At 42.0% G+C, this 57,671-nt stretch carries 57 protein-coding genes, 1 other RNA gene and 1 other annotated feature (1 of these 59 running past the window's edge); of the genes, 52 read left to right on the forward strand and 6 right to left on the reverse strand.

Features of this window, described 5'->3' with window-relative positions; genetic code table 11:
- Positions 1-82: 82 nt before the first annotated feature.
- Together CS060_RS08165 and CS060_RS08170 are read right to left on the reverse strand one after the other, a co-directional pair.
- The gene (locus CS060_RS08165; protein ID WP_035050803.1) at positions 83-616 is read right to left on the reverse strand and encodes a transcription repressor NadR; all 534 of its coding nucleotides are present in this window, start codon (positions 614-616) and stop codon (positions 83-85) included.
- Positions 613-1,749 (reverse strand): IscS subfamily cysteine desulfurase, encoded by a 1,137-nt coding sequence (locus CS060_RS08170; protein ID WP_099668870.1) that lies wholly within the window; start codon positions 1,747-1,749, stop codon positions 613-615. Before CS060_RS08170 ends, CS060_RS08165 begins: the two co-directional genes overlap by 4 nt.
- A gap of 92 nt (positions 1,750-1,841) precedes the next feature.
- Between CS060_RS08170 and nadB the strand changes: the two genes are divergently transcribed.
- From nadB to yajC, 14 genes are all read left to right on the forward strand, one after another.
- Positions 1,842-3,374 carry an L-aspartate oxidase gene (gene nadB / locus CS060_RS08175; protein WP_035045950.1) on the forward strand — a complete coding sequence of 511 codons (1,533 nt, stop codon included), beginning with the start codon at positions 1,842-1,844 and terminating at the stop codon, positions 3,372-3,374.
- The gene (nadC, locus tag CS060_RS08180) at positions 3,371-4,201 is read left to right on the forward strand and encodes a carboxylating nicotinate-nucleotide diphosphorylase (RefSeq protein WP_035045951.1); all 831 of its coding nucleotides are present in this window, start codon (positions 3,371-3,373) and stop codon (positions 4,199-4,201) included. The genes nadB and nadC overlap by 4 nt, the downstream gene beginning before the upstream one ends.
- A 12-nt stretch (positions 4,202-4,213) precedes the next feature.
- The gene (nadA, locus tag CS060_RS08185) at positions 4,214-5,317 is read left to right on the forward strand and encodes a quinolinate synthase NadA (RefSeq protein ID WP_035045953.1); all 1,104 of its coding nucleotides are present in this window, start codon (positions 4,214-4,216) and stop codon (positions 5,315-5,317) included.
- Positions 5,318-5,452: 135 nt separating this feature from the next.
- On the forward strand, positions 5,453-6,379 hold the full coding sequence (gene safA / locus CS060_RS08190; RefSeq protein WP_035045955.1) for a SafA/ExsA family spore coat assembly protein: 927 nt from the start codon (positions 5,453-5,455) through the stop codon (positions 6,377-6,379).
- 75 nt (positions 6,380-6,454) lie between these two features.
- On the forward strand, positions 6,455-7,195 hold the full coding sequence (nadE, locus tag CS060_RS08195; RefSeq protein ID WP_035045957.1) for an NAD(+) synthase: 741 nt from the start codon (positions 6,455-6,457) through the stop codon (positions 7,193-7,195).
- 78 nt (positions 7,196-7,273) lie between these two features.
- Positions 7,274-7,969, forward strand: a complete 696-nt coding sequence (locus CS060_RS08200; RefSeq protein WP_035045959.1) for a YhcN/YlaJ family sporulation lipoprotein — start codon at positions 7,274-7,276, stop codon at positions 7,967-7,969.
- Positions 7,970-8,056: 87 nt separating this feature from the next.
- A complete protein-coding gene (locus CS060_RS08205; RefSeq protein ID WP_035045961.1) occupies positions 8,057-8,794 on the forward strand; it encodes a YebC/PmpR family DNA-binding transcriptional regulator in 738 nt (245 codons plus the stop codon).
- Positions 8,795-8,864: 70 nt separating this feature from the next.
- Positions 8,865-9,311, forward strand: coding sequence for a BofC C-terminal domain-containing protein (locus tag CS060_RS08210; protein ID WP_369795712.1), 447 nt, complete (start codon positions 8,865-8,867; stop codon positions 9,309-9,311).
- A gap of 110 nt (positions 9,312-9,421) precedes the next feature.
- A complete protein-coding gene (gene ruvA, locus CS060_RS08215; protein ID WP_035045965.1) occupies positions 9,422-10,015 on the forward strand; it encodes a Holliday junction branch migration protein RuvA in 594 nt (197 codons plus the stop codon).
- Positions 10,016-10,027: 12 nt separating this feature from the next.
- The gene (gene ruvB, locus CS060_RS08220) at positions 10,028-11,026 is read left to right on the forward strand and encodes a Holliday junction branch migration DNA helicase RuvB (protein WP_035045967.1); all 999 of its coding nucleotides are present in this window, start codon (positions 10,028-10,030) and stop codon (positions 11,024-11,026) included.
- Complete coding sequence (locus CS060_RS08225) at positions 11,023-11,229, forward strand: DUF2905 domain-containing protein (protein ID WP_032100191.1); 207 nt, start codon at positions 11,023-11,025, stop codon at positions 11,227-11,229. The genes ruvB and CS060_RS08225 overlap by 4 nt, the downstream gene beginning before the upstream one ends.
- Positions 11,230-11,253: 24 nt before the next feature.
- The gene (gene queA, locus CS060_RS08230; protein WP_035045969.1) at positions 11,254-12,285 is read left to right on the forward strand and encodes a tRNA preQ1(34) S-adenosylmethionine ribosyltransferase-isomerase QueA; all 1,032 of its coding nucleotides are present in this window, start codon (positions 11,254-11,256) and stop codon (positions 12,283-12,285) included.
- Positions 12,286-12,305: 20 nt separating this feature from the next.
- A complete protein-coding gene (tgt, locus tag CS060_RS08235) occupies positions 12,306-13,445 on the forward strand; it encodes a tRNA guanosine(34) transglycosylase Tgt (RefSeq protein WP_035045971.1) in 1,140 nt (379 codons plus the stop codon).
- A gap of 14 nt (positions 13,446-13,459) precedes the next feature.
- Complete coding sequence (gene yajC / locus CS060_RS08240) at positions 13,460-13,723, forward strand: preprotein translocase subunit YajC (RefSeq protein WP_003396247.1); 264 nt, start codon at positions 13,460-13,462, stop codon at positions 13,721-13,723.
- A gap of 25 nt (positions 13,724-13,748) precedes the next feature.
- On the opposite strand, the gene CS060_RS08245 is transcribed toward yajC, so the two are convergent.
- On the reverse strand, positions 13,749-14,123 hold the full coding sequence (locus CS060_RS08245) for a TIGR04086 family membrane protein (protein ID WP_035045973.1): 375 nt from the start codon (positions 14,121-14,123) through the stop codon (positions 13,749-13,751).
- An 84-nt stretch (positions 14,124-14,207) separates the two neighbouring features.
- On the opposite strand from CS060_RS08245, the gene CS060_RS08250 reads away from it, so the two are divergent.
- A complete protein-coding gene (locus CS060_RS08250) occupies positions 14,208-14,861 on the forward strand; it encodes a DUF421 domain-containing protein (protein ID WP_442752119.1) in 654 nt (217 codons plus the stop codon).
- On the opposite strand, the gene spoVB is transcribed toward CS060_RS08250, so the two are convergent.
- Positions 14,862-16,385: a stage V sporulation protein B gene (gene spoVB / locus CS060_RS08255; protein ID WP_099668872.1), complete on the reverse strand. Its 1,524-nt coding sequence runs from the start codon at positions 16,383-16,385 to the stop codon at positions 14,862-14,864. It abuts the gene before it with no gap.
- A gap of 85 nt (positions 16,386-16,470) precedes the next feature.
- Here spoVB and CS060_RS08260 point away from each other — a divergent pair, with 85 nt between their 5' ends.
- The 7 genes from CS060_RS08260 (at position 16,471) to dtd (ending at position 25,717) form a co-directional block, all read left to right on the forward strand.
- On the forward strand, positions 16,471-16,749 hold the full coding sequence (locus CS060_RS08260) for a post-transcriptional regulator (protein ID WP_231563485.1): 279 nt from the start codon (positions 16,471-16,473) through the stop codon (positions 16,747-16,749).
- A gap of 95 nt (positions 16,750-16,844) precedes the next feature.
- Complete coding sequence (secDF, locus tag CS060_RS08265; protein ID WP_099668873.1) at positions 16,845-19,091, forward strand: protein translocase subunit SecDF; 2,247 nt, start codon at positions 16,845-16,847, stop codon at positions 19,089-19,091.
- A gap of 83 nt (positions 19,092-19,174) precedes the next feature.
- Entirely contained in the window at positions 19,175-20,068 is an 894-nt protein-coding gene (locus CS060_RS08270; RefSeq protein ID WP_035045977.1) for a cation diffusion facilitator family transporter, read from the forward strand.
- 53 nt (positions 20,069-20,121) lie between these two features.
- The gene (gene recJ / locus CS060_RS08275; RefSeq protein WP_035045979.1) at positions 20,122-22,482 is read left to right on the forward strand and encodes a single-stranded-DNA-specific exonuclease RecJ; all 2,361 of its coding nucleotides are present in this window, start codon (positions 20,122-20,124) and stop codon (positions 22,480-22,482) included.
- Complete coding sequence (locus CS060_RS08280; protein WP_035045981.1) at positions 22,448-22,960, forward strand: adenine phosphoribosyltransferase; 513 nt, start codon at positions 22,448-22,450, stop codon at positions 22,958-22,960. Before recJ ends, CS060_RS08280 begins: the two co-directional genes overlap by 35 nt.
- 103 nt (positions 22,961-23,063) lie before the next feature.
- Positions 23,064-25,262, forward strand: a complete 2,199-nt coding sequence (locus CS060_RS08285) for a RelA/SpoT family protein (RefSeq protein ID WP_035045983.1) — start codon at positions 23,064-23,066, stop codon at positions 25,260-25,262.
- 14 nt (positions 25,263-25,276) lie between these two features.
- Complete coding sequence (dtd, locus tag CS060_RS08290) at positions 25,277-25,717, forward strand: D-aminoacyl-tRNA deacylase (protein ID WP_035045984.1); 441 nt, start codon at positions 25,277-25,279, stop codon at positions 25,715-25,717.
- Between the two features lie 34 nt (positions 25,718-25,751).
- On the opposite strand, the gene CS060_RS14135 is transcribed toward dtd, so the two are convergent.
- Positions 25,752-25,925, reverse strand: coding sequence for a hypothetical protein (locus tag CS060_RS14135; protein WP_009361696.1), 174 nt, complete (start codon positions 25,923-25,925; stop codon positions 25,752-25,754).
- Between the two features lie 134 nt (positions 25,926-26,059).
- Here CS060_RS14135 and CS060_RS08295 point away from each other — a divergent pair, with 134 nt between their 5' ends.
- The 28 genes from CS060_RS08295 (at position 26,060) to CS060_RS08435 (ending at position 56,394) form a co-directional block, all read left to right on the forward strand.
- A complete protein-coding gene (locus CS060_RS08295; protein WP_035045986.1) occupies positions 26,060-27,310 on the forward strand; it encodes an N-acetylmuramoyl-L-alanine amidase family protein in 1,251 nt (416 codons plus the stop codon).
- 52 nt (positions 27,311-27,362) lie between these two features.
- Positions 27,363-27,590, forward strand: a binding site (T-box leader).
- Between the two features lie 52 nt (positions 27,591-27,642).
- Positions 27,643-28,914 (forward strand): histidine--tRNA ligase, encoded by a 1,272-nt coding sequence (gene hisS, locus CS060_RS08300; protein ID WP_035045988.1) that lies wholly within the window; start codon positions 27,643-27,645, stop codon positions 28,912-28,914.
- 11 nt (positions 28,915-28,925) lie between these two features.
- Complete coding sequence (gene aspS / locus CS060_RS08305) at positions 28,926-30,704, forward strand: aspartate--tRNA ligase (RefSeq protein ID WP_035045990.1); 1,779 nt, start codon at positions 28,926-28,928, stop codon at positions 30,702-30,704.
- Positions 30,705-30,754: 50 nt separating this feature from the next.
- Positions 30,755-30,947, forward strand: a non-coding RNA gene (gene ssrS, locus CS060_RS08310) — 6S RNA.
- Positions 30,948-31,059: 112 nt separating this feature from the next.
- Positions 31,060-31,824: a tRNA threonylcarbamoyladenosine dehydratase gene (locus CS060_RS08315; protein WP_035045991.1), complete on the forward strand. Its 765-nt coding sequence runs from the start codon at positions 31,060-31,062 to the stop codon at positions 31,822-31,824.
- Between the two features lie 143 nt (positions 31,825-31,967).
- On the forward strand, positions 31,968-35,027 hold the full coding sequence (locus CS060_RS08320) for an efflux RND transporter permease subunit (protein ID WP_035045993.1): 3,060 nt from the start codon (positions 31,968-31,970) through the stop codon (positions 35,025-35,027).
- An 80-nt stretch (positions 35,028-35,107) separates the two neighbouring features.
- A complete protein-coding gene (locus CS060_RS08325) occupies positions 35,108-35,917 on the forward strand; it encodes a TetR/AcrR family transcriptional regulator (protein WP_035045995.1) in 810 nt (269 codons plus the stop codon).
- Positions 35,918-35,929: 12 nt separating this feature from the next.
- Positions 35,930-37,210 carry a replication-associated recombination protein A gene (locus CS060_RS08330; protein ID WP_099668874.1) on the forward strand — a complete coding sequence of 427 codons (1,281 nt, stop codon included), beginning with the start codon at positions 35,930-35,932 and terminating at the stop codon, positions 37,208-37,210.
- Between the two features lie 73 nt (positions 37,211-37,283).
- Positions 37,284-37,700, forward strand: a complete 417-nt coding sequence (cymR, locus tag CS060_RS08335) for a cysteine metabolism transcriptional regulator CymR (RefSeq protein WP_035046011.1) — start codon at positions 37,284-37,286, stop codon at positions 37,698-37,700.
- 15 nt (positions 37,701-37,715) lie between these two features.
- Complete coding sequence (locus tag CS060_RS08340; RefSeq protein WP_035045997.1) at positions 37,716-38,861, forward strand: cysteine desulfurase family protein; 1,146 nt, start codon at positions 37,716-37,718, stop codon at positions 38,859-38,861.
- Positions 38,858-39,973 (forward strand): tRNA 2-thiouridine(34) synthase MnmA, encoded by a 1,116-nt coding sequence (gene mnmA / locus CS060_RS08345; RefSeq protein ID WP_035045999.1) that lies wholly within the window; start codon positions 38,858-38,860, stop codon positions 39,971-39,973. Before CS060_RS08340 ends, mnmA begins: the two co-directional genes overlap by 4 nt.
- Positions 39,974-40,035: 62 nt before the next feature.
- Complete coding sequence (locus CS060_RS08350; protein WP_035046001.1) at positions 40,036-40,692, forward strand: tetratricopeptide repeat protein; 657 nt, start codon at positions 40,036-40,038, stop codon at positions 40,690-40,692.
- A gap of 13 nt (positions 40,693-40,705) precedes the next feature.
- Positions 40,706-43,060 (forward strand): SF1B family DNA helicase RecD2, encoded by a 2,355-nt coding sequence (gene recD2, locus CS060_RS08355; RefSeq protein ID WP_035046002.1) that lies wholly within the window; start codon positions 40,706-40,708, stop codon positions 43,058-43,060.
- A 100-nt stretch (positions 43,061-43,160) separates the two neighbouring features.
- A complete protein-coding gene (locus tag CS060_RS08360; RefSeq protein ID WP_021093919.1) occupies positions 43,161-43,352 on the forward strand; it encodes a YrzR-like zinc ribbon domain in 192 nt (63 codons plus the stop codon).
- A gap of 10 nt (positions 43,353-43,362) precedes the next feature.
- Positions 43,363-43,503, forward strand: a complete 141-nt coding sequence (locus CS060_RS08365) for a YrzQ family protein (protein WP_082180230.1) — start codon at positions 43,363-43,365, stop codon at positions 43,501-43,503.
- Positions 43,504-43,593: 90 nt separating this feature from the next.
- Positions 43,594-44,652 carry an AI-2E family transporter gene (locus tag CS060_RS08370; protein ID WP_099668876.1) on the forward strand — a complete coding sequence of 353 codons (1,059 nt, stop codon included), beginning with the start codon at positions 43,594-43,596 and terminating at the stop codon, positions 44,650-44,652.
- A gap of 309 nt (positions 44,653-44,961) precedes the next feature.
- A complete protein-coding gene (gene alaS / locus CS060_RS08380; protein ID WP_035046004.1) occupies positions 44,962-47,595 on the forward strand; it encodes an alanine--tRNA ligase in 2,634 nt (877 codons plus the stop codon).
- 82 nt (positions 47,596-47,677) lie between these two features.
- Positions 47,678-47,944 (forward strand): IreB family regulatory phosphoprotein, encoded by a 267-nt coding sequence (locus tag CS060_RS08385; RefSeq protein WP_035046013.1) that lies wholly within the window; start codon positions 47,678-47,680, stop codon positions 47,942-47,944.
- A 4-nt stretch (positions 47,945-47,948) separates the two neighbouring features.
- Positions 47,949-48,371 (forward strand): Holliday junction resolvase RuvX, encoded by a 423-nt coding sequence (ruvX, locus tag CS060_RS08390; RefSeq protein WP_035046006.1) that lies wholly within the window; start codon positions 47,949-47,951, stop codon positions 48,369-48,371.
- A gap of 5 nt (positions 48,372-48,376) precedes the next feature.
- Positions 48,377-48,670 carry a DUF1292 domain-containing protein gene (locus CS060_RS08395; RefSeq protein WP_004889318.1) on the forward strand — a complete coding sequence of 98 codons (294 nt, stop codon included), beginning with the start codon at positions 48,377-48,379 and terminating at the stop codon, positions 48,668-48,670.
- Positions 48,671-48,757: 87 nt separating this feature from the next.
- Complete coding sequence (gene mltG / locus CS060_RS08400) at positions 48,758-49,840, forward strand: endolytic transglycosylase MltG (RefSeq protein ID WP_035050146.1); 1,083 nt, start codon at positions 48,758-48,760, stop codon at positions 49,838-49,840.
- A 109-nt stretch (positions 49,841-49,949) separates the two neighbouring features.
- A complete protein-coding gene (locus CS060_RS08405) occupies positions 49,950-50,597 on the forward strand; it encodes an O-methyltransferase (RefSeq protein ID WP_035050149.1) in 648 nt (215 codons plus the stop codon).
- 1 nt (position 50,598) lies between these two features.
- Entirely contained in the window at positions 50,599-51,528 is a 930-nt protein-coding gene (locus CS060_RS08410; protein ID WP_035050151.1) for a peptidase U32 family protein, read from the forward strand.
- A 20-nt stretch (positions 51,529-51,548) separates the two neighbouring features.
- The gene (locus CS060_RS08415) at positions 51,549-52,802 is read left to right on the forward strand and encodes a peptidase U32 family protein (protein WP_035050153.1); all 1,254 of its coding nucleotides are present in this window, start codon (positions 51,549-51,551) and stop codon (positions 52,800-52,802) included.
- 1 nt (position 52,803) lies between these two features.
- On the forward strand, positions 52,804-53,439 hold the full coding sequence (gene udk, locus CS060_RS08420; protein WP_035050156.1) for a uridine kinase: 636 nt from the start codon (positions 52,804-52,806) through the stop codon (positions 53,437-53,439).
- A 92-nt stretch (positions 53,440-53,531) separates the two neighbouring features.
- Positions 53,532-54,008 (forward strand): transcription elongation factor GreA, encoded by a 477-nt coding sequence (greA, locus tag CS060_RS08425; RefSeq protein WP_035050159.1) that lies wholly within the window; start codon positions 53,532-53,534, stop codon positions 54,006-54,008.
- Positions 54,009-54,055: 47 nt separating this feature from the next.
- Positions 54,056-55,804: a peptidoglycan D,D-transpeptidase FtsI family protein gene (locus CS060_RS08430; protein ID WP_099668877.1), complete on the forward strand. Its 1,749-nt coding sequence runs from the start codon at positions 54,056-54,058 to the stop codon at positions 55,802-55,804.
- Positions 55,801-56,394, forward strand: a complete 594-nt coding sequence (locus CS060_RS08435; RefSeq protein WP_035050781.1) for a YrrS family protein — start codon at positions 55,801-55,803, stop codon at positions 56,392-56,394. Before CS060_RS08430 ends, CS060_RS08435 begins: the two co-directional genes overlap by 4 nt.
- A 4-nt stretch (positions 56,395-56,398) precedes the next feature.
- On the opposite strand, the gene CS060_RS08440 is transcribed toward CS060_RS08435, so the two are convergent.
- Positions 56,399-56,602 carry a DUF2536 family protein gene (locus CS060_RS08440; RefSeq protein ID WP_035018511.1) on the reverse strand — a complete coding sequence of 68 codons (204 nt, stop codon included), beginning with the start codon at positions 56,600-56,602 and terminating at the stop codon, positions 56,399-56,401.
- Between the two features lie 136 nt (positions 56,603-56,738).
- Here CS060_RS08440 and CS060_RS08445 point away from each other — a divergent pair, with 136 nt between their 5' ends.
- Together CS060_RS08445 and mtnN are read left to right on the forward strand one after the other, a co-directional pair.
- The gene (locus CS060_RS08445; RefSeq protein WP_099668878.1) at positions 56,739-57,377 is read left to right on the forward strand and encodes a class I SAM-dependent methyltransferase; all 639 of its coding nucleotides are present in this window, start codon (positions 56,739-56,741) and stop codon (positions 57,375-57,377) included.
- 18 nt (positions 57,378-57,395) lie between these two features.
- Positions 57,396-57,671, forward strand: the 5' end (the start) of a protein-coding gene (gene mtnN, locus CS060_RS08450) for a 5'-methylthioadenosine/S-adenosylhomocysteine nucleosidase (RefSeq protein WP_035050782.1). It continues 423 nt past the right edge of the window; only the first 276 of its 699 coding nucleotides appear in the window; the start codon lies at positions 57,396-57,398; its stop codon lies beyond the right edge, outside the window.

Genomic DNA, 57,671 nt, shown 5'->3' on the forward strand with positions numbered 1-57,671 from the left:
ATGGAACAAAATGGTTTGAAGACGGGTGTCTTCCAACCATTTTGTCAACAGTCTGACATCCCTCGTGTAAAGGGATGTTTTTTTATTCGATTAAAAATCCTCCTTGTTTTAAAGCAGCGCATGCTTCATCTAACTTTTCTACGCAATCGGCTTCAAGTGTATGCAAATGAACCCCATCTGTCAGTTGAGATAAATAGGCGGATTTCGTTTCATTAATTTTTCGAATAAATTCGTCCACTTCTAATCGATTGCTGACCATAATTGATGCTGTTAAGTCGCCGTATACAGGATGTTCAATTTTGACGTCTTTCACAGTAACACCATGGTCGACAATCGTATATAGTTCATCTTTCGTTTGTTCGGGTGTGTGACAACAAGCGATAACGCGCGTGTACATATGAGTAGAAGATGATGATAAATATAAGTACCCTTGACTTGTTGCAATAATCGGTTCGTTTCTTGCTTTTAATAAGGAAATATCTTGAACAATGACTTGACGACTTACGTTTGTTTTATTCGCCAATTCAGTGCCTGTCATCGGGCGATGATTCTCCTTTAACCATTGCAAAATGAGCGCCCGTCGTTCTTCCCCTAGTAATTTTTTTTCTTTTTTCATGTTAACATCCTTTCTTTTTGAAGCTGTTCAAGTACAGAAACAACCGTTTCTACATCATTTTTTGTTGTACGCACACCAAACGATAGCCGAATGAATTGCTTCGCTTCATCTTTCTTCTTGCCGATCGCGATCATTGTTTTTGAAGGTGCTTGCTTTCCAACTTGACATGCGCTTCCAGTAGAAATCGCAATGCCGTGACGATTGCAATGTAACATCACATATTGTCCTTCAAATCCGTGAACGAGACAGCCAACAATATGTGGTAATTGATCTGTTGGATGTTCAAAAACGGTTATCGGTAGTTGTTTTTGGGCGATTTGTTCAACAAAATAGCGACGCAATTCATTCATATGTTGTTGAACTGTGTTTCGCTTGTTTTCAGCTTCGAGCGCCGCGGTTGTAAAGGAAGCAATGCCAGGGACGTTTACCGTTCCGGGACGAAATCCGCCTTCATGTGTCGTGTTCGGTAGCCACATATGCCAACGTACGCGCGGGTTCATATATACAGCCCCAACCCCTTTTGGACCATAAATTTTATGGCTGGAGATAGATATGCTATCGAGGTGAAGTTGTTTCACATCTATCGGTATTTTACCAAAAGTTTGTACACAATCGCTATGAAAGATAATTTGTTTTTCTTTTAATAATTCACCGATTTGTTGCAACGGTTGAATTGTACCAATTTCAGGATTCGCATGTTGAATAGAAACGAGAATGGTTTCGTCCGTTAATGCCCGTTCAAGTGCCCCGATATCCACTTGTCCGAAGCGGTCGACTGGCACGTATGTCACGGTAAATCCTTCTTGTTCAAGTTGCGCGCATACAGCGTGAACGGAAGCGTGCTCGACGCTTGATGTAATGATATGTTTCCCTTTATGGCGATGGGCGTAAGCGAGCGAACGAATAGCGAGAACGTTTGCTTCTGTTCCTCCGCTTGTAAAATATATTCCTTTTTCTTCGCCACGAATGAGTTGAGCGAGTTGTTTGCGACAAATCGTAAGCAATTCGTTTGCAGCTGTTCCGACATCATGAAGGCTGCTTGCATTTCCAAAATATGTTCTCGCACTTTGTACATAAACGGCTAAAGCTTCTTCACTCATTGGTGTTGTTGCTGCGTAATCTAAATAAATCATCTCGTTCACCACTTCCAAAAACAAAAGTCTTGTCATCAGTTTAAATATATGTCAATATAGGTGTCAAGACAGTATGAAATGGAGGAACATCCATGCGTGAAGCGGATGTGATTATTGTTGGTAGCGGCCTTGCGGGGTTAATGGTTGCCTACCATTTATGTCAGCATAAAAATGTGATTGTTTTCACGAAATCGAATAAAGAAACGAGTAATTCTTGGCTTGCTCAAGGAGGAGTCGCGGCTGCCATTCATCCTGACGATCATTGGTTATCTCATTATACAGATACGATGATTGCTGGATGTGAGCATAATGACGATGAGGCGGTACGTATTTTAGTTCAAGAAGGACGAGAGGCGATTCAACATTTTATGAACATCGGTTTTTTATTTGATGTGGGCGAACGTGGACAGCTCCTTTTTGGGCAAGAAGGGGCGCACCGCATGAGGCGCATTTTACATGCGGGAGGCGATGCGACAGGAAAAAACATGGTTTCATTTTTATTTGAAAAGCTTTCTAACCGTGTGACGTTTATTGAAAACGATCCTGTCATTGATTTGCTCGTTTCCGATGGACATTGTGTGGGCGTACAGACGAAAAATGGAACGTATACAGCGAGCGCGATCGTGATCGCAACAGGTGGAATTGGACAGTTATATGCGTTTACATCAAACACAGAAACGGCAACGGGCGATGGCATTGCGATGGCATATCGAGCTGGCGCGGCTGTGGCGGATATGGAATTTGTGCAATTTCATCCAACAATGCTCTATGTGGATGGAAAAGCTGTCGGCCTCATTTCGGAAGCGGTTCGTGGAGAAGGAGCGATGTTAGTGACTGATGACGGTCGGCGCGTTATGGACGGAGTGCATCCACAAAAAGATTTAGCGCCGCGCGACGTCGTATCTCGAGCGATTGAGCGCGAAATGAAAAACGGTCATTTTGTTTTTTTAGATGTTTCGATGATTCCGCATTTTTCATCCCGTTTTCCGACGATTACATCGCTTTGTGAACGCTATCAAATCGATTGGCGCAACGGTCTCCTTCCTGTCGTCCCAGGTGCTCATTTTTTAATGGGCGGCATCGTTGTGAATGTGGATGGTGAAACGACATTGCCGGGACTATATGCGGTTGGAGAGGCAGCATGTACAGGTGTGCACGGAGCGAACCGTTTAGCAAGCAACTCGTTGCTTGAAGCGCTCGTCTTTAGTCGACGCGTTGCTTTCCAATTGTTAAACAAAACCGAGCAGCGTTTGACGTTAAAGAAAAGCGAAAGAAAAGAAAATAACGTGCGCGTTGCGTTGCCAACAAAAGAGGACATTCAGCGTATGATGACGCAATATGTCGGCATCGTGCGCGAGTATGACCAATTGTTTTACGCGAAACAATGGTTTGAACAATATTCGATTGATGAGCTTGTCAACATGGCACCGGAGCATGATGATGAGAAACGGACGATCATATATATGTTAATCGTTGGATGGCTTATTACGACTTCAGCTTTGCAAAGAAAAGAAAGCCGCGGTGCTCACTACCGAAGCGATGAACCGTTTGAAAAAATGTATTGGGAAAAACGTCGCATCATACGCACGAAAGCAGAGCATCTCATAAAGGAGGGATTTTGTTGAATGAGCTAAAGTTAAAAGAGCTGCTGAAGCAGTTTTTTTTAGAAGATATCGGGGAACGCGATATTACGAGTGAAACTATTTTTTCTCCTATGGATGAAGGAAGAGCGATATTTGTTGCCAAAGAAGATGGAATGATCGCAGGCGTATCGATCATTGAAATCGGATATCAGTTATTACACCCATCCATCGTATGTGAATTATATAAACGAGACGGAGAACGCGTGAAAAAAGGGGAAACAATCGCCGTCGTTTCCGGTCCAATGATTGCCCTTTTATCAGGTGAGCGCGTCATTTTAAACTTGCTTCAGCGCATGAGTGGTATTGCTACATTGACAAATCAAGCCGTTCGGGCACTCAACAGCAATCATACACGCATTTGTGATACGCGAAAAACAACACCAGGGCTTCGCATGTTAGAAAAATATGCGGTGACATGCGGTGGCGGATATAATCATCGCTTCGGTTTGTATGATGGGGTGATGATCAAAGATAATCATATTGCGTTTTGTGGATCGATTAAAAAAGCAGTAGAACGTGTTCGTTCCCAACTCGGTCACATGGTAAAAATTGAAGTAGAAACGGAAACGAAACAACAAGTCATCGAAGCGGTTGAAGCAGGGGCGGATATCATTATGTTTGATAACCGTACACCCGATGAAATTCGCGAATTTGTTCAACTCGTCCCATCGTCTATCATTACAGAAGCCTCAGGCGGGATTACTCTTGAAAATATTGCACAATATCGGGATACAGGGGTTGACTACATTTCGTTAGGGATGTTAACGCACTCAGCGAAAGCACTAGATATTAGTTTAAACGTGCAGTAGGAGGAATGAGCGATGAATGTATTACAACTCATGCAACAACACGATACGATGCCAGAGACGTATAAACAGTTGTCAGTTGAAGAAATGGAAAAACGAGTTGCTCGTGTCAAACGAGAGCTCGGCACTCGTTTATTTATTCCAGGACACCATTATCAAAAAGACGAAGTCATTCAATTTGCGGATGCGACAGGTGATTCATTGCAACTCGCGCAAGTGGCCGCGAAAAATAAAGAAGCTGAATACATTGTATTTTGTGGTGTGCATTTCATGGCGGAAACGGCTGATATTTTAACGAGTGATGAACAAATCGTCATGTTGCCAGATATGCGCGCAGGCTGTTCGATGGCTGATATGGCAGAAATTGAACAAGTTGAACGAGCGTGGCCAATATTGCAACAATTATTTGGCGATACGATTTTACCGTTAACGTACGTCAACTCTACAGCTGCGATTAAAGCGTTTGTCGGTTTGCATGGTGGTGCAACAGTAACATCATCAAATGCGAAAAAAATGGTCGCATGGGCGTTTACACAAAAAGAGCGTATTTTCTTTTTGCCTGATCAACATTTAGGAAGAAACACAGCATACGATCTTGGCGTTCCGTTAGAACAAATGGCTGTATGGGACCCAGCTACAAATACATTGCAATATGAGGGAGATGTCCAACAAATTAAAGTGATTTTATGGAAGGGGCATTGTTCCGTTCATGAAAACTTTACAGTAAAACATATTGAACATATTCGAAAAACAAAGCCAGATATGAAAATTATCGTTCATCCAGAATGTAGCTGGGAAGTGGTACAACAAGCTGACGATGCAGGATCGACGAAATATATTATCGAAACGATTGCTAACTCACCAGCAGGAAGCAAATGGGCGATCGGAACAGAAATGAATTTAGTGAATCGGATTATTCAGCAACATCCAGATAAAGAAATCGTGTCGTTAAACCCGTATATGTGTCCATGTTTAACGATGAACCGCATCGATTTACCGCATTTACTTTGGACGCTCGAATCGCTTCTTGAAGGAAAAGTGGTAAATCGCATTACCGTGCCAAAAGATGTAGCAGAAGGAGCGATGTTAGCACTTGAGCGCATGTTAGCGCGGGCATAAGATCGGCATTTTTTTGCCGGTCTTTTTTATTTTTATCATAAAAAAAGCTTTCCGTTCATAAGTTATGTTGAAGCCTAGTAGCGACAAGCTGAACATGACATACATGTCACGTCTGAACATAGGAGGGGGAAACACGTGAAAATTCATATCGTTCAAAAAGGAGATACCCTTTGGAAAATTGCGGAGAAATATGGGGTTGATTTTGAAGAGCTAAAAAAAATGAATGCTCATTTAAGTGATCCAAATTACATTATGCCGGGTATGAAAATTAAAGTACCAACACCAGCAGCACCAGTAAAATCTGTCAAAAAGGAAACGCCAAAAGTTTCAGTTGATGTTGATATTCATGTAAGCAAAAAAGAGCAACCATTACAACAACCGCAAAACGTTGAACCAATAGCAAAAGAAATTCCAATTGCAAAGGCACCGGAAAAAAAAGAAGAGCCGAAACAAGAGATGCCGCTTTTGCCGCCAAAGCCGCCAAATATTATGCCGAATATGCTAGAGCCTGACGAAGATATGCAAATACCGCCATTTCCAGACATTCCACCGATTCCAACAACAGAAGCGCCAATCATGCAGGAACAACCACAACAGCCGATGCAACCACAACCTGTTCCAATGCCTTTGCCGATGCCTTGCATTCCTATTTCACCAATCATGCCAGGGTACGGTTTTTATCCGTGGTTTCCGCCAATGTATCCAATGATGCCGTGGACATATTCACAAGGGACTATGAATAACGATGATTGCGGATGTGGTGAGACGAAGGCGACACCATACATGCCACAAATGCCGATAGGGGAATATTCTCAACAGTCGCAACCGATGATGTCGCAAATGCCAACAAGTGCAGGGGAATATTCGCAGCAGCCGCAACAAGCAGCGTATCCACAACAAATGTATGGTGAAAAAGTGCCGATGATGCCGCAGCCAATGTATATGCCACAGCCAGCTATGCCGTATAGTCCATACGGCTGGCAACAAGGGTGGCAGGGGCAACCATATGGGATGAATCCATATTTTTCTGTTCCTTATCGTGAGGAAGAAGAGGGGCAATAAGTCGCCTCTTTTTCTTTTTGTTTTTTGTGTGATAAAATGAACATGACGATGTGAAAAAGAAAGGGATGTACATACATGGAACAAAAAATTGAAAAGTTAGTTGTGTGGCTTCGCGAACGTGTACAAGAAGCAGGGATGAACGGAGCGATTGTCGGGATTAGTGGCGGCATCGACTCTGCAGTGGTTGCTCATTTAATTAAACGAGCGTTTCCTAATCATTCGTTAGGACTCATTATGCCATGTAAAAGCAATCCAAAAGATAAAGAAGATGCATTAAAAGTTGTAGAAAGTTGCGGCATTGACTATCATGTCATCGATTTAACAGAAACACATCGCGTATTATTTAGCGAAATCGAGAAGAAACTCAAAGAAAAAGGACAATGGAACGAGGAAGTTTCTCGTCTTGGTGATGCGAATACGCGCGCGCGTTTGCGTATGACGACGTTGTATGCGGTCGCTAACAATTACGGCTATCTCGTTGTCGGAACAGATAATGCAGCGGAATGGCATACAGGTTATTTTACAAAATATGGTGATGGTGGCGTTGATTTAGTCCCGCTCGTTCATTTTACAAAAGGCGAAGTGCGTGAGATGGCACGCATTCTTGGTGTACCTGAAGAAATTATTACGAAAGCGCCTAGCGCAGGTCTTTGGGAAGGACAGACAGACGAAAACGAAATGGGTACAACATACGACATGATTGACAAATATTTAAAAGGTGAGCCAATTCCAGAACGCGACCGCGAAATTATTGAACGGCTTCATGAACGTTCACACCATAAACGGCAGTTAGCGATCGCTCCGCCAAAATTTTAACAGCGATAAAACTCCTTTTTTGCGCCAAGCTAATGATGTAGACGCGTCGTCTACAAAAGCAAAAAGGGGGTTTTTCCTTTGCGGAAGCGAATTGTCGCTCTCGGTGCAGTTATCGCACTTAGTGGGTTAGTTGCTTGTAATAACCAAGCGTTTGACACACGTTATACCGACCGTACACGTCCGATCGGATATTACTCCAATGAAAACGACATGAATGGGTTTCAATATGGTCGCTACGGTACAGAGCGTTTAAACGGAAATGTTCGTCAAGTGCGTGATAACGACGGACCGATTACAGAAATGCTTGATCGTAACATGGATCGAACAACGCGAACACCGCAAGTCGATCGTAATTTTAGTCGTGCTGATCGCAACTATCATGGACATTTAAATGCGATGGATGAACGCACACGCCCATCGTATTACCGTAACTATAACGGAGCGCTAGCTGAAAAAATTGCAAAACGTGCCTCAAACGTTGCGAACGTAAAAGATGCACGTGCTGTTGTTTCAGGAGATCGAGTTGTCGTTGCTGTATCGACGACAGAGAAAAATACGACACGCATTGAACGTCTTGTTCGTCAAGCGATCGCTCCATATACCGCGGGCAAAACCGTCCGTGTAGTTGCAAATGAAAGCATGTACAACCGTATTCGGACGCTTGATAACGATATTCGCGACGGTGGTCCAATGGATCAATTAGAGCGTGATATTCGCGACATATTTAACGATATGGGCGATATGATCGAACGACCATTTATGAATCGCGGCTAAAGAACAGGGGCTCACCCCTGTTCTTTTTCATTTATTTTTGTTATAGTTTTTATGGACATTTTTCACAACATATGAGAGGGGATCCAAATGGCAGGACATTCCAAGTGGAAAAATATTCAACGGCGCAAAAATGCACAAGATGCGAAACGTGGAAAATTGTTTATGAAGCTGGCAAAAGAAATTTACGTCGCGGCAAAAATGGGTGGAGGCGATCCAACGACAAACGCTACGTTGCGCCTTGCGATTGAAAAGGCAAAATCATCCAATATGCCGAATGAAAATATTGAACGTGCCATTAAAAAAGCAACAGGAAATCAAGAGCATACACATTACGAAGAAATTCGTTATGAAGGGTATGGACCAGGTGGCGTAGCGGTCATGGTGATTTGCTTAACTGACAATAAAAACCGGACGGCTTCCAACGTTCGTGTCGCATTTTCGAAAAATGGCGGAAACTTAGGAGAAACGGGATGTGTTTCGTATTTATTTGATCGAAAAGGATTAATCGTTATCGCACGTGAAGATTTAGATATCGATGAAGATGAGATGCTGTTACAAGCGATTGAAGCAGGGGCAGATGAAATGGAAACAACGGAAGATTCATTTGAAATTTATACATCCCCAGAACAGTTCGAACAAGTAAAAAATACGTTAGCTACCCAAGGATTTTCGTTTGCGACAGCTGAAATAACCATGATTCCGCAAACGTATACGACGTTAACGGGTGACGATTTAACGAAAATGTTAAAACTGATTGATATGCTTGAAGATGATGACGATGTACAAGAAATTTATCACAACTTAGATGAGTCTATGTTAGAATAAACGGTCTTGCGATGGCAAGACCGTTTATTTTTGGGAAAAATGGTCAATATATGAATGAGGTGAGATGCATATGATACTTACACTATTACTTAGCTTATTTATTGCACAACATACGTCCCCAGTGCACATGACAATCATTTTAGAAACGGTATATATGGATGGGGAAGTGAGTGAGGAGATAAGGAAAGAAACTGTAACATCGATGAAAGACATTTGGCACAAATATAAAGATTGGCATCTGATCAATATGGATGACGAGCAAATTGTTTTCCAACGTTACGTTGATGATTTGTCCCCATTAACAAAAGCAGGGTATTTTGGTCTTACTGAAGATGGAACACTTTCTATTTTTGAAGGGAAGCCAGGTGAATCATCTCGCGTCATCCAATCGTTTTTTCAAATTGATGTAAAAAAACTTGAAAGCCATGAACGTGAGAAATTGAAAAAAGGCATTTCTGTTCGTTCGAAAAGAAATTACAAACGTGTCATTGAAGCGTATGAGCCGTTTGGGAAATAAGCCCGCACATCAGCGGGCTTTCTTATATGTTTAATCGTGTCTTGCCCTACGCTTTCCGCTTTTCTCATCTTATGTTAAAATGAAAGGCGTGAGAAAAGGAGGACGAGGCGTTGATTGAATTTATTCGTGGATATGTCGATTACGTTTCCCCAGAATATATTGTCGTTGAAAATAACGGAATAGGATATCAAATTTTTACTCCAAATCCGTTTTCATTTCAAATCAACAAACAGCAACAAATTGTTGTATATACATATCACTACGTACGTGAAGATGTGCTTGCGCTTTACGGATTTCACACTCGTCAAGAGCGAACGTTATTTGCTAAACTATTGCAAGTATCAGGCATTGGACCAAAAGGGGCGTTGGCCATTTTAGCGGCCGGCCAGCTTGAGCAACTTGTTGAAGCGATTGAAGCAGAAAATGACCAGTTTTTATGTAAGTTTCCGGGTGTTGGGAAGAAAACAGCACGGCAAATGATTTTAGATTTAAAAGGAAAACTGCAAGCCATTGTGCCTGATGCGTTCCCAAATTTATTTACAGAGCCACTTGAAGCGATTGACTCGCTTTCTGAAGCACTTGAAGCGTTAAAGGCGCTCGGTTATGCGGATAAAGAAATTCAAAAAGTTGTGCCGATTTTAAAACAAGAGCGGTTATCGACAGAAGGATATATTAAGCTTGCTTTACAAAAACTACTGAAGTAAGGGGGATGCATGATGGAGGAGCGTCTCATTTCAAGCGCAGCTGACTATGATGACGCATCGTTTGAATACAGTCTTCGTCCAAAACAGTTGCGGGAATATATTGGACAACAAAAGGTAAAGGAAAACTTAACCGTATTTATTGAAGCAGCGAAAATGCGCGGAGAGACGCTTGATCATGTGCTGTTGTATGGACCACCAGGGCTTGGAAAAACGACGCTTGCCGCGATTATTGCAAACGAAATGGGTGTGCAATTGCGTACAACAGCTGGACCAGCGATTGAGCGACCAGGAGACCTAGCTGCCATTTTAACAACACTTGAACCTGGTGATGTACTATTCATTGATGAAATTCATCGTCTGCCGCGAGCAGTAGAAGAAGTATTGTATCCGGCAATGGAAGACTTTTGTTTGGATATTGTCATCGGAAAAGGACCGGCTGCCCGTTCTGTCCGTCTCGATTTACCACCATTTACACTCGTAGGGGCAACAACAAGATCTGGCGCACTTTCTGCCCCGCTTCGTGACCGCTTTGGTGTGTTAAGCCGTTTAGAATACTATACTCCTCAGGAACTCGCTCATATTGTGAAGCGAACAGCACACATTTTCGCGGTAGAAATCGAGGAAGAAGCCGCGTTTGAAATTGCCCGTCGCTCGCGAGGCACACCTCGCATCGCAAACCGATTGTTGCGACGTGTGCGTGATTTTGCCCAAGTGCGCGGGGATGGGACGATTACGTTTCTTTTAGCGAATGAGGCGCTCGAGCAATTGCAAGTCGATCGTTTAGGATTAGACCATCTTGATCATAAGCTATTAAAAAGCATGATGGAAAAATTCCGCGGTGGACCAGTTGGATTAGAAACGATTGCTGCGACCATTGGTGAAGAGGCACAAACAATTGAAGATGTATATGAGCCGTATTTGTTGCAAATCGGTTTTTTACAACGAACACCGCGTGGTCGAATGGTTACACCGCTTGCATACAACCATTTCGGCTTGGAGGTGCCGCAATGACGAACTTGCCAAAAACAATCATGCTTATTGGTGTCGTTCTTATCATTGTCGGTTTTTTGATGCAATTTATTAAACTCGGTCGCTTACCAGGAGACATCGTCATTAAAAAAGAAAATGCAACATTTTATTTCCCGATCATGACATCCATTATTTTAAGTGTCGTTTTATCGCTTATTTTTTATATTATCGGTCGTTTTCGTTAATGAAATAAAGAAAGGGACGTGGATATGAAAGTAGATTTATTTGATTTTTATTTACCAGAAGAACTCATTGCGCAAACCCCATTGCCAAATCGAGAAGCATCACGTCTTATGGTGCTTAATAAACAAACAGGGGAAGTGACGCATGAGCCAACATTTCGTTCCATTTTATCTTATTTGAAAGAAGGCGATTGCCTTGTTTTAAACGATACGCGCGTATTGCCAGCTCGCTTATATGGAGAAAAAGAAGGAACTGGGGCGCATATTGAAGTGCTTTTATTAAAACAGCTCGATGGCGATCAATGGGAGACACTTGTCAAGCCAGCGAAGCGCGTGAAAATCGGAACGATGCTTTCATTTGGTGATGGTCGTTTACGTGCGGAATGTGTAGCTGAGCTAGAGCACGGCGGGCGCATTCTTTCGTTTTCATATGATGGTATTTTTCTTGAAGTGCTTGAGTCGCTTGGAGAAATGCCACTTCCTCCGTACATTAAAGCACAGCTCGATGACCGCGAACGATATCAAACGGTTTATGCTCGTGAAGCAGGGTCAGCCGCTGCTCCGACAGCAGGGTTACATTTTACAGAACAGCTTCTTGAAGATGTACGAAAAAAAGGGGTACATCTTGCTTTTATTACGTTACACGTCGGATTAGGAACGTTTCGTCCTGTAAACGTAGAAAACATTGAGGAACATGATATGCATGCTGAGTTTTATCAAATGACAGAACAAACTGCGCAATTGCTGAACGATGTAAAAGCAAAAGGTGGACGTATTATTGCTGTCGGGACGACATCGACACGCACGCTTGAGACGATCGCGTCTCGTCACGATGGAATGTTTGTTGCTGAAAGCGGTTGGACGGACATTTTTATTTATCCGGGCTATACGTTTCGTGCAATTGACGGAATGATTACAAATTTTCATTTACCAAAATCGACGCTCATTATGCTTGTTAGTGCGTTAGCGGGGCGAGAGCATGTGTTACGTGCTTACGAAGAAGCAGTAAAAGAGCGTTACCGATTTTTTAGCTTCGGTGACGCAATGCTCATTATATGAATTGAGAAAGGGGACTATATGTGACACCAATTCGTTACGAACTTATTAAAACATGTAAGCAAACTGGCGCGCGTCTTGGCATTCTTCATACGCCGCACGGTTCATTTGAAACACCGATGTTTATGCCTGTTGGGACACTTGCGACTGTAAAGACGCTTTCACCTGAAGAATTAAAAGAAATGGGAGCAGGCGTCATTTTGAGTAACACGTATCATTTATGGCTTCGACCAGGACATGACATCGTCAAAGAAGCAGGTGGGCTTCATTCATTTATGAATTGGGATCGTGGTATTTTAACAGATTCTGGCGGTTTTCAAGTATTTAGTTTAAGTGAGTTTCGCCGCATTGAAGAAGAAGGCGTATATTTCCGAAATCATTTGAATGGCGATAAATTATTTTTATCACCAGAAAAAGCAATGGAAATTCAAAATGCGCTCGGCTCTGATATTATGATGGCATTTGACGAATGCCCACCGTATCCTGCAACGTATGAGTATATGAAGCGGTCAGTTGAGCGAACGAGCCGTTGGGCAGAGCGGTGCTTAAAAGCACATCAACGTCCGAATGAGCAAGGACTATTTGGGATCGTGCAAGGTGGCGAGTTTGAAGATTTGCGCAAACAAAGTGCGCAAGATTTAGTGTCGCTCGATTTTCCAGGATATGCGGTCGGCGGCTTGTCCGTCGGTGAACCGAAAGACGTGATGAATCGCGTATTAGAATTTACAACGCCATTATTGCCAGCAAATAAACCGCGTTATTTAATGGGGGTCGGTTCACCAGACTCGCTCATTGACGGAGCGATTCGTGGTATTGATATGTTTGACTGTGTGTTACCGACGCGCATCGGTCGCAACGGAACGGTCATGACAAGCGAAGGTCGCGTCGTCATTAAAAACGCCAAATATGCGCGCGATTTTTCACCACTTGATCCAAACTGTGATTGTTATACATGCCGCAATTATACGCGTGCATACATTCGCCATTTAATTAAATGCGATGAAACGTTTGGTATTCGCCTTACATCTTACCATAACGTGTACTTTTTGATAAAATTAATGGAGCAAGTGCGACAAGCCATTCGCGAAGATCGCCTTGGTGATTTCAGAGAACAGTTTTTTGAACAATACGGTTTCAATAAGCCGAATGCGAAAAACTTTTAGAAAGGGGTGAAAATATGGAAACTGTAGCAAGCTTACTACCACTTATTTTATTCTTTGCGATTTTTTACTTTTTGCTTATTCGCCCGCAACAAAAGCGGCAAAAAGCTGTTCAACAAATGCAGGCAAATTTGCAAAAAGGAGACAAAGTCATTACGATTGGTGGATTGCATGGCATCATCGATTCACTTGATGAACATACGGTCGTCATTCGCGCGGGTGACGGTTCGCGTCTTACATATGATCGTGCGGCCATTCGTGAAGTTGTCAATGAAAAATAAGACAGGTTTGTTGCCTGTCTTATTTTTATGCGCTTCGTGAACGAGATGTGGCGACGTTGACACCAATTATTCCACCGATGATGGCCGTGATGAGAAACCCGACATGGTATCCCCACTGTTCAATCGAAAACGTTCGGTCCATGCCAAGAAATTGAAAGAAAAAAATGATTGTTGTAAAAATGATGCCCGTTGCTCCCCCAAGCATCCAACCGCGCGTTTTCCCTTTTCCACCTGCAATAAACCCACCGAAAAACAATGATAAAAATGCGAGCCCATGCATCACCCATTGCAATGACGTTTCATCATAACTTGTCAACTTCAACAAAAGAGCCAATGTAAAGCTACATAAGATAGCGCTTATAAAAATCGTTATAATCCCATAAAAAATAGCACGAATCATTCGTAACCCTCCTTCCTGCATTTAGTACAAACATATTCGGACGTCCATTTGTTTAGAATAAAAACGTATAACAAATGAGGGGGAATGAACGTGGAGTACGTCACGATTATTTTACGAACGTTATTATTGTATGGGGTTATTTTATTTATTTTCCGTATTATGGGGAAAAGAGAAATTGGAGAGTTAAGCATTTTAGACTTAGTTGTTTTTATTATGATTGGGGAAATGGCCGTTATTGCGATTGAACAGCCGAAAGACCCGATCTTTCACACGATCGTGCCGATGATTGTGCTGACGATTGCCCAAATTGCTTTTGCCTATTTTTCTTTAAAAAGCGAAATGTTTCGCCGTCTCGTTGATGGATCACCAACGGTCATTATTAACAACGGAAAAATTGATGAAAAGGCGATGCGGAAACAACGATACAATTTTGACGATTTGCTTATTCAATTGCGTGAAAAAAATATTAAAAACATTGCCGATGTCGAGTTTGCCATTTTAGAGCCGTCTGGCAAACTGTCTGTATTTGAAAAAGAAAAAGGAAAAAAGAAAACACCGTCTTTAGCACTACCGCTTATTAAAGACGGTGTCATTCAAGAAGAACATTTAGCGCTCATCAATCAAACGAGCGCATGGTTAATGAAGCAACTAAAAAAACGCGGATATGAGCAGATCGATAACATTTCGTATTGTACATATGAAGATGGAACGTTTTATATTGACGAAAAAGATGAGTGACTATCGGAACAATTGACGAAACTCATCTTTTTCAATTAGGCGAAACGATTGAGCGAGAGCAAGATATATGAACGTCATTATTGCGATGGCGACAATTGTTTTCATAAGCAATGAAAATGGTAAAAGCGGGACGATCCAATGGCCAACTGTTGTCACAGAAACAATGACGATGAAATGCGCGACGTAATGTTTTACGTACAAAGAAAGCGAAATGGCTTTTATAATTGTCGCAGCATGTAATAATGTAACAACCATGATGCCAACGGTGATGGCTAGCGCAGCCCCCATAATGCCAAGTGATGGTTGGGAAGAGAGCCAAAAAATAAGCGCTGTTTTAACGATAGCACCGATCAAGCTATTTGTCATTGCTTCTTTTGCTAAATCGAGCGCCTGCAAGACGGCTTGCAGTGGGCCTTGCAAGTAATAAAAGATAAAAAACGGGGCCATCACTTTGACAAAAATCGCTGCTTCATTTGCCCCATACATTAATTGCATCATTTCTTCTGCTAATACGTATAACACAACAATAGATAGTCCCCCAGCTAAAAGTGATAACCGTACAGCTTGATGTAAGCGATACTCGATTAAGCGATATTGCTTTTGGGCGGCAGCTTCACTAATAGCCGGAACGAGTGAGGTGGCGAGCGCATATGTAATAAATGATGGAAGCATTAAAAGAGGTAGCGCATATCCGGTAAGTTCCCCGTATTGTTTTGTCGCATGGCTTGCAGTAATGCCGGCAAGCGCCAAACTTTGTGCAACGACAATCGGTTCAAAAAACCAGGCGACTGATCCAATCATTCGACTTCCAAGTGTAGGTACAGCAATGCGCATGAGTGAAACGAACGTATCCTTTCCTTCTTTTACGTAGGCGAAAAAGCGATAACGAATGCGAATCGGTTTTTTTCGTTTAAATGTAATGAATAAATAAACGAGCGATACAAACTCCCCAACGACCGCAGAAACCATCGCCCCTGCTGCGGCATATTCGATACCGTACGGCAAAAAAGCGGTTGTAAAAGCAGCGATAAGCGTGATGCGGACAGCTTGTTCAAGCAATTGAGAATACGCATATGGTTTCATTTGCTGTCTTCCTTGAAAATATCCACGCAAAACGGAAGACAGAGCGACAATTGGGACGACTGGTGCAATGGCAACAAGCGGATAATAAACGCGCGCGTCTGTAAATAACGTGTTAGAAAGAATGGGAGCGATGGCGAGCAGAGCCGGGAAAAAGATCATACTTAAAACAATCGTAATGGATAGGGATACAACTAATATTTTTTTTATTTTTCGTCTGTCGCCCACTGCTTCCGCTTCAGCGACAAGCTTTGAAATAGCGACAGGGAGGCCGAACTGCGTAATTGTAATCGCTAATACGAGCGTCGGCACAGCCATCATATATAAACCTACCCCTTCTTCACCGATGAGACGAGCAACGACGATACGATTAATAAAGCCGAGTATGCGCGTCAACAATCCAGCAACAATTAAAATCATCGTCCCTTTCAAAAATTTGGACATGTTCCTCCCTACCTTCTCAAATGAGGTCATCTTTTATACAATGAAATATATGCACATGTTGGCCAAGCATGACAAAATGGGGGAGATGAATGTGGATCGAGAACAATTAATGCCAGCGCTACAAAGTAAAGTAGATGAGTTAAAATTGCTCGGTTATGAGCAAGCAACGATTGAAGATGTATGGAATTGTTTAATGGTGAAAAAATGGAAAAAAAATAAAGAAGAAAAGCGGCTGTTTGAACTTGTAAACGACATTTTATCATTGCGTGCAAGTGATTATATGGCTTATGTTGTTCAAAAGGAACAAAAACACGATCGTTGGTTTACGGAAGAAGGGCTTTCGGAATTACAACAATTGTTTTAACTGTTTATTTGGAAATTGACAGAAAGTGTACTGTCATTCATAATTTGTTTTGTTGGTAAAAATTCTGGCAGACGCCAGAATAGAGGAGGATTTTTATGGTAAAACGTAGTCGCATCATTGCTTTTTTCCTTCTTGTCGTTTTACTAGGCGGCATGATGGGAACAACAGCAGAGAAAATTGTGAAAAACATTAAGCTTGGCTTAGACTTGCAAGGTGGCTTTGAAATTTTATATGAAGTGAAGCCGACAAAAGAAGGAGAAAAAATTACGAAAGACGTGTTGCTTAGCACCGTAAGCGCGTTAAATAAACGCATTAACGTGCTTGGGGTGAGCGAACCACGCATTGATGTAGAAGGGAACGATCGTATTCGCGTTCAGTTAGCTGGGGTAAAAGATCAAAATAAAGCGCGCGAAATTTTATCCACAGAGGCGAAATTAACGTTTCGCGATGTACATGATAATGTATTGATGGATGGGAGCGACCTCGTTGAAGGGGGAGCAAAACAAACGTTTGACGATAAAGGGAAACCGAGCGTTGCCATTCAATTAAAAGATGCGAACAAGTTTAAAGAAGTGACACAAAAAGTACTAAGTATGGCACCAAACAACGTGCTTGTCATTTGGCTTGATTTCGAAGAAGGTGTTGACTCATACGCGAAAGAAGTAGGAAAAGAGCATCCGAAGTTTATTTCGGCTGCACAAGTGAACGAAGTGTTCAATCAGACAGATGTTTCAATCGTTGGAAACTTCACTGTGGAAGAAGCAAAACAATTAGCTGATTTATTAAACGCGGGCGCTCTACCTGTTGAGTTAAAAGAAATTTATTCAACATCGGTCGGTGCACAGTTTGGTGAACAGGCGTTACAAAAAACAATTTTTGCTGGCATCATCGGCATTGCGCTTGTCTTTTTATTTATGCTCATTTTTTATCGTCTGCCGGGAATTGTCGCTGTCGTTACATTAAGTGTATATATTTATCTCATCTTGCTCGTCTTTGATTGGATGAACGGTGTATTGACGCTACCGGGAATTGCTGCACTCATTCTCGGTGTTGGTATGGCAGTCGATGCAAACATTATTACATACGAGCGCATCAAAGATGAATTAAAGCTTGGAAAATCGCTCATGTCAGCATATCGCATCGGTAATCGTGGTTCTTTCGGAACGATTTTAGACGCAAACATTACAACGATTATTGCTGGTGTGGTTTTATTTGTGTACGGGACGAGCTCTGTGAAAGGATTTGCGACAATGCTCATTATCAGCATTTTAGCAAGCTTTATTACAGCGGTATATGGTACGCGTCTCTTGCTCGGTTTGCTTGTGAAAAGTCGCTTATTCGATAAAAAACCACATTATTTTGGCGTTAATCCAAAAGACGTGTTAGACATTGCGAAAGTGACAGATGATACAGATGTGCCGACGAAGTTTGCACGTCTCGACTTTGTAAAACGAAGCAAACTATTTTTCATCGTTTCAGGGGCCATGTTTGCCATCGGGCTTGTATTATTGCTCACTGCAAAATTAAATTTAGGTATCGATTTCTCTAGTGGTACACGCGTCGATTTAATGAGCGAAAAATCACTGACAACAGAAGAAGTGAAGCAAGAGTTAAAACAATTGCAACTCGAACCGAAAGATGTCGTCCTGTCTGGCAATAACAACGAAATGGCGATTGTACGTTTTCTTGGGGTACTTGACCAAAAAGAAATTTCAAAGTTAAAATCACATTTTAAAGAAAAATATGGAATAGAGCCGAACGTAAGCACTGTATCGCCAACGGTCGGAAAAGAATTGGCGCGCAATGCGTTTATTTCCGTACTCATTGCATCCATTGGTATCATCATTTACGTAACCGTTCGCTTTGAAATGTACATGGCCATTGCAGCTATTGTTGCCCTATTGCATGATGCATTTTTCATCATCGCTTTCTTTAGTTTGACGCGCTTAGAAGTTGACTTAACGTTTATTGCCGCTGTATTAACGATCGTCGGTTATTCGATTAATGATACGATCGTGACGTTTGATCGCATTCGTTATTTAATGAAAAAACGGAAGGTGAAAACGGTCGACGATTTAAAAGATATCGTCAACAAAGCGTTACAACAAACGTTCGGCCGCTCGATCAATACAGTATTAACTGTCGTCTTTACAGTCATTGCGCTTTTATTATTCGGTAGTGAAGCGATTCGCAATTTCTCATTTGCATTGCTTGTTGGTTTAATTTCTGGCACATATTCTTCGCTCTTTATCGCAGCACAATTATGGCTTATTTGGAAAGCAAAACAATTGAAAAAAGGAAAACAAAAACGCGACCAATGGGAAGTGGAACCAGAAGTATAAACGTCGTGGCGCATGCCGCGACGTTTTTTCATGGGGTGAATAGGATACACTAAAAAAAACAAAAGGGAAAGGGAGCGAATGGAGTGAATGAACAAGCGCGCTTTCGACAAGCTCAATTTGCCGCAATGGTTGGTGTTGTCGGCAACATTGTTTTAGCGGTCATCAAAGGATGGATTGGGATGATCGCAAACAGTAAGGCGCTTATTGCCGATGCGGTACATTCTGCTTCTGACGTAGCAGGATCGCTTGCTGTATGGATCGGGTTGCGTGTTGCAAAACAACCACCCGATGAGGATCATCCTTATGGACACGGAAAGGCGGAATCGATCGCAGCAATTATTGTGGCGGTTTTACTTTTTCTTGTCGGAGTAGAAATTGGAACTTCTTCTTTTTCTTCTTTTTTTCAACCGATTGAACCACCGAAAATGCTCGCTGTCTATGCTGTTGTTTTGTCAATTGTTGTGAAAGAGGCGATGTTTCGCTACAAGTATGCTTTAGGAAAGAAAATTAAAAGTGACGCCATTATTGTGAATGCGTATGAGCATCGTTCCGATGTTTTTTCTTCGATTGCGGCATGCATTGGCATTATTGCCGCGATGTTAGGTGAAACATTACATGTACCATGGCTCGTTTATGCCGATCCTGTTGCAGGGTTATTCGTTTCGCTGCTCGTTTTAAAAATGGCTTGGAAATTAGGGGCAGAGTCGATTCATCATGCGCTTGACCATGTGTGGCACGAAGAAGAAACGATACATTTGCGCGAAGCTGTTCTTTCGTTTCCAGAAGTGAAGCGTATCGACTCCCTTTTTGCACGCCAACATGGTCATTACGTCATTGTTGATTTGAAAATTGCTGTCGCACCTCACTTAACTGTTTCAGAAGCACATGAAATTGGGAAAAGAGTGAAAGAAAAGCTTTTATCGCTTCCTCAAGTGCACAATGTAATGGTGCATATAAATCCATATGGTGAACAATAAATTGCCCCTTAGTGTATTGTTTTGTATAATAAAAAGGTTGAGGGGTGAATGATATGTTACCATCGAAAACCCGCTGGAACATTAAACAAGTAAACGAACAAAAAGTGCAAATGATTGCGCAAGCGTTACATATAGCTCCGCTCGTTGCTTCATTGCTCGTCAGCCGCGGCTATCATACCGTTGAAGCCGCTCGTTCTTTTTTCGAGCGACAGCAATCGTTTCATTCGCCATTTTTGTTAAACGACATGGAAAAAGCGGTCGATCGAATAGAGAAAGCGATTACAAAAGGCGAACGTATTCTTGTTTTCGGTGATTATGATGCCGATGGAGTAAGCAGCACTGTTGTGATGGTCAGCGCATTACGAGAAAAAGGGGCCAATGTGTCTTTTTACATTCCGAATCGTTTTTCAGAAGGATACGGACCAAATGAACAAGCATTCAAATTTGCAAAGGAACAAGGGATATCGTTAATTATTACAGTTGATACAGGTATTTCTGCTTTACATGAAGCGAACGTAGCAAAGCAACTTGGCATCGATTTAATTATTACCGATCATCACGAACCAGGTCCTGTGTTGCCTGAAGCGTATGCGACGATCCATCCAAAAATTAGTCCAGATTATCCGTTTAAACATTTAGCCGGCGTCGGGGTAGCATTTAAGCTCGCCCATGCGCTCATCGGGCGCGTGCCGTATGAATGGCTGGACGTTGTCGCGATTGGAACAATTGCCGATCTCGTTCCGCTTCAAGACGAAAATCATTTACTTGCTCGGTTAGGGATTGAGCAATTTCGTCAAACGAAACGCCTCGGTCTACAAGCACTTTGTAAACAATGCGGTGTATCACATACAGCTGTGACGGAAGATACGATTGCCTTTATGATTGGTCCCCGCATTAATGCAGCAGGACGTCTCGATTGCGCAGATCCAGCTGTTCAGCTGTTGTTGACGACAGATGCAAATGAAGCGGACATGCTAGCTGAGCAAATTGATGCGATGAATCGCGAGCGCCAACAACTCGTCAATGAGATAACGGAAGAAGCGATTCAACTTGTCGAGCAATATTATAGAGATAACCGCGTGTTGGTTGTAGCGAAAGAAGGTTGGAACGTCGGTGTCATTGGCATTGTGGCGTCTCGTTTAGTCGAAAGGTTTTATCGCCCGACGATCGTGTTAAGCATTGATCAAGAAAAAGGGATAGCTAAAGGATCAGCGCGAAGTATTGAGGGATTTGACTTATTTGCGAATTTATCAGACTGTCGCGACATTTTACCTCATTTCGGTGGACATCCGATGGCTGCGGGTATGACGCTTTCTTTTCATGATGTAGATGAATTACGTCGACGTCTAAACGAAGCAGCGAAGCAACAATTGACAGCAGAACACTTGATTCCTGTTACGCATGTTGATTTGCGTTGTTCGATTGACGATGTTTCGATAGAGTTAATTGAACAAATGAATCGGCTTGCACCGTTTGGGATGGGGAATCCGAAACCGCGTGTCCTTTTCCAACATGTGCAACTAGATACGTTACGAAAAATCGGAACGGATCAAAACCACTTAAAATTGTTGTTAACTGAAGATGGAAAAACGTTAGAAGCGATCGGATTTGGCTTCGGACATGTTGGAGATGAAATTGCACCGAACGCTCGTCTTTCGATCGTAGGAGAACTGGCCATTAACGAATGGAATAACTTTCGGAAGCCGCAGGTAATGATTCAAGATTTAGCTGTGGATGAGTGGCAATTGTTTGATATGCGTCACATTCGCAATCCGAGTAAGTTTATGGCATCGCTCCCAAAAGAAAAACGGTTATTCATCGCTTTCCATCACGACACAGTAGATGTACTGCAATTGGCAGCATATGCCGACGAAATTGTACATGTATCGAGCGAACAAGAAGCGACGGTTGATGTGAGTGGAAAATATGTCGTTTTTCTTGATTTGCCTCCGTCACAGCAAATCGTCAAAGTTTTATTAAGTTGTAGTTTACCTGAACGCATTTATGCGTTATTCTATCAAAGGGAGAATCACTTCTTCAGCGTGTTGCCAACGCGTGAACATTTTAAGTGGTTGTATTCCTTTTTGCATAAGCGTAGCCCTTTTGATGTGCGGCGTTACGCTGATGATTTGGCTCGCTCGCGTGGGTGGACAAAAGAAACGATTTTGTTTATGATTCAAGTGTTTAGGGAGCTTGGGTTTATTACAGTTGAAAACGGGATCGTTTCTTTAGCCCGTCATGTACAAAAACGGGATTTAACAGAATCGCCTTCTTATCGATTAAAGCAAGCGCAGGCCGAACTTGAGCATATGTTTTTATACTCATCTTATTCCCAACTGAAACGTTGGTTTGATTCATTGTATGAGGAGGAAAATATCGATGGATTTAAAACAATACGTCACGATTGTTCCTGATTTCCCAAAACCAGGCATTCAATTTAAAGATATTACAACCATTATGGACAAAGGGGAAGTGTACAAATACGCAACAGATCAAATCGTCAATTACGCGCGTGAAAAGCAAATTGATGTTGTTGTTGGACCAGAAGCTCGTGGTTTTATTATCGGTTGTCCAGTTGCCTATGCGCTTGGCGTTGGATTTGTCCCTGTTCGTAAAGAAGGAAAATTGCCTCGCGAAGTCATTCGTGTCGAATACGGCTTAGAATACGGCAAGGACGTATTAACGATGCATAAAGATGCGATTAAGCCAGGACAGCGCGTCCTTATTACAGACGATTTATTAGCAACTGGCGGTACGATCGAGGCGACGATTAAGCTTGTTGAACAGCTCGGTGGCGTTGTTGCAGGCATTGCATTTTTAATTGAATTAACGTACTTAGAAGGTCGCGAAAAATTAAAAGGATACGATATCTTAACGTTAATGCAATTTTAATGAAGGAGGGGCAAAACGCTCCTCTTTTTCACATGTTGCTCTTTACATTTGAAAAAATTTTCATGATAATATTGTAAATACGTTTAAAATAAAAGGTGATTGCATGGCAAATGAACAAGTATTAACGGCGGAACAAGTGATTGAAAAGGCGAGCCGTTATTTGTCGGAAGACGACATACAGTTTATCGAACGGGCATATAAGTTTGCGAAAGAGGCACATCGTGAGCAATATCGGAAGTCAGGCGAACCGTATATTATTCATCCGATTCAAGTAGCAGGTATTTTAGTCGATTTAGAAATGGACCCTGCGACAATTGCAGCTGGGTTTTTGCATGATGTCGTAGAAGATACACATGTGACGAAAGAAGATTTAGAAAGAGAATTTGGAAAAGAAGTGGCGATGCTCGTTGATGGTGTAACGAAGCTTGGAAAAATTAAATATAAGTCACATGAAGAACAACAAGCAGAAAATCATCGCAAAATGTTTTTAGCGATGGCGCAAGATATACGCGTTATTTTAATTAAGTTGGCGGACCGTCTGCACAATATGCGCACGTTAAAACATTTGCCGATTGAAAAGCAACGCCGCATAGCGAATGAAACGCTTGAAATTTTCGCGCCGCTTGCGCATCGACTTGGAATTTCAAAAATTAAATGGGAGCTTGAAGATACAGCCCTTCGTTATTTAAACCCGCAACAATATTATCGCATCGTCAATTTAATGAAAAAGAAACGGGCAGAGCGTGAGCAATATTTGGAAGAAGTCATTCAAGAAATGCGTGCACGGTTACATGAAGTTGGCATTCAAGCTGAAATTTCTGGACGTCCGAAACATATTTATAGTATTTATCGCAAAATGGTTTTGCAAAATAAACAATTTAATGAAATTTACGATTTGCTTGCTGTGCGCATTATCGTTGAAAGCATTAAAGACTGTTATGCGGTACTCGGAATCATCCATACATGTTGGAAGCCGATGCCTGGGCGTTTTAAAGATTATATTGCCATGCCGAAGCCAAATATGTATCAATCGCTTCATACGACCGTTGTCGGACCAAAAGGCGAACCGCTTGAAGTGCAAATTCGGACGTTTGAGATGCATCATATTGCGGAATTTGGAATTGCTGCCCATTGGGCGTATAAAGAAGGAAAGACGATTCGACCGAATACGTTTGAAGAAAAACTAGCATGGTTTCGCGAAATTGTTGAGTGGCAAAACGAAACGAACAACGCAGAAGAGTTTGTCGAAACGTTGAAAATGGATTTATTTTCCGATATGGTGTTTGTTTTTACGCCAAAAGGTGATGTCATTGAGCTTCCAGCCGGTTCGGTGCCGATTGATTTTGCGTATCGCATTCATTCAGAAATTGGAAATAAAACGATTGGGGCAAAAGTGAACGGAAAAATGGTGCCGCTCGATCATCCGCTTCAAACGGGAGACATCGTTGAGATTTTGACGTCCAATCATTCATATGGCCCAAGTCAAGATTGGTTAAAAATCGCCCAAACATCACATGCGAAAAATAAAATTCGCCAATTTTTCAAAAAGCAACGCCGTGAAGAAAACGTTGAAAAAGGAAAAGAGCTTGTCGAAAAAGAAATTCGCAACATGGGTTTTGATGTCAAAGAAGTGCTCACTATTGAAAATATGAAACGGGTAGCGGAAAAATTTAATTTTGCTAACGAAGAAGATATGTATGCTGCTGTTGGATACAACGGCATTACAGCTGCCCAAGTTGCGCATCGTCTAACAGAAAAGTGGCGGAAACAACGCGACTTAGAAGAGCAAGCGAAACGCTTATCGGACATGCTGCAAGAGGCGAAAACCATCACACCAATGAAAAAACGCGATTTTGGTGTATGCGTGGAAGGAGTAGACAATTTACTTATTCGTCTGTCACGCTGTTGCAATCCGGTGCCTGGTGATGAAATTATCGGTTTTATTACAAAAGGACGTGGCGTTTCTGTTCATCGTGCCGATTGCCCGAACGTGCTTGTTGAAGAAGCAAAAGAGCGACTTATTCCTGTGCAATGGGAGAGCGGGGCAAACTGTCAACGGGAATATACAGTCGACATCGAAATTACTGGATATGATCGACGTGGCTTGCTGAACGAAGTGTTGCAAGCTGTCAATGAGACGAAAACGAACATTTCTGCTGTATCTGGAAGAACGGATCATCGTAATAAAATGGCAACGATTCATATGACGATTTTTATTCATAACGTAAGTCATCTTCAAAAAGTGGTGGAGCGCATTAAACAAATTCCAGATATTTATTCAGTTAGACGGATCATGAATTAGAAAGGGTTGTCGCCATGAGAGTTGTCGTTCAACGCGCAAAAGATGCAAAAGTCACAGTAGCTGGCGAAGTAGTCGGAGAAATTGATTTTGGGCTCGTTTTGTTAGTTGGCATTACGCATGATGATACGGAGGAAGATGCAGCATTTGTCGCTGATAAAATTGCTCATTTGCGCATATTTGAAGATGAACACGGAAAAATGAACGTATCACTTATAGATGTTGGTGGAGCGATTTTATCAATTTCGCAATTTACGCTGTACGGAGACTGTCGCAAAGGAAGAAGACCGAACTTTATGGATGCAGCAAAACCAGAACACGCGAAACACATTTATGAGATGTTTAATGAGCAATTACGTCAAAAAGAAATTCGCGTAGAAACAGGCGTATTTGGCGCGATGATGGATGTAGAATTCACAAACATTGGACCGGTGACATTAATCGTTGAAAGTAAATAAAAACCGCGCTCGCATATGGACGAGCTCGGTTTTTTTATCCTCGCGCTAAATGTTTTTTTAGTTTTTGTACGTCACGAAGAGTGAGTCCGAATTCAGAAGCGAGTTCAAATGATGTGAGCTCGTTTTCTTTTTGAATAAATGAGTGAAAATCAACGTGCATAAGCGGGGATTGTGAATGGATAAACTCTCCTTTTTCGCTATGGCGCATAATCAATCTCCTTTCGCGTCAAATATCGTTCGTATTATTCCCAATTTTTCTACCTTTTCATTCAAAGAAGGATTTTTTTTTATTTGTGAAGAAATAAAGTAGCGACCATTGACAACGTAGGAGGCTCTTGCAACATGAAAAAATCGTTCATGACGTCATTGTTTCTTTTTTGCTGCTTGTTGTTGATCGCTCAGAGTGCGACGGCAGCAATGAACGTTCGCATCGCTGTTAATCAACTCAATGTCCGTACCGGTCCGGGATTGACATTTCCTGTGCAAGAAAAAATAGCGAAAGGCAAGCAATATGCTGTTGTTCAAAAGCGAGGAGAATGGTTGCAAATTCGGCTCGCTTCGAATCGAACAGGTTGGGTGCATGGAAAATACGTTCAAACGCAAAACGAATCGGTTGAAGCGAAAAAACAAATACAACAACTTGTTGTATGCCAAGCAGACGGATTACGACTTCGTAAAGGACCAGGAACGACGTATGCGGTCATCGGCTATGTTAATCGCAACGAAAAAGGAACGGCGACGATGACACAGAACGATTGGATATACGTACGCTGGGAAGGAAAAGAAGGTTGGGTGCATCGATCATACATAGCAAATATTGAGAAAAATACAGAACAAAATACATACGTCCAAATGTTATACGACAATACAAATATTCGTTCTGCTCCTTCTACGCAATCACCTGTTATTGCAAAAGCAAAACGTGGCGATCAGTTTTCGGTCATTCGTAAAGAAGGACAATGGTATGTCATTCAAGTGGATGCTCAAACGATAGGTTATGTCGCAGAATGGATCGTTCAAGTAAGCAAACAACCATCGCCTTCCCAACCTCAAACGATCGTAGGAAAAACGATTGTCATTGATGCCGGTCATGGTGGAAAAGATTACGGTACAACAGGTGTAAACGGAACGATCGAAAAAATGTTAACGTTACAAACGGTATTGTTGTTAAGCGAAAAACTAAAACAAATGGGGGCGAATGTCATTTTAACGCGCGAAGATGATCGCTTTTTATCGCTTAGTGAGCGTGTCTACATAGCGGGGAAATATCAAGCAGATGCGTTTATTAGTATTCATTACGATAGCGCATTAAACCGGACGGCAAGCGGTTTAACGGTATATTACTATAAATCAATTGATCGTCCGCTCGCTAATGCGATGTTTGATCCGCTCAGCCGTTTAACAGGCATCCAGCAACGTGGGGTTCGAAGTGGCAATTACCATGTGTTGCGTGAAAATAGTCGCCCTTCTGTATTGCTTGAACTTGGTTATTTAAGCAATCCGAATGAAGAGTTGTTTGTTATGTCACAAGACTATCAACAAGCGGCGACAGATGCGATTTGCAATGGATTGCTTCAGTATTTCGGAAAATAAGGTCATCTTGACAAATGGTTTGTTCGTCCGTAATATATAAAGAAAATTCAACATCTCGCCGATGATGGAGAAAAGTAGTTAAGAGTACACATGGCCAGAGAGGAAATGCCATAGGCTGGAAGCATTTCTCCATGATGACTTAACGAACGAACACTCCGTAGGTTTCTCTTTGAACGCGTCAGTTAGTAGGAGAGAACGCTTTCCGGGCGTTATCGGATGAAAGTGGAAGCATGCGCTTCAACTAGGGTGGCACCACGGGAATTCGTCTCTCGTCCCTAATTTATTAGGGATGGGAGATTTTTATTTGCATAGAAACTAAAGGAGGGAAACATATGTCATTTCAAATTCCGCGCGGGACGCAAGACATTTTGCCAGAACAAGCAGCAAAATGGCAATATATTGAACAAATTGCGCGCGAACTTTGTCGGCGTTACAACTATCAAGAAATTCGCACGCCAATTTTTGAACATACAGAACTATTTTTACGCGGTGTCGGTGATACAACGGATATTGTTCAAAAAGAAATGTACACATTTGAAGATCGTGGCGGTCGAAGTTTAACCCTTCGTCCAGAAGGAACAGCAGCGGTCGTTCGTTCATTTGTTGAAAATAAAATGTACGGATATCCGAATCAACCGGTGAAACTGTATTACATGGGACCGATGTTCCGTTATGAACGCCCGCAAGCAGGTCGTTTTCGTCAGTTCGTCCAATTTGGTGTTGAAGCGCTCGGGAGTAACGATCCAGCCATTGATGCTGAAGTCATTGCTTTAGCGATGGACATATATCGCTCGCTCGGACTGAAAAAATTGAAACTTGTCATCAATAGCTTAGGCGATGTCGAAAGTAGAAAATCGCACCGACAAGCGCTTATTGATCATTTCCAGCCTCGCATTCATGAGTTTTGCGATGATTGTCAAGCGCGGTTACATAAAAATCCAATGCGAATTTTAGACTGTAAAAAAGATCGTGATCATGAGCTTATGCGCACGGCTCCATCCATTCTTGATTACTTAAATGAACAGTCGCGCACATATTTTGAAAAAGTACAAATGTACTTACAAAAGCTTGGCATCGCATTTGAAGTCGATCCGCGACTTGTGCGCGGTTTAGACTATTACAATCACACAGCGTTTGAAATTATGAGTGAGGCAGAAGGATTTGGCGCCATTACGACATTATGCGGCGGGGGACGTTATAACGGTCTCGTTCAAGAAATTGGCGGACCTGAAACGCCTGGTATTGGATTCGCTTTAAGCATTGAGCGCTTGCTTGCTGCATTAGAGGCTGAAGGCATTTCGTTACCGATTTCAGAAGGAATTGACTGTTATGTTGTGGCATTAGGAGAACAAGCAAAAGAAGAAGCAGTTGCGCTTGTTGCTGCCCTTCGTCAAGAAGGTGTTGCGGCAGAAAAAGATTATCAAGATCGCAAAGTGAAAGCGCAGCTTAAAGCCGCCGACCGTTTACATGCGACATATGTTGCGATTTTAGGGGAAGATGAACTACAAAAAGGTGTTATTAACGTGAAACATATGGCAACAGGAGAACAGCAAGAAGTGCCTCTTGACATATTTGTTTCACATATGAAAAACGTATTGAAATAGGAGGGGAAAATATGTTCGGAAGGACGCATTATTGTGGAGAAGTAACAGATACATCGATTGGTCAAACGGTGCGCTTAAAAGGATGGGTGCAAAAACGTCGCGATCTCGGAGGGCTTATTTTTATCGACTTGCGCGATCGCACAGGTATTGTACAAATTGTATTTAGCCCAGATGTATCGAAAGAGGCGTTGCAAGTAGCGGAAATGATTCGTAGCGAATACGTGTTAGACGTAAAAGGAACGGTCGTTCAACGGGAGGCAGGACAAGTAAATCCTAATTTACCAACTGGAACGGTTGAAGTGCATGCGACGCACGTGACGATTTTAAGTGAAGCAAAAACGCCACCGTTTCCGATCTCGGACAAAACGGACGTATCCGAAGATGTTCGCTTAAAATATCGTTACTTAGATTTACGGCGCCCAGTGATGTTTCAGACGTTTCAAATGCGCCATCAAGTAACGAAAGCGATTCGCGACTTTTTAGACGAAGAAGGATTTTTAGAAGTAGAAACGCCAATTTTAACGAAAAGTACGCCAGAAGGGGCGCGCGATTACTTGGTTCCAAGCCGTGTACATCCAGGCGAGTTTTATGCATTGCCACAATCGCCGCAAATTTTTAAACAATTATTAATGGTCGCTGGCTTTGAACGATACTATCAAATTGCTCGTTGTTTCCGCGATGAAGATTTACGTGCTGATCGTCAACCAGAATTTACACAAGTCGATATTGAAACATCGTTTATGAGTCAAGACGATATTTTAGCAATGATCGAGCGAATGATGGCGCGTGTCATGAAAGTCGCAAAAGGGATCGACATCTCTATTCCTTTCCCGCGCATGTCATACGATGAAGCGATTGCGCGTTACGGTTCGGACAAGCCAGATACGCGTTTTGGACTGGAACTTATTGATTTATCTGAGCAAGTGAAAGATTGCGGGTTTAAAGTGTTTGCAAGCGCCGTCCAAAACGGTGGACAAGTAAAGGCGATCAATGTGAAAGGTGCTGCGGATAAATATTCGCGTAAAGATATTGATGCGTTAACAGAATATGTGGCTCGTTATGGAGCAAAAGGATTAGCTTGGTTGAAAGTTGAAGCAGACGGTTTAAAAGGTCCAATTGCTAAGTTTTTCACTGAAGATGAACAAAAACAAATGATGCAGACACTTGAAGCAGAAACGGCTGACTTATTGTTATTTGTCGCTGATAAAAAATCGGTTGTTGCCGATGCGCTTGGTGCATTGCGTTTAAAGTTAGGAAAGGATTTACAGTTGATTGACGAATCAGCATTTCATTTCTTATGGATTACAGATTGGCCACTGTTTGAATACGACGAAGAAGAAGGTCGCTATTATGCGGCGCATCATCCGTTTACCATGCCTGTTCGTGAAGATGTGCCAAAGTTTGAAACAGACCCAGCAAGCATTCGTGCACAAGCGTACGATCTTGTGTTAAACGGATATGAGTTAGGTGGAGGTTCACTCCGTATTTTCGAGCGGGATATACAAGAAAAAATGTTTAAAACGCTTGGTTTTACTGAAGAACAAGCGCGTGAACAGTTTGGCTTTTTGCTCGAAGCATTTGAATACGGTACGCCTCCACATGGGGGAATTGCGCTTGGATTAGACCGGCTTGTCATGTTGCTCGCGGGTCGTTCGAATTTGCGTGATACAATTGCCTTTCCGAAAACAGCGAGCGCGAGTTGCTTGTTAACGGAAGCGCCAAGTGCAGTTAGTGAAGAGCAATTAGAAGAATTACATTTGCGAATCAAAGACGTTCAAAAAGTAGACTAAATTTGTAACGTTGCAAATACGTTCGAAGTGTGCTAACATACAAGTAACAACAAGTCCTGATGTGTTTGTCGTATCACCTATTGTTTTGACCGAACAATGTGTGATACGGGAGCCCGGGTTTTCAGGTGGCGTACATGCCTCATTTACATAGAGAGGACGTACATAAGCTTGAAACAGGGCACCCACCTGTGAGAGAGCGGGTTCAAAACAAAGGCCATCAGCGACGGCACGATTGGGACTTAGGAAACAAAAACGAATAAAGCCTTGACGTAAAGAACATGCTTTACGTTGAGGCTTTTTTTGTGCCATAATGCATGTATATCCGATTGAAATACTTACATATAGGAGGAAAAACATGTTACATCAATTTTCTCGTAACGAACTTGCGATCGGAAAAGAAGGATTAAAACGATTAAGTGAAAGTACTGTTGCGATTCTCGGTATCGGTGGTGTCGGCTCATTCGCCGTCGAGGCGCTTGCCCGCTCAGGTGTTGGGCGTCTTATTTTAATTGACAAAGATGATATTGACATTACAAACGTCAATCGTCAAATTCATGCACTATTGTCAACTGTCGGACGTCCGAAAGTAGAAGTGATGAAAGAGCGGATCGCTGACATTAACCCAGCGTGCGAAGTGATTGCATTAAAAATGTTTTATACAGAAGAAACATATGAGCAAATTTTTTCGTATAACATCGACTACGTCATTGACGCATCGGATACAATTTCGTATAAAATTCATTTGATGAAACAATGTTTAGAACGAAACATTCCGATCATTTCGAGCATGGGAGCGGCAAATAAAATGGATCCGACACGTTTTCGCATCGCTGATATTTCCAAAACGCATACGGATCCGATTGCAAAAGTTATTCGCACAAGATTGAGAAAAGAAGGAATTAAAAAAGGTATCACCGTTGTTTTCTCAGATGAAAGCCCAATCGTCATTCGCGAAGACGTTCGAAAAGAAGTAGGAAATGATGAGACAACCATTCGTAAGGCAAAAATGCCGCCATCATCAAATGCGTTTGTTCCATCGGTTGCTGGCCTCATCATGGCTGCACATGTCGTACAACAATTATTAAAAGATATTCCGATCCAACGTGTCGATCAACAATGAGCGCAAAGGGAACTCCTTTGCGCTTTTTTACAGCACATTATTAGTTGCAAAGAAAAGGAATTTGAATTATAGTGAAATTGTGACTGTATGGTCGTAGTGAAACGACCAATTGGTCATATTTCGAGAAAGAAAGGAAGAGCGAGATGAACTTTTTAACGAGGTTTAGTTTAAAGAATGCAGTCGCCGTATTCATCATTTCATTTCTACTCATATTAGGCGGACTATACTCATTTTCTTCTTTAAAAGTTGACTTGTTACCAAATATCGAGTTTCCGCAACTATCTGTAGAAGTCATTTATCCAGGCGCTTCACCAGAAGATATGAATGAGCAAGTGACGACAAAGTTAGAGGAAAAGTTCAAAGGAGTTGAAGGAGTAAAGAAGCTCCAGAGCACATCGTTTGAAAGTATTTCTATTATTAACCTAGAGTTTCCGTTCAACACAGATATGGACGAAGTTGAACGCCAAGTTGAATCGCTGATGAAAGAAGCGAATTTGCCAGAAAACGTGCAGACGAAAGTGAATCGCTTCTCGTTTGGTACGTTCCCGATTTATAATATTTCTTTATTTGCAAAAGGGAATACGGACGTACAACAGCTGTTGGATGATACAATTATTCCAGAGTTGAAAAAAATTAATGGCATTAACTCCATTTCTGTCGGTGGAATGGAAGAAGACATTGTTCAAATTACAGTGGATAAACAAAAAGCATTGCAGTACGGCTTAAGCTTAACGCAAATTAAAGAACAAATTAATGAAAAGTTTTTAGCGTTCCCTGCCGGAAACGTTCAAACAGAAACAGTACAAATTCCGATTCGCGTACAACAAAAAATTGAAACGATAAAACAACTTGAAAATTTACCGTTGTCTTCTCCAATGATGAATGCAGCACCGGGAGCACCAGCAAGTGGTCAGCAAGTTCCTCAAAAAATTACGTTAAAAGATGTAGCGACGATTGAAGCAGTGACAGACCAAGGAGAAATTACGCGCTACAACTTACAACCATCTTTATCGATGGCGATTACGAAAAAGCAAGATGCGAACACGGTTGAAGTGGCGGAGAAAGTACTAAACGTGCTTGACAAATATAAAGACAAAATAGACTATGCAATAGGATTTGATTCTGCTGAAGGAATTAAAAAGTCCGTTGAAACGCTTGTGCGAGAAGGATTGCTCGGAGCATTGTTTGCATCCATTGCAGTGCTCGTCTTTTTACGAAACGTGCGCGCAACAATTATTGCAATTGTTTCCATTCCCCTTTCGTTATTAGTCGCATCTATTTTCTTGCAGAGAATGGATATTTCTTTAAACATTATGACGTTAGGTGGAATGGCCGTTGCGGTCGGGCGAGTAGTTGACGATAGCATCGTTGTCATCGAAAACATTTTCCGACGTGTGCGCAAATCGAAAACCGGGATGACAGATGAACTTGTCGAAGACTCAACGAAAGAAATTTTAAAGGCAATTACATCGTCCACCATTACAACAGTCGTTGTCTTTTTACCGCTCGGTCTTGTTGGTGGCGTAACAGGTGAGTTTTTCTTACCATTTGCGTTAACGATTGTGTTTTCCCTTTTAATGTCGCTCGTTGTTGCCATTACGATTGTTCCAATTTTAGCGAAGTTTTCGTTTAAAAAAGTGCCGCCAGAAGAAAAGGAAGGGGCGTTGCAACGAGCTTACGGTAAAGCAATTGAATGGGCGTTGAATCATAAAAAAACCGTCTTATTCTTGTCCGTTTTATTGCTCGGTAGTTCATTTGCCATTGTACCGAAGTTAGGCTTTACATTTATTCCAAACGAAGAGCAAAAATCATTAATTGCTGCAGTCGAACTGCCATCGTCTACGCCATTAGAAAAAACGAACGATGTATCGTTAAAAATCGAAAATATGTTTGCTTCGATGAAGGAGATTGAAGAAGTTACTGCAGGAATTGGTAGCCGTGACTTCCGTAGCGGATTAAAGCGGAAAAACCAAGCGAACTATTTTATTACGTTGAAAGAAGACACGAACGTGAGCGCATTTATTAAAAAGTTGGAAAAAGAAATGGAAGCAATCGCCCAAGCGGAAGTGAAAGGTGCAAAAGTCGGCGTTCAAGAGTTACAAACAGGTGGACCGCCGTCAAACAATAACGTGAATATTGACTTGTACTCGACCAACTTAAATGCACTACAACAAGCGGCGAAAGATGTAGAAGCTTACTTAAAAACGCGCGACGATTTGAAATATGTCACAAATAATTTTACAGATAAACAAAAGCAAGTAGTCGTTAACATCGACACGAACAAAGCAATGGAATACGGTGTATCAGGCTTCCAAATTCTCGGTACAATCGCCGATCAAACCCGTCCGGTTCAAGTCGGTACGTTGACGTTAGACGATGAAGAGCGGACAGTACAATTGTCATATGACAAACAAATGGCATCGATCGAAGAGTTAGAAAACACACTTATTTTCACAAAGTTCGGACCAGTGCCAGTAAAACAATTGGCAGACGTCCAAGAAGTCGATACATTTACATCCATTCAAAAGCTGGACGGAAAAGTATTCGCACGTGTTTCTGCTCAAGTCGTTGGTGACAACATTCAAAAAGTCACACAAGATGTCATCAATGGCGTGAAAAAAGAAATTGATTTACCAAAAGACGTCTCACTCGAAGGCGGTGGCGGAAGCGACGAAACAGTAGAAACGTTCCAACAGCTCGGTTTAGCGATGGTTGTAGCGATTGGGCTTGTGTATATTACAATGCTCATTACGTTTGGAAAAGCGCGCATTCCGTTTATTATTTTATCATCGCTTGTGTTCGTTCCAATCGGTTCGTTGCTCGGCTTGTTTATTGCGAATGAACCGATGTCCGTCAGCGTCATGATCGGTTTATTAATGCTCATTGGAATTGTTACAACGAATGCGATCGTTCTCGTTGACCGCATCGGACAAAATCGTGAGCAAAAAGGAATGACGATTCGTCAAGCGCTCATTGAAGCGGGAAAAACGCGGTTACGTCCAATTTTAATGACAGCATTTGCGACAGTTGCGGCACTTATTCCGCTTGCGCTTACGAAATCATCAGGAACGCTCATTTCTAAAGGATTAGCGATTACGGTTATTGGTGGATTGACGTCATCAACGTTATTGACGTTAATTCTCGTTCCTGTTGTATACGAACTATTTTTCTTCCGTCAAGCGAAAAAAGAACGACAGGCATAACTGGTGACAGGCTGACTGAAATTCGGTCAGCCTGTTATGTTATAATTAAGATGAGAAAAGAACAATAAGGATGAGGCCGAGTGAGCAGAAAAGAGCAAATTATTGAAGTGGCGATGAAACTATTTGCTGAAAAAGGATATCACGCTACGACGATGCAAGAAATTGCTGAACATAGCCAGTTAGCTAAAGGATCGCTATACAATTACTTTAAGTCAAAAGAGGAAATTGTGCTGTCCATTTTTCAATATCATTACGATCAGCTTTTTCAACAATTTGCACGTATCGCTTCTGATCGATCGCTGACAGCACGTGAAAAATTTTTAAAACAACTTTCTTTGCAAATTGAAGCGTTTGAACAGCATAAAGAAATTGTACAAATGCATATGGGCGATCATGCACAAAAAGTTAGCGAAGACGTTCACGCGCTTGTTTTGCGCATTCGTTCCCATTTATTTGACTGGTACGTTCAATCACTTATCGATGTATACGGGGAACGTATTCGTCCGTATGTGCTTGATTGTGCCATCATGTTAAATGGCATGTTAAAAGAATATTTATTTTTTGCTCTGTTTGAACAAAAGTCATTTCCTTTTCAACGATTAGCCCCTTTTTTAATCGAGCGGCTTGATGTGATTGTCGATAGTTTACAGCACGACATGCCATTGCTAAGCCATGATGCCCAAGCAGAAAAAACACGTGCCCTTGCGCTTATTGAGGAGATGATCGAAGAGGCGAGCGATCATTATATCGTGGAGGTACTCAAACAATTAAAAACAGAAATACAACGAGATGACCCAAGAAAAGCGATTGTTGAAGCGTTTCTTTTATATTTACAACAAAGTAACATGCGTCAGTTTGTTCCTGCCTTACGTGCAGCACTAGCATTGTGAGGTGAAAAAATGATGTTATTTGCTCAAGAGCCGCTTGCTTATCGTATGCGCCCGCGTACGATTGATGAAGTCATCGGACAAGACGATGTCATCGGTTCACATACAGCACTATATCGAATGATTAAAAATGGTTATGTGCCATCGTTATTGCTTTACGGACCGCCCGGTGTCGGGAAAACATCGCTCGCTTATGCGATTGCTGGAACGGTACAACGTCCGTTTTACATGCTCAATGCAACGACGGCAGGAAAAAAAGAAATCGAAGAAATTGTGGCAGATGCCCGATTTGAAGGCAACGTCATTTTATTTATTGATGAAATTCATCGTTTCACAAAAGCGCAGCAAGACTATTTATTGCCACACGTCGAAAACGGCCTTATTACGCTTATTGGAGCAACGACAGAAAATCCATTTCATTCGATTAATCCGGCTGTTCGAAGTCGCTTAGGACAAATTAAACAGTTGAAGCCATTGGCAAAAGAGAAGACGCTCGAATTATTACACCGCGCTCTAACCGATCGTGAACGAGGATTAGGTGATTGGCATATTGACATTAGCGATGAGGCGCTTTCGATGATTGCTGAAGGAGCAAACGGCGATGCGCGTGCAGCTTTAACTTTGTTGGAAGAAGCGGTATATGCAACGAAGCAAGACGATCAACGTGCCGTTGTAGATTTACATACCGTTTCGTTTTGTGTAGAAAAAAGAGCATTGACGTATGATAAACAAGGAGACACGTATTATTCTTTACTTTCAGCTCTTCAAAAAAGTATTCGTGGAAGTGACGTAGACGCTTCGCTTCATTATTTAGCGCGACTGCTTGAGGGCGGAGATCTTACCCCTGTTTGTCGTCGCCTTGCGGTTATTGCTTATGAAGATATTGGATTAGCGAATCCGCTGATCGGCGTGAAAGTGATGAGCGCGATCGAAGCCGCAGAACGTCTTGGTATGCCAGAAGCACGCATTCCGCTTTCAGTCGTGACGATTGACATGTGTTTATCGCCGAAATCAAATAGCGCCTATAAGGCAATCGATCAAGCGCTTATGGATGTGCGAAACGGAAAAGGACAGTCGATTCCGCTTCATTTACAAGACGCTCACTATGCGGGCGCGAAACATCTTGGACGCGGAATAGGGTATAAATATCCACACGATTATCCGTACGGTTGGGTGGCACAACAATACTTGCCTGATGATTTAATCGAAGTGCAATATTATCAACCGAAAAAAAGCGGCGAAGAAAAGCAACTCGCTTACGTATATGAGCGGTTATATGAGCGAAAAAAACAGTAACGTTCCTCTGTTTCGCATTTTTATGTTATAATGGCTTGTGTTTCTTTTGACAGTGAATGAGGGGATGATTCGTTTGAAAATATCTACAAAAGGTCGATACGGTTTAACGATTATGATTGAGTTGGCAAAACGATATGGAGAGGGACCGATTTCATTAAAATCGATTGCTCAAACGAACAATTTATCCGAGCATTATTTAGAACAACTCATTTCCCCATTGCGAAATGCTGGTTTGGTGAAAAGTATTCGCGGAGCGTATGGCGGTTATATTTTAGCGGATGAACCGTCAAAAATTACTGCAGGTGATGTCATTCGTGTGTTAGAAGGACCGTTGCAAGTCGTTGAAGAACTAGAAGATGAGGAACCAGCGAAGCGGGAACTATGGATGCGTATTCGCGATGCGGTAAAAGAAGTGTTAGATAGCACAACGCTTGAAGACTTAGCAAGCCATGCGGATGACCATGGTGATGCATATATGTTTTATATCTAGGAAAGGAGAATGTATTTGGAGCGCATTTATTTAGACCACGCAGCGACGTCTCCTGTCCATCCGGAAGTCGTAGAGGCAATGGTACCTTACATGACAACATATTTTGGTAACCCGTCAAGCATTCATTCGTTCGGTCGTGAAACACGACGTGCACTTGATGAAGCGCGAGAGACAATGGCCAAGACGATCGGAGCTAAAGCGAACGAAATCGTTTTTACAAGCGGTGGAACAGAGGCGGATAATTTAGCGATCATTGGTGTGGCAATGGCGAATCGCGAGAGAGGACGACACATCATTACAACGTCTGTCGAACATCATGCTGTATTAAACACGTGCAAATATTTACAGAAACAAGGATTTGATGTCACGTATTTACCTGTTGATGAGCATGGCATGATTTCGGTTGAACAAGTAAAAAGCGCTTTGCGCGATGACACAATCATTGTGTCCATTATGTTCGGAAACAATGAAACAGGCGTGTTGCAACCGATTCACGACATTGGCCAATTGCTTCGGGACCATGATGCGTATTTTCATACGGATGCGGTACAAGCATATGGCCTCATTCCAATTCATGTGGGTGAACTCGGCATTGATTTACTTTCTGTATCTAGCCATAAAATTAACGGACCAAAAGGAGTAGGTTTTTTATACGTACGTGAAGGTGTTCGTCTGACACCGCACATATACGGCGGAGAACAAGAGCGAAAGCGACGTGCAGGGACAGAAAACGTACCAGGTATTGTCGGATTGCAAAAAGCAGCTGAACTCGCACAACAAACAATGGCTGAAAAAAGAGGGTTGTATGAACAGTTTCAGCGGATTATGCTTACGACATTTGAACAAGAAGGCATTGATTACGCGGTAAACGGCCATGAAACAAATCGCTTGCCACACGTATTAAATGTTGCGTTTTTCGGAACAAATGTAGAAGCGTTGCTTGTCAATTTAGATTTAGCGGGTATTGCCGCGTCAAGCGGCTCGGCATGTACAGCTGGCTCCATTGATCCGTCACATGTGTTAGTAGCGATGTACGGAAATGAATCGGATCGCATTCGTTCTTCTGTTCGTTTTAGTTTTGGGTATGGAAATACGATCGAACAAGTGGAACGTGCTGCATATGATATTGCAAAAATTGTGAAGCGACTAACGAAAGCATGAAAGGAGGTAAAATGATGGCGAGAGTAGTCGTAGGCATGTCCGGTGGAGTTGACTCATCAGTAGCCGCATTATTGCTAAAACAACAAGGATACGATGTGATCGGCATTTTTATGAAAAACTGGGATGATACAGATGAAAACGGGGTATGTACAGCAACGGAAGATTATGAAGATGTTGTGCGTGTGTGCAACCAAATTGGTATTCCGTATTATGCGGTTAACTTCGAAAAACAATATTGGGAGAAAGTATTTACGTATTTTTTAGAAGAATATAAAGCAGGGCGCACGCCAAACCCAGACGTTATGTGCAATAAAGAAATTAAATTTAAAGCATTTTTAGAACATGCGATGGCGCTTGGAGCGGACTATTTAGCGACAGGACATTATGCCCGCGTTGCCTATCGCGATGGAGAATATCAATTGTTGCGCGGATTAGATGCGAATAAAGATCAAACGTACTTTTTAAATCAGCTCGGACAAGCGCAATTATCGAAAGTGCTGTTTCCGATTGGAGAATTGCAAAAATCGCAAGTGCGTGAAATAGCAAAAGAGGCGGGGCTTGCAACAGCAGGAAAAAAAGATAGCACGGGCATTTGTTTTATCGGTGAACGCAATTTTAAACAGTTTTTAAGCAATTATTTACCTGCACAACCGGGCGAGATGCAAACGCTCGGTGGAGAAGTGAAAGGCACGCACGATGGCTTAATGTATTATACGATCGGACAACGCCACGGACTTGGTATCGGTGGTAGCGGGGAGCCTTGGTTCGTTGTTGGGAAAAATTTAAAAGACAACATTTTATACGTCGCACAAGGTTTTGATAATGAATTGCTTTATTCGGATGCCATTATTGCGACGAATGTCAATTGGGTAAGTGATCGAAAGCCGCACGAACCGATTTCATGTACGGCAAAATTCCGTTATCGTCAACCAGATGTGCCAGTTACTTTAGAAATGATTGACGAGACGACAGCGCGTGTATCATTTAGCCAACGCGTGCGCGCAGTGACGCCGGGACAAGCGGTTGTGTTTTATCACGGTGAACAATGTCTAGGCGGCGGGACGATCGATCAAGTGTTTCGCAACGGTGAAAGACTGACATATGTTGGCTAACCTTCAACTCAACAGACGAGTTGAAGGCTTTTTTGTTATAATATGCATATGAGGTGAGAGAAATGGATTACAATACACAAGGCATTCAATATATGCAGCAAGGAAAATATGAAGAAGCGGTCAAATGTTTTCATGAAGCAATTGAACAAAACCCGACCGATCCTGTTGGTTACATTAATTTTGGAAACGTATTAGCAGCCGTCGGTGAAGAAGAAAAAGCGATTCGCTTTTTCCATAAAGCACTTGAACTGGATGAAAAAGCAGCGACAGCTTATTACGGACTCGGATCGATTTATTACAATCGCCAACAGTTCGAACGAGCAAAAGAACAGTTTGAACGAGCCATTCAGGCCGGATTAACAGATGGCGATGTGTTTTTTATGCTTGGCATGTCGCTCATGTACTTAGAACAACCGCGTTTGGCGATGCCATATTTTCAGCGGGCAGTAGAATTAAACGAGCGCGATGTCGAAGCGACGTTTCAGCTCGGACTTTGCTTAGCTCAATTACAGTTTGTCGATGAGGCGATGACGTATTTTGAACGGACGATTCATTTAAACGATCAACATGCAGATGCGTATTACAATTTAGGTGTCGCGTATGCGTACAAAGATGATCCGAAAACGGCACATGCGATGTTTGAAAGGGCGCTTGCTATTCAGCCAGATCATTTGTTAGCAGGTCATGGGAAAAAGCTAATGGAACAAGCATTACAGTAAAAACAAGGGAGGGATGGCGTTGCAACAACAGTTAGACTTAGACGGGCGATCGTTTATTAAAGGCGTCCATGTCGGTACCATTTTTCATAACGAAGACAATTTATATTCGGTTATTCGTGTGCGTGTCGAAGAAACAAATGAAGCGCATATAGAAAAAGATGTTGTTGTGACAGGCTATTTCCCTTTGCTCGGTGAGTATGATACATATACGTTTTTCGGCTCATTTAAAGAACATCCGCGCTTTGGCAAACAATATGTTGTCGAGCATTTTCGCAAAGAGTTTCCTGAAACAAAAGAAGGAGTCATTCAATATTTATCGGGTGGCATGTTTAAAGGAATTGGTAAAAAAACCGCAACTGCGATCGTAGAAACGTTAGGTGAGCGAGCGATTTCAAAAATATTAGAAGATCCCGATGTGCTTGCGAACGTACCGAAGTTAACAAAAGCAAAAGCAAAGCAGCTATATGAGACGTTGCGCGAACATGAAGGACTAGAACAAATTATGATTGCTTTATCGCAATTTGGCTTCGGGCCTCAATTATCAATGAAAATTTATCAAGTGTACAAAGATGAAACGTTACAAATCATTCGCACAAACCCATATCAACTTGTAGAAGATGTTGAAGGGATCGGATTTGGTCGCGCTGATGACCTCGGTTTGCAACTCGGTATTTCTGGGAATCATCCAGATCGCATTCGTGCAGGTTGTTTATACGTTATTGAGCAACATTGTATGCAAGAAGGGCATGTGTATATGACGTATGAACAACTGCTTACGGAAGTGAAACAACTATTAGAGGCGAAGCGGCAAGAACTCGTCGACATCGCTTGTATTTCCCGCGAAATCGTCCATTTATCTGAGGAAGGAAAGTTAATCGTTGAAGAAGATCGTTTTTATATCCCTTCGTTATATTTTGCGGAAAAAGGCATCGTGTCAAACGTTAAAAGACTATTGCAACAATCCGATATGTCAACATTTTCTGAAGCGGAATTTTTGCTTGCGCTCGGTGAATGGGAAGAAGAAGCAAATATTCAATATTCGCAAAAACAAAAAGAAGCGATTCAGCAAGCGCTTTGTTCGCCTTTGTTCATTTTAACCGGGGGACCAGGCACAGGAAAAACGACGGTCATTAACGGTATCGTGCATTTATTCGCAAAATTGCACGGGTTATCGCTTGATCCTGCGAGCTATGATGCAGACGAGCCGTTTCCGATTTTACTTGCTGCTCCAACCGGACGAGCGGCGAAACGAATGACGGAATCGACAGGATTGCCAGCGATGACGATTCATCGTTTGCTCGGCTGGAGTGGCGACGGGTTTCAACGGGGGGAAGACGAACCAATTTACGGAAAGTTGTTAATTGTCGATGAAATGTCCATGGTCGATACGTGGCTGGCGAATCAGTTGTTAAAGTCTGTTCCATCGTCCATGCAAGTCATTTTCGTTGGTGACGAAGACCAATTACCTTCTGTCGGTCCGGGACAAGTGTTAAAAGACTTGCTTCGCGCAAACGTCATTCCAACCGTTCGGCTAACAGACATTTATCGTCAAGCAGAAGGTTCGTCGATCATTTCCCTTGCTCATGCGATTAAAGATGGAAACATTCCTCACGATTTGACGTTTCCACAAAAAGACCGTTCATTTATTCGTTGCACGGGCGGACAAGTCGTTGACGTCGTAAAAAAAGTAGCTGAAAATGCAAAGCAAAAAGGATATCGCGCGAAAGATGTTCAAGTGCTCGCACCGATGTATCGCGGTCATGCGGGAATTGATCGATTGAATGAGACGTTACAACAATTATTTAATCCAAAACATGATCATAAACGAGAGCTTACGTTTGGTGATGTTGTTTATCGAGTAGGCGATAAAGTGTTGCAGCTAGTCAATCAGCCGGATGAAAATGTGTTTAATGGCGATATCGGTGAGATCGTTGCGATTTTCTATGCCAACGAAAACGTAGAAAAACAAGATCTCGTTGTCGTTTCGTTTGATGGAAACGAAGTGACATACCCAAAACAAGAATTGAATCAAATTACGCACGCTTACTGTTGTTCGATTCATAAATCGCAAGGAAGCGAATTTCCGATCGTCATTTTGCCTGTTGTAAAAAGTTATTATCGCATGTTAAGGCGCAATTTATTGTATACAGCTATTACGCGCAGTAAGCAATATTTAATTTTATGCGGTGAAGAAGAAGCGTTCCAGCTTGGGGTCATGCGAACAGAAGATGGAACGAGACAGACGACATTATACGAAAAATTAATCGCTGCTCTTTCACCTGAACAACAACTACTTCCGATGGAAGATGCAAACATCGGAATGGAAGGTGTTACCCCGTATGACTTCATGGAAAATGACGTAACATAACAATGGACACACATATCGGCACGCTTCTTTTCCAATGATGTATGTTTGGGTAAAAAAATGACAAAGATAGAAGAAAAAATAAAAAGGAGCGTGCCTTTTTATGTTAAAGTGTCCGAATTGTCAAAGTAAAGATTTAGGTAAAATCGGCGTCAATCAATATTATTGCTGGAATTGCTTTATTGAGCTAACCGTTCAAAAAGGAATGATTTATACGCACCAAGTCGAAGAAGATGGAACGCTTAGCTCGCTTGACGATTTGTTTAGTGAACAAGAACGAACTTTGTTTTCGTAATGAAAGGAGAATGAACATGAATCGAACAATCGCTTCTTTAATTGCGATCGGTGCAGGAGTAGCCGCATATCAATTAGCGCAACGAAACGGTGGCATGAATATGCGCAACGTGCGAAAAGTAGGTAAACAAATGTTACGTCCATTTATGTAACAAAAAACCGGCAGTCTCATTTGAGGTTGCCGGTTTTTGTATAACATCTTCTATTTGTTCCCACACTATATGAGTAAAGGAGGGATCAGTTTGGAACACCCGCATCTCCATTTTTTCGTTCGTTTAACGAAGTTGCTATTCATTTTAGTTTGCTTATATTTTATTGTAAAGCTTCAGTCGGTATGGCTGCCGTTTTTACATGTATTTATTAAAATTATGACCCCTTTTCTCATCGCCGCATTCATTACATACTTATTGCATCCTGTTGTTGAATACGTTCATAAGCGAGGTATGCCGAGAGCGCTTGCCATTCTCGCCATTTATGCATTATTTTTTGGCGGAATTGGTTTTGCTGTTTACAAAGGGGCACCGTTGTTTATTGCTCAGCTAGAAGATTTAAATAAAAGCTTACCGATATTTGTTCGTACGTATGAACAATGGACGAATTATATTCATGAAGAAACGGCCACATGGCCTTACGATGTTCATAAACGAATTGAAACGATGATTACAGAAGCAGAAACGTTTATTAGCGGGGCGGTTACGGGAACAATTATCGGGCTAAAACAGCTGATTAATCGAGTCATCGTCTTTTTTATTATTCCGTTTATCGCATTTTACATGTTAAAAGATGTGGAGCTTATCAAAAAAGCGGCATGGGAATGGACGCCGAAAAAATGGCGCAATAAAGGTATGCAATTTTTACGTGATGTCGATCAAACGCTCGGTGGATATATTCGTGGACAACTGCTCGTCTGTTTATTGATCGGAACGGCTGCTGCGCTTTCGTTTTGGCTTATTGATATGAAATATCCGCTTTTGCTTGGCATGATCGTAGGGGTTACAAATGTCATCCCGTATTTCGGACCAATTATTGGCGCCATTCCAGCGGCGATTATTGCTGCAACCGTATCAGTAAACAAATTGCTTCTTACTGTTGGAATCGTCTTTTTATTGCAGTTTATTGAAGGAAACATTTTATCCCCGCTTATTGTAGGGAAAAGCTTACATTTACATCCGCTTATTATTATGTTTTCCCTATTTGTTGGTGGAGAAATCGGTGGCATCATCGGTTTAATTGTTGCTGTTCCGATCGTTGCAATTGCCAAGGCGACATTTATGCACATTCGCTCGTTGAAAACAAATTGACAAAAAAAAGGGGCTTGTCTATAATTTTCACAAGAGTAATACATAGAAAAACGATGAAGGATCGAGTATGTTACAGTCCATCTTAAAGCGCTTTCGGCGCACAGAGAGGAATTTCCGCGGCTGAAAGAAATTCCAGATGAAGGGTAACAGAACGCTAATCCGGAGTGCAGGCAAACCCTGCCGACGAAGCCACGTTACGGCGGTTGAGGTGATGGACGTTTTGTCCATAAACAGGGTGGTACCGCGAGCAAGCTCTCGTCCCTGAGCAGGGATGGGAGTTTTTATATTTTTACAAGGGAGGAAGGAAACGTGAAAAAGCTAACATCTGCTCAAGTTCGTCAAATGTTTTTAGACTTTTTTAAAGAAAAAGGTCACGCCGTTGAGCCGAGCGCATCGCTCATTCCGATTGACGATCCGTCATTGTTATGGATCAATAGCGGTGTCGCAACGTTAAAAAAATATTTTGATGGCCGCGTCATTCCAGACAATCCGCGCATTTGTAATGCGCAAAAATCAATTCGTACAAACGACATTGAAAACGTCGGAAAAACGGCGCGCCACCATACGTTTTTTGAAATGCTCGGAAACTTCTCGATCGGCGACTATTTTAAACGAGAAGCGATTCATTGGGCATGGGAGTTTTTAACGAGCGAAAAATGGATCGGTTTTGATCCGAACCGTCTTTCTGTGACAATTCATCCAGAAGATGAAGAAGCGTTTGACATTTGGCATAACGAAATTGGTTTGCCAGAAGAACGCATTATTCGTTTGGAAGGGAACTTCTGGGATATTGGGGAAGGCCCAAGCGGACCAAATACAGAAATTTTCTACGATCGTGGGGAACAGTTTGGTAACGACCCGAACGATCCAGAATTATATCCGGGTGGAGAAAACGAACGTTATTTAGAAGTATGGAACCTCGTCTTTTCGCAATTTAACCATAACCCTGACGGTACATATACACCGCTTCCGAAGAAAAACATTGATACGGGCATGGGATTAGAGCGGATGTGCTCGATTTTACAAGACGTTCCGACAAACTTTGATACGGATTTATTTATGCCAATCATTCGGGCGACGGAACAAATTTCAGGTGAAACATATCGCACCGATGCAGAAAAAGACGTGGCATTTAAAGTCATTGCCGACCATATTCGTACGGTCACGTTTGCCATTGGCGACGGCGCGCTGCCATCAAACGAAGGACGCGGTTATGTGTTGCGTCGTTTATTGCGCCGTGCGGTTCGCTATGCAAAACAATTAAACATTCAACGTCCATTTATGTACGAACTCGTTCCAGTTGTCGGTGAAATTATGGTCGACTATTATCCAGAAGTAAAAGAAAAAGCACAATTTATTCAAAAAGTAATTAAAAACGAAGAAGAGCGCTTCCATGAAACATTAAACGAAGGCCTTGCAATTTTAGCGAACGTGATCGAAAAAGAAAAACAACGTGGTAGCGATACGATTAGCGGTGAAGATGTATTCCGTTTGTACGATACATACGGCTTCCCTGTGGAATTAACGGAAGAGTATGCAGCGGAAGAAGGAATGAAAGTCGACCACGACGGTTTTGAACGTGAAATGGAGCGTCAACGTGAGCGAGCACGTGCTGCGCGTCAAGATGTTGATTCGATGCAAGTCCAAGGCGGCGTATTAGGCGACATTAAAGTAGAAAGCACGTTTGTCGGTTACGATCAACTGTCTGTTTCGTCTGTTGTCGAAGTGATCGTGAAAGACGGTCAACTTGTGAACGAAGTAAGCGAAGGACAAGAAGCGCAAGTGATTTTACGTGAAACGCCGTTTTATGCAGAAAGCGGTGGACAAATTGCGGACCGTGGCTGGATTGAAGGAGCAACAGGAAAAGCATATGTAAAAGATGTTCAAAAAGCACCGAACGGTCAACATTTACATCACATCGTCGTCGAACAAGGGGTTATTCAAACAAACGGCACATATACAGCACGTGTCGATGAAGCAGCGCGCGTTGATATCGTGAAAAACCATACAGCGACACACTTGTTGCATCAAGCGTTAAAAGATGTGCTTGGAGTGCATGTGAACCAAGCCGGTTCGCTTGTTGCACCTGATCGTTTACGTTTTGACTTTACGCATTTCGGTCAAGTGAAGCAAGAAGAGCTCGAGCAAATTGAAGCGATCGTCAACGAGCAAATTTGGCGCAATCTCCCTGTTGCGATCGACTATAAACCGCTTGATGAAGCGAAAGCGATGGGGGCGATGGCGCTATTTGGCGAAAAATATGGCGACATCGTGCGCGTCGTGCAAGTAGGCGATTACAGCCTAGAGCTTTGCGGTGGTTGTCACGTAACAAATACAGCCGAAATCGGTTTATTTAAAATTGTTTCTGAATCAGGCATTGGCGCAGGTACACGCCGTATTGAAGCCGTAACGGGCAAAGCAGCGTATCGTTTAATGAACGATCAAATTGCATTATTAAAAGAAGTCGCGGAAAAATTAAAAACAAATCCGAAAGATGTATTAACGCGCATTGATACGCTCATGAACGATATGCGCGAATTGCAGCGTGAAAACGAATCGCTCGCTGCTCGTTTAAGCCATATGGAAGCAGAAAACTTAGTGAACCAAGTAAAAGAAGTAAACGGTGTTCAACTGATCACAAGCAAAATAAATAATGCAGATATGAACAGCTTGCGTGCGATGGTCGACGATTTAAAACAAAAATTAGGTTCAGCGATCATTGTGCTTGCTTCTGTGCAACAAAATAAAGTAAACTTAATTGCTGGTGTCACAAATGATTTAATTGATCGTGGCTATCACGCTGGGAAGCTCATTAAAGAAGTAGCAACGCGTTGCGGCGGTGGCGGTGGCGGCCGAGCAGATATGGCACAAGCGGGCGGAAAAGATGTGAACAAAGTAGACGAAGCGCTTAAATTTGTCGAACAGTGGGTAAAATCTGTTTAATAAATGGTGGAAATCGTGTACAATGGATGTAAGGATGGATATGCCAGATTTCGTGGAACGTGAGAGTGGGGTGCAAAAGACGGTGAGTTCGTTTGATAATACTATGCAATTTAACTTCTCGGAAGAACCGATGGACGTCGATGTTCGGGAAGTGTTACTTACCGTATACGACGCATTACAGGAAAAAGGGTATAACCCAATTAACCAAATTGTCGGCTACTTATTGTCTGGTGATCCAGCTTACATCCCTCGTCATAAAGATGCCAGAAACATGATTCGCAAAGTCGATCGAGATGAATTAATTGAAGAATTAGTGAAATTCTATTTACGAACACATCGTGAGGAATAGACACATGCGCATTTTAGGATTAGACTTTGGAACGAAAACGCTTGGCGTTGCTGTAAGCGATGAGCTAGGATGGACGGCTCAAGGCATCGAGACGATTCGTATCGATGAAGGAAAAGGTGAATACGGTTTTGATCGTTTGCGGCAATTAATTGAGCAATATGCGGTCGAAGAAATTGTCGTCGGATTTCCGAAAAATATGAACGGCACGATTGGGCCGCGCGGTGAAGCAACACAACGTTTTGCGGAACGAGTGAAAGAAACGTTTTCACTTCCTGTCGTCTTGTGGGACGAAAGATTGTCTACCATGGCGGCAGAACGGATGTTGATTGCTGCGGACGTTAGTCGAAAAAAGCGAAAACAAGTGATTGACAAAATGGCCGCAGTGATGATTTTACAATCGTATTTGGACCATAAACAATTGAGGTGAACATGATGGAACACGGTGAAAAACACATTACAGTCGTTGATGAAGACGGCAACGAACAACTTTGCGAAGTACTATTTACATTTGAATCTGAAGAATTCGGAAAATCTTACGTCTTGTACTACCCAATCGGTGCGGAAGAAGATGACAACGAAGAAATTGAAATTCACGCATCTTCTTTTATCCCGGGAGAAGATGGGCAGGCAGGAGAATTGCAGCCGATCGAAACAGAAGAAGAATGGGATATGATCGAAGAAATGCTAAACACATTCCTGGGCGAAGAGGAAGAAGATGAAGAATAAGAGGCTGACTATACGTCAGCTTCTTTTTTTTATTTATGTCGCGTCATGATTTGTAGTATAATGTCAAAAGTGAGGGGAGGATGACGTATGTTACAAGAACATGAAGCGAAGACGGTGCGAAAAATTGTCCTATACATTACAGCACCTTTGTTATTGTTGATAATTGCCGCATGCATTGGCTTATTTGTATATATTCGTTCTGCCTTGCAGCCTGTTGATCCGAACGACAAAACGCCGATTCATGTTGAAATTCCGATCGGTTCATCGGTGTATACGATTGCAAATGTGTTAGAAAAAAACGGCGTCATCAAAAATGCGACGATTTTTCGCTACTACGTGAAATTTAAAAATCATGCTGACTTTCAAGCAGGCAATTACACATTTACAAAAGCGATGACGCTAGCACAAATTGCTGAACAGTTAAAAACGGGGAAACTTGTAAAAGAAGCGAAACTAAAAATAACGATTCCAGAAGGAAAACAGCTGACACAAATTGCAATGATCATTTCGCAAAAAACGGGCTATTCGACAGAAGACATCATGGCGAAGTTAACGAATCGGCTGTACATTGAGGAATTAATGAAGAAATATCCTAATGTTTTAACAACTGATATTTTTAATAAAAACATTCGTTATGCATTAGAAGGCTATTTATTCCCAGCGACATATTCATTTACAGAAGAAAAACCTTCGCTTGAAGAAATCATTGAAACAATGATCGCGAAAACGGAAGAAGTATTAGCGAAATATATAGAGGATATGGAAGAAAGAGGGATGACCGTTCATCAACTCTTAACTATGGCATCACTCATTGAAGAAGAGGCAACAGAAAAAGCAGATCGCGAAAAAATTGCAAGCGTGTTTTACAATCGATTAGAAAAAGGAATGCCACTTCAAACCGATCCAACCGTTTTATACGCACTCGGCAAGCATAAACAACGTGTATATTACAAAGACTTGGAAGTAAACTCACCGTACAATACGTATATGTATAAAGGGCTACCACCGGGACCGATTGCGAATGCAGGGGAAATGTCTCTTCACGCTGCGCTTCATCCAGCTGAAACAGATTATTTTTACTTTTTAGCTACGCCAACAGGAGATGTCATTTTTACAAAAACGCTTGACGAACATAATCGAGAAAAGGCAAAATATATCGGAAAGCAATAAAACGTTCGCATTTTGTTTGGAATTATGGTAGTATATATAAAGTTATGGATCGTGATGAAACAAGAGTTCAACTCGTTTGAACTCTTGTTTTTACGAGGAGGACGGTTTATTGGTAAATCAGGAAATTATTCAATATGTGGAGTCATTACTTCCTAAAAAAGAAGAAGCAATTGTAGCCATGGAACAATATGCGCATGAACAAGGTGTTCCCATTATGGATGCGCTCAGTATCGAAATGATGTTGCACATATTAAAACTCATCGAACCGAAGCGCATTTTAGAAATTGGTACAGCAATTGGATACTCTGCCATTCGAATGGCGAAGGCGTTGCCGAATGCGACAATTGTGACGATTGAACGAGATGAGGAACGCTATAAGCAAGCGCTTGTTTATGCGGAGCAAACGAGTACGAAGGGGCAGATGATATTATTGTTTGGCGATGCGCTTGACATGAGCGATGAAGTGAAAAAACATGCTCCGTTTGATGTATTGTTTATTGATGCGGCAAAAGGACAATATCGCCGTTTTTTTGAGTTGTACGAGCCATTTTTAAATAAAAACGGAGTCATTATCACAGATAACGTATTATTCAAAGGATTTGTTGCGACAAATGAACCGATTGAACAAAAACGGATACGCCAGCTCGTTAAAAAAATTCACGCATATAACGAATGGCTGATGGCGCATCCGTGCTATGAAACGATCATCATTCCGGTCGGTGACGGAATGGCGATATCGAGAAAACGAGGTGAATAGAATGAAAAAACCAGAATTGCTTGTTACGCCAACGGACGTTGCTCATATCGAACAACTTGCTCAAGCAGGAGCAAATGCTGTCATCATTGGTGAACAACGATACGGCTTACGTTTGGCAGGTGAATTTTCAAGGCAAGATATCATCGATGCCATGCACGTGGCACGAAAGTACGGTGTGCGCGTATATGTTGCGATGAACGCGCTTTTTCATAACGATAAAGTGGATGAGCTAAGCGATTACGTTCGCTTTTTATCCGAACAACAAGTGGATGCGATCGTGTTTGGCGACCCAGCTGTCTTAATGACGGTGCGGGAAGTAGCACCGCATATGAAACTTCATTGGAATACAGAAACGACAGCAACAAACTGGTACGCTTGCAACTATTGGGGACGAAAAGGAGCAAAACGTGCCGTTCTTGCCCGCGAGTTGAATATGGAAGAAATCATTGACATTAAAAAACATGCGGAAGTGGAAATTGAAGTGCAAGTACATGGAATGACATGTATGTTCCAATCGAAACGTTCCCTCATCGGCAACTACTTTGAATACCAAGGAAAATTTATGGAAGTACAACAAATGAAATATGCAAAAGGGCTCTTTTTGTACGATAAAGAGCGCGACAACAAATATCCGATTTTCGAAGATGAAAACGGCACGCACATTATGAGTCCAAACGATATTTGCATCATTGACGAACTAGAAGACATGATTGACGCAGAAATCGATAGCTTTAAAATTGATGGCGTCCTTCATGAGCCCGACTATATTACAGAAGTAACGAAATTATATCGCCGCGCCATTGATTTATGTACAGAAAACCGTGAACAATACGAAGAAGAAAAAGGGGAACTACTTGCGCGCATTGAAGCGATTCAGCCAAAACATCGCCCGTTAGACACCGGCTTTTTCTTTAAAGAAACGGTATATTAAACAAAAAGGAGGGAGCTTTCGTGAGCATATCACAAATCATCGATGGCAAGCGTGTCATTGTGAAAAAACCAGAGCTGCTCGCTCCAGCCGGCAACTTAGAAAAATTGAAAGTGGCCGTACATTACGGGGCAGACGCTGTGTTTATCGGTGGACAAGAATACGGTCTTCGTTCTAATGCCGATAACTTTACGCTTGAAGAAATGGCCGAAGGTGTGCAATTTGCGAAAAAATATGGAGCAAAAATTTACGTGACGACGAACATTTACGCTCATAACGAAAACATTCCTGGCCTCGAAGATTACTTGCGCGGTTTAGAGCGTGTCGGCGTGCACGGCATTATCGTTGCTGACCCGCTCATTATTGAAACGGCACGCCGTGTCGCACCAAAATTAGAAGTGCACTTAAGTACGCAACAATCGCTCACAAACTGGAAAGCGGTCCAATTTTGGAAAGAAGAAGGACTTGAGCGCGTCGTTTTAGCGCGTGAAACGAGTGCGGAAGAAATTCGTGAAATAAAAGAAAAAGTCGATATTGAAATCGAAACGTTTATTCACGGTGCGATGTGTATCGCCTATTCTGGTCGTTGCGTATTAAGCAACCATATGACTGCGCGCGATTCAAACCGCGGCGGTTGCTGTCAATCGTGTCGTTGGGATTACGATTTGTACAAGCTTGAAGGGGATCAAGCGATGGCGTTGTTTGATGAAAATGACGACCCGTTTGCGATGAGCCCGAAAGATTTAAACTTAATTCAATCCATTCCAAAAATGATTGAGCTCGGTATTGATAGTTTGAAAATCGAAGGACGCATGAAATCAATCCACTACGTTGCGACTGTTGTTAGCGTGTATCGCAAAGTTATTGATGCATATTGCGCTGACCCTGACAATTTCGTCATTCGCAAAGAGTGGCTAGATGAGCTCGATAAATGTGCGAACCGCGATACCGCGCCAGCCTTTTTTGAAGGTGTTCCAGGCTATAAAGAGCAAATGTTTGGCGTTCATAGCAAGAAAACGACGTACGATTTCGTCGGTCTTGTGCTTGATTATGACAAACAAACAGGCATCGTGACGTTGCAACAACGCAACTTCTTTAAGCCAGGCGATGAAGTGGAATTTTTCGGACCTGAAATTGAAAACTTTACGCAAGTGATTGAAAAAATTTGGGATGAAGAAGGGAATGAGCTAGATGCCGCCCGTCATCCGCTTCAAATTGTTCGTTTTAAAGTCGATCGAGAAGTTTTCCCATACAACATGATGAGAAAGGGGCACTAACATGAGGAAGAGACCGGTTGTCATCGGAGTTGCAGGCGGCTCCGGTTCGGGGAAAACGACCGTTACAAAAGCGATTTATGAACATTTTCAAGGACATTCCATTTTAATGCTTGAACAAGACTTTTACTATAAAGATCAAAGTCATTTGCCGTTTGAAGAACGATTAAAAACAAACTATGACCATCCGCTCGCTTTTGACAATGACTTGCTTATTGAACATATTAATAAACTGTTGAATTACGAACCAATTGATAAGCCTGTATACGACTATACGCTTCATACACGCTCAAACGAAGTCATTCGCGTCGAGCCGAAAGATGTCATCATTTTAGAAGGTATTCTTGTATTAGAAGACGAACGATTGCGCAACTTAATGGATATTAAAGTGTACGTTGATACAGATGCCGACATTCGCATCATTCGTCGCCTATTGCGCGACATTAAAGAGCGCGGACGCACGCTTGAATCAGTCATCGAACAATATGTAAACGTCGTGCGTCCAATGCACAATCAATTTATCGAACCGACGAAACGGTATGCCGACATTATCATCCCAGAAGGCGGTCATAATCATGTCGCCATCGATTTAATGGTTACAAAAATTCAAACGATTCTTGAACAAAATTCTATTTTGTAATACCATAGCATAGATAATATGTAAACTTTTTGTCTTTTGTACGAACTGCTCGTTCGTACATTTTCCATACATAAATAAAAGGAGTGAGTTTCATGTCAATGGAAAAAGAATACCCGATGACGAAAGCTGGGAAGGAGAAACTTGAGCAAGAACTTGAATATTTAAAAACGGTGAAACGAAAAGAAGTCGTAGAGCGCATTCAAATCGCGCGCAGCTTCGGGGACTTATCTGAAAACTCGGAGTACGATGCAGCGAAAGATGAGCAAGCGTTCGTTGAATCGCGCATTCAAATGCTTGAAAATATGATTCGCAATGCAAAAATTATCGAAGAAGATTTAGAAAGTACAGACATCGTATCGCTTGGAAGAACGGTGACATTTGTCGAGCTTCCAGATGGGGAAGAAGAATCGTATACGATTGTTGGTAGTGCAGAAGCGGACCCATTTGAAGGGAAAATTTCAAACGACTCTCCGATCGCTAAATCTCTTATCGGTCGCCGTGTTGGTGAAGAAGTAACCGTTCATACGCCTGGTGGCGATATGGTTGTAAAAATCGTTGCAGTGAAATAGGTTTTAAAATGTAACACCTCGTCGACAATGAAGACGAGGTGTTTTTTATGGTAAAAAAACGAATGATCATCATATTAACAATGATTCAATTAGCCATATTTGGTTTAATCGGTCGGCTCGTCCAATTACAGCTTGTAAGCACCGAGTCGTTTCATGGTGTGAATTTAATTGAAGCAAGCGTCGCACAGCGTACGGAACAGCTTATTATTGATGATGGCCGCGGGATGTTCGTCGATCGAAACGGTGAACCGCTTACGTATGAATACGTTCCGACGCTCGTGTTATTTCCTTTTTTAAAAAAAATGGACTGGCCCATTGATCAAATCGCAACGATTGTTTCCATGCCAAAAGAAACGATAAAACGGCAGCTTGAAACAGCGAAAGGTCCGATCATTTTGCACAATGGACAACAACCAATTCAACTGCAACCTTGGCAAATGGAGCGGATTAATGATTTGCGCATTCCAGGTGTAATTGCCGTTCATAAACAGTACGAACTCAAACAAAAATATGCGCAACATGTCATCGGCTTACTTGGAGAAAATGTTAAAGTGTTAAAAGAACGCTACGCGGATCGAAACTTATCTCCAAAAACAAAAATAGGCGTGTCTGGCTTACAAAGTTCGTTTGATGAATTTTTAATTCCTGATGGGGAAACGAAGTTATTGTATCACGTAGATGCTCGCGGTGAGCCGCTGTTTGGGATGGATGTGAAATATACGGAGCAGGCGAATCCGTTTTATCCGATTACGGTACAAACGACGATTGATCGCACCCTTCAACAGCGTGTTGAACAAATTGTAGCGCAACATGGCATGGAAAAAGGAGCTGTTGTTTTACTTGATGTCGAAACGAATGAAGTCCTTGCGTTAGCGAGTGCTCCAGCGATTGACGAGCGAAATCCGTATAAAAACGGAGCGGCTGAAAACCAAGCACTTCTTCCTCAAGTGCCAGGATCTATTTTTAAAGTTGTCGTTGCAGCAGCGGCACTTGAAAACGGACTTGTTCACGGACAAACGTTTAACTGTGATCGTAAAATTAACGGTAAACAAGAAGAAAAAAAGAGAGGGCTGCGCTCGTTTGAAGATAGTTTTGCGATCAGCTGCAATCGTACGTTTGGAGAGTTAGGAGAACAACTCATTGCGATGGACAAAAATATGTTTGATGTATATGCTCGAAAACTCGGTTTGCTTCCACTTGTCGGGTGGGAAGGTGATGTGTATCATTTTCAATCGTTTCGTCCGCTTCGTGAAGAGAAAAAAGGCACAATTTGGACGGATGAACGAGATAAACACGTTCCACTTGCTATTGCCCAAACGTCAATCGGTCAAAAAGATGTGCGCGTTTCACCGCTTGCAGTGGCGAATATGATGGCAACGATTGCTCGCGGCGGCGAGGTAAAACAAGTGCGCATCACTAAAAAAATGATGTATAAAAATGGAACTACGTTTTTTACTTTTGATGAAAAGCGACTAACAACCGATTCATTGCGCAACGAGACGATCGACAAACTACAAGAGCTATTGCAACTCGTTGTGACGCATCCGGAAGGGACTGGTCGTTCATTTCAATCGTTGCCTTACGCCGTAGCAGGAAAATCAGGAACAGCGCAAACAGGAAAAAATGACGCAGTGAACAAATGGTTTGCAGGTTATTTTCCAGCTGACCGTCCAAAATATGCGCTTGTTGTGGTACAATTAGAAACAACGTCATCTGCCGCCGTCACGAACAAAGTATTTGCTGATATCGTTCGCGCCACATACGAGTTGGAACAGAAAGGAAGATACCAAAAGTGAGCAGCCGTTTTGCCAAACGTTCAAAACAAAGAAAAGTCAATCGCGTATTAAATACGTTCATTGCGATTGTGTTTGCGCTTATTTTATTTTTTGGATGGAAATGGTTATCCTCAAACGACCGTCCGGTGAAAGAAACAAACACATCTCCTCAGCCGGTTGAAGTGGAGACAAATGAGCCGCCAAACGATGAGCAACCATCCGAAACGGAAACAGAAACAAACGAACAACCGAATGACAACGTAGAAGAAACGGTTGTCGATGATCCAAACTCAAACGTTATTCGTGAAGTTGTAAACCCGTCATGGCAACCGATCGGTACAACACAATCAGAGCCGCATGTGACAACATACGAGAAAAACTCTGTTGATTGGAAAGAAATGATTGATGCGATTAGTTATGCGACAGGCATTTCTTCTTCTGATCTGATCGTCTGGTTTATCGGAAATGGCGGCAGTCCGAATCACGCCGTTGCCACCGTCTCAAAAAAAGACAAAACAGAACATTATAAAGTGTTTATCGAATGGGTGACAAATGAAGGGTGGAAGCCGACAAAAGTACAGCAATTAAAAGAAATAGAGCGCCGTCCGTGACGCTCTATTTTTTTGCTTTAAAATGCACCATAGCACTATAAAGACGCTGTCCGTTTTCTAACAGTTGCATTTGATAGGAAACATGATGCACTTCAAGCATAATTGCTTTGTTATGTTCGATTTGGTCATTAATTTTTTTCTCTAACGTCGCTAAGTCCGTCGCCTCAAAAAATTCTACTTTATCTTGAATGAGATCAAACGTAATCATCGTCTTCCTCCTCTCTACACGTAGTTTAACACATTTCCATTGAACATCTAAAAAAAATATGGTAGATTGAGAACAGCAGTACATTTAATTCATACTATACTTATAGGAATTATTATATTTAATGGAGTGTGACATCATGGGACGTGAGTTTTTAGACATCTTTGAGAATTGGGCACAATCGTACGATTCGTCTGTATACGGGCACGATGAACAATATCGCGACGTATTTGACGGATATGAGACGATTTTAAATACAGTTGTTGAAAAAAGCGGCAACGTTGTTTTAGAGTTTGGTGTTGGGACAGGAAATTTAACGAAAAAACTAATTGAGGCGAACAAAACTGTATATGGCATTGAACCGTCTGTACCAATGCGTGAACTTGCGAAAGAAAAACTTCCGAATGTGACGATTGAAGACGGAGACTTTTTACAGTTTCCTTTGCCGAATGAACCGGTCGATACGATCGTGAGCACATATGCTTTTCACCACTTAACAGATAAAGAAAAAGAAGAAGCGATCGGCAAGTATAGCGCACTTCTTCGTAAAGGTGGTAAAATAGTGTTTGCGGATACAGCATTTATTAACCGCGAAGCGTACGAGGCGATGATTGCAGAAGCGAAACAAAAAGGATTTGTTGATTTAGCCGAAGATTTACAACGGGAATATTACACGACGATTCCTGTCTTAGAGCGTATGTTTACAACGCACGGTTTTACCGTCACATTTACGCCAATGAATCGTTTCGTCTGGTTGATGGAAGCTGTCAAACAATAAGTGAAAGAGGTTGAAACGATGAACATAGCAATCATTGGAGCGATGGAAGAAGAAGTGGCGATTTTGCGCGAAAAAATCGCTAATCGAACAGAAACGACGGTAGCGAATTGTTCTTTTTATAGCGGCACGTTAGACGGAGCGAACGTCGTCTTATTAAAATCAGGCATCGGGAAAGTAAACGCAGCGATGTCAACAACGATTTTGCTTGAACGTTTTGCACCAAATGTTGTGATTAATACAGGTTCAGCTGGCGGTTTTGCGCCATCATTAAACGTTGGAGATATCGTCATTTCG

Origin of the sequence: Anoxybacillus flavithermus (assembly GCF_002742685.1) — a bacterium.
Taxonomy (GTDB): Bacteria; Bacillota; Bacilli; order Bacillales; family Anoxybacillaceae; genus Anoxybacillus; species Anoxybacillus flavithermus_E.

Coding starts and splice junctions, on each gene's coding strand:
- CS060_RS08165 (WP_035050803.1), bottom strand. CDS start 616: ATGAAAAAAGAAAAAAAATTACTAGGGGAAGAACGACGGGCGCTCATT.
- CS060_RS08170 (WP_099668870.1), bottom strand. CDS start 1,749: ATGATTTATTTAGATTACGCAGCAACAACACCAATGAGTGAAGAAGCT.
- nadB (WP_035045950.1), top strand. CDS start 1,842: ATGCGTGAAGCGGATGTGATTATTGTTGGTAGCGGCCTTGCGGGGTTA.
- nadA (WP_035045953.1), top strand. CDS start 4,214: ATGAATGTATTACAACTCATGCAACAACACGATACGATGCCAGAGACG.
- nadE (WP_035045957.1), top strand. CDS start 6,455: ATGGAACAAAAAATTGAAAAGTTAGTTGTGTGGCTTCGCGAACGTGTA.
- CS060_RS08205 (WP_035045961.1), top strand. CDS start 8,057: ATGGCAGGACATTCCAAGTGGAAAAATATTCAACGGCGCAAAAATGCA.
- CS060_RS08210 (WP_369795712.1), top strand. CDS start 8,865: ATGATACTTACACTATTACTTAGCTTATTTATTGCACAACATACGTCC.
- ruvB (WP_035045967.1), top strand. CDS start 10,028: ATGGAGGAGCGTCTCATTTCAAGCGCAGCTGACTATGATGACGCATCG.
- CS060_RS08225 (WP_032100191.1), top strand. CDS start 11,023: ATGACGAACTTGCCAAAAACAATCATGCTTATTGGTGTCGTTCTTATC.
- queA (WP_035045969.1), top strand. CDS start 11,254: ATGAAAGTAGATTTATTTGATTTTTATTTACCAGAAGAACTCATTGCG.
- yajC (WP_003396247.1), top strand. CDS start 13,460: ATGGAAACTGTAGCAAGCTTACTACCACTTATTTTATTCTTTGCGATT.
- CS060_RS08245 (WP_035045973.1), bottom strand. CDS start 14,123: ATGATTCGTGCTATTTTTTATGGGATTATAACGATTTTTATAAGCGCT.
- CS060_RS08250 (WP_442752119.1), top strand. CDS start 14,208: ATGAACGTGGAGTACGTCACGATTATTTTACGAACGTTATTATTGTAT.
- spoVB (WP_099668872.1), bottom strand. CDS start 16,385: ATGTCCAAATTTTTGAAAGGGACGATGATTTTAATTGTTGCTGGATTG.
- CS060_RS08260 (WP_231563485.1), top strand. CDS start 16,471: ATGAATGTGGATCGAGAACAATTAATGCCAGCGCTACAAAGTAAAGTA.
- secDF (WP_099668873.1), top strand. CDS start 16,845: ATGGTAAAACGTAGTCGCATCATTGCTTTTTTCCTTCTTGTCGTTTTA.
- recJ (WP_035045979.1), top strand. CDS start 20,122: ATGTTACCATCGAAAACCCGCTGGAACATTAAACAAGTAAACGAACAA.
- CS060_RS08280 (WP_035045981.1), top strand. CDS start 22,448: ATGGATTTAAAACAATACGTCACGATTGTTCCTGATTTCCCAAAACCA.
- CS060_RS08285 (WP_035045983.1), top strand. CDS start 23,064: ATGGCAAATGAACAAGTATTAACGGCGGAACAAGTGATTGAAAAGGCG.
- dtd (WP_035045984.1), top strand. CDS start 25,277: ATGAGAGTTGTCGTTCAACGCGCAAAAGATGCAAAAGTCACAGTAGCT.
- CS060_RS14135 (WP_009361696.1), bottom strand. CDS start 25,925: ATGCGCCATAGCGAAAAAGGAGAGTTTATCCATTCACAATCCCCGCTT.
- CS060_RS08295 (WP_035045986.1), top strand. CDS start 26,060: ATGAAAAAATCGTTCATGACGTCATTGTTTCTTTTTTGCTGCTTGTTG.
- hisS (WP_035045988.1), top strand. CDS start 27,643: ATGTCATTTCAAATTCCGCGCGGGACGCAAGACATTTTGCCAGAACAA.
- aspS (WP_035045990.1), top strand. CDS start 28,926: ATGTTCGGAAGGACGCATTATTGTGGAGAAGTAACAGATACATCGATT.
- CS060_RS08315 (WP_035045991.1), top strand. CDS start 31,060: ATGTTACATCAATTTTCTCGTAACGAACTTGCGATCGGAAAAGAAGGA.
- CS060_RS08320 (WP_035045993.1), top strand. CDS start 31,968: ATGAACTTTTTAACGAGGTTTAGTTTAAAGAATGCAGTCGCCGTATTC.
- CS060_RS08330 (WP_099668874.1), top strand. CDS start 35,930: ATGTTATTTGCTCAAGAGCCGCTTGCTTATCGTATGCGCCCGCGTACG.
- mnmA (WP_035045999.1), top strand. CDS start 38,858: ATGAAAGGAGGTAAAATGATGGCGAGAGTAGTCGTAGGCATGTCCGGT.
- CS060_RS08350 (WP_035046001.1), top strand. CDS start 40,036: ATGGATTACAATACACAAGGCATTCAATATATGCAGCAAGGAAAATAT.
- recD2 (WP_035046002.1), top strand. CDS start 40,706: ATGGCGTTGCAACAACAGTTAGACTTAGACGGGCGATCGTTTATTAAA.
- CS060_RS08360 (WP_021093919.1), top strand. CDS start 43,161: ATGTTAAAGTGTCCGAATTGTCAAAGTAAAGATTTAGGTAAAATCGGC.
- CS060_RS08365 (WP_082180230.1), top strand. CDS start 43,363: ATGAACATGAATCGAACAATCGCTTCTTTAATTGCGATCGGTGCAGGA.
- ruvX (WP_035046006.1), top strand. CDS start 47,949: ATGCGCATTTTAGGATTAGACTTTGGAACGAAAACGCTTGGCGTTGCT.
- CS060_RS08395 (WP_004889318.1), top strand. CDS start 48,377: ATGGAACACGGTGAAAAACACATTACAGTCGTTGATGAAGACGGCAAC.
- mltG (WP_035050146.1), top strand. CDS start 48,758: ATGTTACAAGAACATGAAGCGAAGACGGTGCGAAAAATTGTCCTATAC.
- CS060_RS08410 (WP_035050151.1), top strand. CDS start 50,599: ATGAAAAAACCAGAATTGCTTGTTACGCCAACGGACGTTGCTCATATC.
- udk (WP_035050156.1), top strand. CDS start 52,804: ATGAGGAAGAGACCGGTTGTCATCGGAGTTGCAGGCGGCTCCGGTTCG.
- greA (WP_035050159.1), top strand. CDS start 53,532: ATGTCAATGGAAAAAGAATACCCGATGACGAAAGCTGGGAAGGAGAAA.
- CS060_RS08430 (WP_099668877.1), top strand. CDS start 54,056: ATGGTAAAAAAACGAATGATCATCATATTAACAATGATTCAATTAGCC.
- CS060_RS08440 (WP_035018511.1), bottom strand. CDS start 56,602: ATGATTACGTTTGATCTCATTCAAGATAAAGTAGAATTTTTTGAGGCG.
- CS060_RS08445 (WP_099668878.1), top strand. CDS start 56,739: ATGGGACGTGAGTTTTTAGACATCTTTGAGAATTGGGCACAATCGTAC.